The sequence below is a fragment of the Klebsiella sp. 141153 genome (assembly GCF_032601995.1).
Taxonomy (GTDB): Bacteria; Pseudomonadota; Gammaproteobacteria; order Enterobacterales; family Enterobacteriaceae; genus Klebsiella; species Klebsiella aerogenes.
In genome coordinates, this window is the sequence record NZ_JAQIRJ010000014.1 from 113,676 (window position 1) to 166,766 (window position 53,091).

The 53,091-nt window shown below is 58.6% G+C and carries 51 protein-coding genes and 5 tRNA genes (1 of these 56 cut by a window edge); 22 read left to right on the top strand and 34 right to left on the bottom strand.

Features of this window, described 5'->3' with window-relative positions; genetic code table 11:
* A protein-coding gene (gene leuA, locus PGS10_RS22630) for a 2-isopropylmalate synthase (protein ID WP_047078721.1) crosses the window boundary here: on the top strand, positions 1–527 show its 3' end. 1,132 nt of this gene lie to the left of the window's left edge; the window shows 527 of its 1,659 coding nt (coding positions 1,133–1,659); the start codon falls outside the window, past its left edge; it ends in the stop codon at positions 525–527.
* Here the strand turns inward: leuA and PGS10_RS22635 are convergent.
* From PGS10_RS22635 to mltB, 20 genes are all read right to left on the bottom strand, one after another.
* Entirely contained in the window at positions 524–1,291 is a 768-nt protein-coding gene (locus PGS10_RS22635; RefSeq protein WP_045395217.1) for an AraC family transcriptional regulator, read from the bottom strand. The genes leuA and PGS10_RS22635 overlap by 4 nt on opposite strands.
* 48 nt (positions 1,292–1,339) lie before the next feature.
* Entirely contained in the window at positions 1,340–1,855 is a 516-nt protein-coding gene (luxS, locus tag PGS10_RS22640; RefSeq protein WP_015370064.1) for an S-ribosylhomocysteine lyase, read from the bottom strand.
* 163 nt (positions 1,856–2,018) lie between these two features.
* Positions 2,019–3,575 (bottom strand): glutamate--cysteine ligase, encoded by a 1,557-nt coding sequence (gshA, locus tag PGS10_RS22645; protein ID WP_045395218.1) that lies wholly within the window; start codon positions 3,573–3,575, stop codon positions 2,019–2,021.
* Between the two features lie 66 nt (positions 3,576–3,641).
* Positions 3,642–4,070, bottom strand: coding sequence for a YqaA family protein (locus PGS10_RS22650; RefSeq protein WP_047044328.1), 429 nt, complete (start codon positions 4,068–4,070; stop codon positions 3,642–3,644).
* Entirely contained in the window at positions 4,067–4,633 is a 567-nt protein-coding gene (gene yqaB, locus PGS10_RS22655; RefSeq protein ID WP_045395223.1) for a fructose-1-phosphate/6-phosphogluconate phosphatase, read from the bottom strand. The genes PGS10_RS22650 and yqaB overlap by 4 nt, the downstream gene beginning before the upstream one ends.
* A gap of 125 nt (positions 4,634–4,758) precedes the next feature.
* Positions 4,759–5,073, bottom strand: a complete 315-nt coding sequence (locus PGS10_RS22660; RefSeq protein ID WP_015370060.1) for a BON domain-containing protein — start codon at positions 5,071–5,073, stop codon at positions 4,759–4,761.
* 162 nt (positions 5,074–5,235) lie between these two features.
* Positions 5,236–5,312 (bottom strand) — tRNA-Arg (locus tag PGS10_RS22665).
* Positions 5,313–5,369: 57 nt separating this feature from the next.
* Positions 5,370–5,446 (bottom strand) — tRNA-Arg (locus PGS10_RS22670).
* A gap of 189 nt (positions 5,447–5,635) precedes the next feature.
* Positions 5,636–5,712 (bottom strand) — tRNA-Arg (locus PGS10_RS22675).
* Positions 5,713–5,994: 282 nt separating this feature from the next.
* Positions 5,995–6,071: transfer RNA gene (locus tag PGS10_RS22680), tRNA-Arg, on the bottom strand.
* Positions 6,072–6,075: 4 nt separating this feature from the next.
* Positions 6,076–6,168: transfer RNA gene (locus tag PGS10_RS22685), tRNA-Ser, on the bottom strand.
* 337 nt (positions 6,169–6,505) lie between these two features.
* Complete coding sequence (gene csrA, locus PGS10_RS22690) at positions 6,506–6,691, bottom strand: carbon storage regulator CsrA (RefSeq protein ID WP_000906486.1); 186 nt, start codon at positions 6,689–6,691, stop codon at positions 6,506–6,508.
* A 363-nt stretch (positions 6,692–7,054) separates the two neighbouring features.
* Positions 7,055–9,682 carry an alanine--tRNA ligase gene (gene alaS, locus PGS10_RS22695; RefSeq protein WP_045395419.1) on the bottom strand — a complete coding sequence of 876 codons (2,628 nt, stop codon included), beginning with the start codon at positions 9,680–9,682 and terminating at the stop codon, positions 7,055–7,057.
* Between the two features lie 251 nt (positions 9,683–9,933).
* The gene (gene recX, locus PGS10_RS22700) at positions 9,934–10,434 is read right to left on the bottom strand and encodes a recombination regulator RecX (protein WP_042894995.1); all 501 of its coding nucleotides are present in this window, start codon (positions 10,432–10,434) and stop codon (positions 9,934–9,936) included.
* A gap of 70 nt (positions 10,435–10,504) precedes the next feature.
* Complete coding sequence (recA, locus tag PGS10_RS22705) at positions 10,505–11,563, bottom strand: recombinase RecA (RefSeq protein WP_015370055.1); 1,059 nt, start codon at positions 11,561–11,563, stop codon at positions 10,505–10,507.
* Positions 11,564–11,652: 89 nt separating this feature from the next.
* Entirely contained in the window at positions 11,653–12,150 is a 498-nt protein-coding gene (pncC, locus tag PGS10_RS22710; RefSeq protein WP_020078118.1) for a nicotinamide-nucleotide amidase, read from the bottom strand.
* Positions 12,151–12,288: 138 nt separating this feature from the next.
* Positions 12,289–13,167, bottom strand: a complete 879-nt coding sequence (locus PGS10_RS22715; RefSeq protein ID WP_015703242.1) for a metal ABC transporter substrate-binding protein — start codon at positions 13,165–13,167, stop codon at positions 12,289–12,291.
* Between the two features lie 7 nt (positions 13,168–13,174).
* Positions 13,175–14,038, bottom strand: a complete 864-nt coding sequence (locus PGS10_RS22720) for a metal ABC transporter permease (RefSeq protein WP_015370052.1) — start codon at positions 14,036–14,038, stop codon at positions 13,175–13,177.
* A complete protein-coding gene (locus PGS10_RS22725) occupies positions 14,035–14,745 on the bottom strand; it encodes a metal ABC transporter ATP-binding protein (protein WP_072033712.1) in 711 nt (236 codons plus the stop codon). Before PGS10_RS22725 ends, PGS10_RS22720 begins: the two co-directional genes overlap by 4 nt.
* Before the next feature lie 305 nt (positions 14,746–15,050).
* On the bottom strand, positions 15,051–16,130 hold the full coding sequence (gene mltB, locus PGS10_RS22730) for a lytic murein transglycosylase B (RefSeq protein WP_047079016.1): 1,080 nt from the start codon (positions 16,128–16,130) through the stop codon (positions 15,051–15,053).
* Between the two features lie 276 nt (positions 16,131–16,406).
* On the opposite strand from mltB, the gene srlA reads away from it, so the two are divergent.
* From srlA to gutQ, 7 genes are all read left to right on the top strand, one after another.
* Positions 16,407–16,970 carry a PTS glucitol/sorbitol transporter subunit IIC gene (gene srlA / locus PGS10_RS22735; RefSeq protein ID WP_015370048.1) on the top strand — a complete coding sequence of 188 codons (564 nt, stop codon included), beginning with the start codon at positions 16,407–16,409 and terminating at the stop codon, positions 16,968–16,970.
* Positions 16,967–17,938: a PTS glucitol/sorbitol transporter subunit IIB gene (srlE, locus tag PGS10_RS22740; RefSeq protein WP_047044135.1), complete on the top strand. Its 972-nt coding sequence runs from the start codon at positions 16,967–16,969 to the stop codon at positions 17,936–17,938. Before srlA ends, srlE begins: the two co-directional genes overlap by 4 nt.
* 13 nt (positions 17,939–17,951) lie before the next feature.
* Entirely contained in the window at positions 17,952–18,314 is a 363-nt protein-coding gene (gene srlB / locus PGS10_RS22745; RefSeq protein ID WP_015703247.1) for a PTS glucitol/sorbitol transporter subunit IIA, read from the top strand.
* Positions 18,315–18,326: 12 nt separating this feature from the next.
* Positions 18,327–19,106: a sorbitol-6-phosphate dehydrogenase gene (gene srlD, locus PGS10_RS22750; RefSeq protein ID WP_008806161.1), complete on the top strand. Its 780-nt coding sequence runs from the start codon at positions 18,327–18,329 to the stop codon at positions 19,104–19,106.
* Positions 19,107–19,724: 618 nt separating this feature from the next.
* Positions 19,725–20,084: a transcriptional regulator GutM gene (gutM, locus tag PGS10_RS22755; protein WP_047067140.1), complete on the top strand. Its 360-nt coding sequence runs from the start codon at positions 19,725–19,727 to the stop codon at positions 20,082–20,084.
* A gap of 67 nt (positions 20,085–20,151) precedes the next feature.
* Entirely contained in the window at positions 20,152–20,925 is a 774-nt protein-coding gene (srlR, locus tag PGS10_RS22760; RefSeq protein ID WP_315711295.1) for a glucitol operon DNA-binding transcriptional repressor SrlR, read from the top strand.
* Positions 20,918–21,883, top strand: a complete 966-nt coding sequence (gutQ, locus tag PGS10_RS22765) for an arabinose-5-phosphate isomerase GutQ (protein WP_316423538.1) — start codon at positions 20,918–20,920, stop codon at positions 21,881–21,883. Before srlR ends, gutQ begins: the two co-directional genes overlap by 8 nt.
* Here gutQ and norR read toward each other — a convergent pair.
* Positions 21,846–23,405: a nitric oxide reductase transcriptional regulator NorR gene (gene norR / locus PGS10_RS22770; RefSeq protein ID WP_316423539.1), complete on the bottom strand. Its 1,560-nt coding sequence runs from the start codon at positions 23,403–23,405 to the stop codon at positions 21,846–21,848. The two genes, gutQ and norR, sit on opposite strands and share 38 nt — an antisense overlap.
* Positions 23,406–23,592: 187 nt before the next feature.
* Between norR and norV the strand changes: the two genes are divergently transcribed.
* Both norV and norW read left to right on the top strand, forming a co-directional pair.
* The gene (gene norV / locus PGS10_RS22775) at positions 23,593–25,041 is read left to right on the top strand and encodes an anaerobic nitric oxide reductase flavorubredoxin (RefSeq protein ID WP_047067143.1); all 1,449 of its coding nucleotides are present in this window, start codon (positions 23,593–23,595) and stop codon (positions 25,039–25,041) included.
* On the top strand, positions 25,038–26,171 hold the full coding sequence (gene norW / locus PGS10_RS22780; RefSeq protein WP_289578197.1) for an NADH:flavorubredoxin reductase NorW: 1,134 nt from the start codon (positions 25,038–25,040) through the stop codon (positions 26,169–26,171). Before norV ends, norW begins: the two co-directional genes overlap by 4 nt.
* Positions 26,172–26,713: 542 nt before the next feature.
* On the opposite strand, the gene PGS10_RS22785 is transcribed toward norW, so the two are convergent.
* The 4 genes from PGS10_RS22785 to PGS10_RS22800 form a co-directional block, all read right to left on the bottom strand.
* Positions 26,714–27,727 carry a HoxN/HupN/NixA family nickel/cobalt transporter gene (locus PGS10_RS22785; protein ID WP_316423542.1) on the bottom strand — a complete coding sequence of 338 codons (1,014 nt, stop codon included), beginning with the start codon at positions 27,725–27,727 and terminating at the stop codon, positions 26,714–26,716.
* A 1-nt stretch (position 27,728) separates the two neighbouring features.
* A complete protein-coding gene (hypF, locus tag PGS10_RS22790) occupies positions 27,729–29,957 on the bottom strand; it encodes a carbamoyltransferase HypF (protein ID WP_316423543.1) in 2,229 nt (742 codons plus the stop codon).
* 8 nt (positions 29,958–29,965) lie between these two features.
* On the bottom strand, positions 29,966–30,493 hold the full coding sequence (hydN, locus tag PGS10_RS22795) for an electron transport protein HydN (protein WP_015370036.1): 528 nt from the start codon (positions 30,491–30,493) through the stop codon (positions 29,966–29,968).
* A gap of 134 nt (positions 30,494–30,627) precedes the next feature.
* A complete protein-coding gene (locus PGS10_RS22800) occupies positions 30,628–31,641 on the bottom strand; it encodes a LacI family DNA-binding transcriptional regulator (protein WP_058676370.1) in 1,014 nt (337 codons plus the stop codon).
* A gap of 267 nt (positions 31,642–31,908) precedes the next feature.
* On the opposite strand from PGS10_RS22800, the gene ascF reads away from it, so the two are divergent.
* Together ascF and PGS10_RS22810 are read left to right on the top strand one after the other, a co-directional pair.
* Positions 31,909–33,345, top strand: a complete 1,437-nt coding sequence (gene ascF, locus PGS10_RS22805) for a PTS cellobiose/arbutin/salicin transporter subunit IIBC (protein ID WP_047044120.1) — start codon at positions 31,909–31,911, stop codon at positions 33,343–33,345.
* Positions 33,346–33,371: 26 nt separating this feature from the next.
* Entirely contained in the window at positions 33,372–34,796 is a 1,425-nt protein-coding gene (locus PGS10_RS22810; protein WP_316423544.1) for a 6-phospho-beta-glucosidase, read from the top strand.
* Positions 34,797–34,909: 113 nt separating this feature from the next.
* Here the strand turns inward: PGS10_RS22810 and hycI are convergent, their stop codons facing one another.
* From hycI to hycA, 9 genes are all read right to left on the bottom strand, one after another.
* The gene (gene hycI, locus PGS10_RS22815; protein ID WP_045395388.1) at positions 34,910–35,419 is read right to left on the bottom strand and encodes a hydrogenase maturation peptidase HycI; all 510 of its coding nucleotides are present in this window, start codon (positions 35,417–35,419) and stop codon (positions 34,910–34,912) included.
* Complete coding sequence (locus tag PGS10_RS22820) at positions 35,412–35,822, bottom strand: formate hydrogenlyase maturation HycH family protein (RefSeq protein WP_045395386.1); 411 nt, start codon at positions 35,820–35,822, stop codon at positions 35,412–35,414. The genes hycI and PGS10_RS22820 overlap by 8 nt, the downstream gene beginning before the upstream one ends.
* Positions 35,819–36,586 carry an NADH-quinone oxidoreductase subunit B family protein gene (locus tag PGS10_RS22825; RefSeq protein WP_015370030.1) on the bottom strand — a complete coding sequence of 256 codons (768 nt, stop codon included), beginning with the start codon at positions 36,584–36,586 and terminating at the stop codon, positions 35,819–35,821. The genes PGS10_RS22820 and PGS10_RS22825 overlap by 4 nt, the downstream gene beginning before the upstream one ends.
* On the bottom strand, positions 36,586–37,128 hold the full coding sequence (locus PGS10_RS22830; protein ID WP_316423545.1) for a formate hydrogenlyase complex iron-sulfur subunit: 543 nt from the start codon (positions 37,126–37,128) through the stop codon (positions 36,586–36,588). Before PGS10_RS22830 ends, PGS10_RS22825 begins: the two co-directional genes overlap by 1 nt.
* 204 nt (positions 37,129–37,332) lie before the next feature.
* Positions 37,333–39,042: a formate hydrogenlyase subunit HycE gene (hycE, locus tag PGS10_RS22835; RefSeq protein ID WP_015370028.1), complete on the bottom strand. Its 1,710-nt coding sequence runs from the start codon at positions 39,040–39,042 to the stop codon at positions 37,333–37,335.
* A 16-nt stretch (positions 39,043–39,058) separates the two neighbouring features.
* Entirely contained in the window at positions 39,059–39,982 is a 924-nt protein-coding gene (locus tag PGS10_RS22840; RefSeq protein WP_045395381.1) for a respiratory chain complex I subunit 1 family protein, read from the bottom strand.
* A gap of 2 nt (positions 39,983–39,984) precedes the next feature.
* A complete protein-coding gene (hycC, locus tag PGS10_RS22845; protein WP_316423546.1) occupies positions 39,985–41,811 on the bottom strand; it encodes a formate hydrogenlyase subunit 3 in 1,827 nt (608 codons plus the stop codon).
* The gene (locus tag PGS10_RS22850; RefSeq protein WP_047044110.1) at positions 41,808–42,416 is read right to left on the bottom strand and encodes a 4Fe-4S dicluster domain-containing protein; all 609 of its coding nucleotides are present in this window, start codon (positions 42,414–42,416) and stop codon (positions 41,808–41,810) included. The genes hycC and PGS10_RS22850 overlap by 4 nt, the downstream gene beginning before the upstream one ends.
* An 82-nt stretch (positions 42,417–42,498) precedes the next feature.
* Positions 42,499–42,948 (bottom strand): formate hydrogenlyase regulator HycA, encoded by a 450-nt coding sequence (hycA, locus tag PGS10_RS22855; protein WP_015370024.1) that lies wholly within the window; start codon positions 42,946–42,948, stop codon positions 42,499–42,501.
* A gap of 212 nt (positions 42,949–43,160) precedes the next feature.
* Between hycA and hypA the strand changes: the two genes are divergently transcribed.
* From hypA to PGS10_RS22905, 10 genes are all read left to right on the top strand, one after another.
* Entirely contained in the window at positions 43,161–43,505 is a 345-nt protein-coding gene (gene hypA, locus PGS10_RS22860) for a hydrogenase maturation nickel metallochaperone HypA (RefSeq protein ID WP_015370023.1), read from the top strand.
* 6 nt (positions 43,506–43,511) lie between these two features.
* Positions 43,512–44,384 carry a hydrogenase nickel incorporation protein HypB gene (gene hypB, locus PGS10_RS22865; protein ID WP_015370022.1) on the top strand — a complete coding sequence of 291 codons (873 nt, stop codon included), beginning with the start codon at positions 43,512–43,514 and terminating at the stop codon, positions 44,382–44,384.
* On the top strand, positions 44,375–44,647 hold the full coding sequence (locus PGS10_RS22870) for a HypC/HybG/HupF family hydrogenase formation chaperone (protein ID WP_015370021.1): 273 nt from the start codon (positions 44,375–44,377) through the stop codon (positions 44,645–44,647). Before hypB ends, PGS10_RS22870 begins: the two co-directional genes overlap by 10 nt.
* Positions 44,647–45,768 (top strand): hydrogenase formation protein HypD, encoded by a 1,122-nt coding sequence (gene hypD / locus PGS10_RS22875; RefSeq protein ID WP_047044106.1) that lies wholly within the window; start codon positions 44,647–44,649, stop codon positions 45,766–45,768. Before PGS10_RS22870 ends, hypD begins: the two co-directional genes overlap by 1 nt.
* Entirely contained in the window at positions 45,765–46,775 is a 1,011-nt protein-coding gene (gene hypE, locus PGS10_RS22880; protein ID WP_316423549.1) for a hydrogenase expression/formation protein HypE, read from the top strand. The genes hypD and hypE overlap by 4 nt, the downstream gene beginning before the upstream one ends.
* A 135-nt stretch (positions 46,776–46,910) precedes the next feature.
* Entirely contained in the window at positions 46,911–48,983 is a 2,073-nt protein-coding gene (flhA, locus tag PGS10_RS22885; protein ID WP_045377386.1) for a formate hydrogenlyase transcriptional activator FlhA, read from the top strand.
* 410 nt (positions 48,984–49,393) lie between these two features.
* Positions 49,394–50,311 carry a metal ABC transporter substrate-binding protein gene (locus PGS10_RS22890; protein ID WP_063416277.1) on the top strand — a complete coding sequence of 306 codons (918 nt, stop codon included), beginning with the start codon at positions 49,394–49,396 and terminating at the stop codon, positions 50,309–50,311.
* Positions 50,308–51,129 (top strand): manganese/iron ABC transporter ATP-binding protein, encoded by an 822-nt coding sequence (locus PGS10_RS22895; RefSeq protein ID WP_047044102.1) that lies wholly within the window; start codon positions 50,308–50,310, stop codon positions 51,127–51,129. The genes PGS10_RS22890 and PGS10_RS22895 overlap by 4 nt, the downstream gene beginning before the upstream one ends.
* Positions 51,126–51,974, top strand: a complete 849-nt coding sequence (sitC, locus tag PGS10_RS22900; RefSeq protein WP_015370015.1) for an iron/manganese ABC transporter permease subunit SitC — start codon at positions 51,126–51,128, stop codon at positions 51,972–51,974. The genes PGS10_RS22895 and sitC overlap by 4 nt, the downstream gene beginning before the upstream one ends.
* The gene (locus tag PGS10_RS22905) at positions 51,968–52,822 is read left to right on the top strand and encodes a metal ABC transporter permease (protein WP_045395370.1); all 855 of its coding nucleotides are present in this window, start codon (positions 51,968–51,970) and stop codon (positions 52,820–52,822) included. Before sitC ends, PGS10_RS22905 begins: the two co-directional genes overlap by 7 nt.
* The last annotated feature ends 269 nt before the right edge of the window (positions 52,823–53,091 follow it).

Below are 53,091 nucleotides of genomic sequence, written 5' to 3' on the forward strand. Positions count from 1 at the left end.
ACAGCCAGTCAGGTAAAAGCGGCAGCGCATGGCTGATTGAGCAGAACCACGGTCTTAAGCTGCCGCGGGCGTTGCAGCAGGACTTCAGCCAGTACGTTCAGCAAGAAACGGATAGCCATGGTAAAGAAATGACCCATAACGCGTTATGGCAGCTGTTTCGCAGCCGTTACGGCCTGCTGGCGCAGCCGACGCTGGCGTTACTCGACTATCAGAGCGACGGCCAGCAGGATGGCGAACTGACGTTACAGGCTGCGCTGCGGATGGATGGCGAAACCCGCCGCCTGAACGGACGCGGGAACGGTTTGTTATCCGCCGCCGCCAACGGCCTGAGCGCGCTGTTAAAACGTCATTTCGTTATCAAGGATTACCACGAGCATACCCTTGGGGCGCGCAGCGACAGCCGCTCCGTTGCCTATATTCGCTGCGTCTTTGCCAATGGCGAAAGTCGATGGGGCGTAGGCATTGATAATGACGTTGCCCGCGCCTCGTTACAGGCGTTGTGTAATGCCGTTCACGCCAGGGATTAATCCAACGGGCGAAAATAGTCGCTGGGCGCGGTCCCCATGACCCGGCGGAACATGGCGCTAAAAGCGCTGTGGCTGCCGTAACCCAGATCCAGCGCCACCCTTAGCACCGACTGCCCCTGCGCCAGGCGAACCAGCGCCTCCATCAGCTTCGCCCGGCGCACCCATTCGCTCCAGGTCAGGCTGGTCTGCTGTTGAAAATGGCGGTTCAGCGTACGCTCGCTCATTCCGCCAGCTTGCGCCGCCTCACGGCTGCTCCACGGCTCACCGGGCGCTTCGCGCACCCGCTGGCACAACCGACGCAGGCTATCGCTATGCGGTTCCGGCAAACCGAACGGTAATACCGACATTCCACGAATTTCATCCAGCATCAGCTCATAGATACGTTCGTCGCGAGTCCCGGGGAAATAGCGCTCTTCCAGCGACAGCGACGCGACGATAAGCTCACGCAGCAGCGGTGAGATCTGTACGATCTGGCAGGTAGAGGGCAGATCGGCACGGGCCAGCGGATCGATAAATAGCGTCCGCGCGGCCACATTGCCGGTTATGCGCAACGCGTGCGGCGTATGTGCCGGTAGCCAGACGCCGCGCCCCGGCGGTACGACCCAGAACCCGACCGGCGTTTCCACCCGAACCACGCCGCTGAGAATATGCAATAACTGAGCGCAGTCGTGGCAATGCATCGGTTCGCTATCGCCGTGGGCGTAATCATGGGCAAATGGCACCAGCGCGCGGTGCTGGAAGGAAAAGGAGAGCGTTGTCGACATGATAGGCGAAGAGCGGCCCGACGCGATAGCCGGGCCGACGCAGGCGCACTAGATGTGCAGTTCTTGCAGTTTTTCTTTCGGCAGCGCCAGCTCATCGTTGCTGTTGATGCGAACATCACGCTCAATGATGTGGCGGGCGATATCCTGCGCTTCTTCCAGCGAGTGCATGGTGTAGGTTCCGCACTGGTAGACGTTCAGCTCAGGGATCTGATTCTGATCTTTGACTTTCAGCACGTCAGCCATCGCCGCTTTCCAGGCATCTGCCACGCGTTGCTCTTCCGGCGTGCCAATCAGGCTCATGTAGAAACCGGTACGGCAGCCCATCGGAGAGATGTCGATAATTTCCACGCCATTACCGTTCAGGTGATCGCGCATGAAACCAGCAAACAGGTGCTCCAGAGTATGAATGCCGCGCTCCGGCATCACTTCCTGGTTCGGTACGCAGAATCGCAGATCGAAAACGGTGATTTGATCGCCGTGCGGCGTGTTCATTTTCTTCGCGACGCGCACCGCAGGCGCTTCCATTCGGGTATGGTCGACTGTGAAACTATCTAACAACGGCATTCTTCACCTCCGATAGTGATTTTTTTTAAAATAAAATGAACTCTTCGTTCAACAGCGAGTCTGAGTATATGAAAGACGCGCATTTATTATCATCATCATCCCTGAATCAGAGATGAAAGTTTGGCCACAGTGATGTGGCCTTTTTCTTTTGTAGCGCTTTTTACTACGCGTGTCGTGCTAAAAGCGCCTCGAACGGCTCGCTATCTTCCGCTTCTACTTTCTTCTGCCGCGCGACCGACGCATCACGTTCGGCGATAAAATCATCTTCGCTTAAAATTTCCAGCGGTTCATCGCGCAGCATCGTACGATACTCATCAGCCAGCTTACGCCCGGTACCGCCAATCCCTTCTTCAATCATAGAACGCAGAATGCGCGCTGAGAAAGTTAATTCCGGATCGTCGAAGCAGGCTAATAGCTCATCGCACACCTGTTGATACGCCTCGCCGCCGTGGATGCTGTCCAGCGTTTGCGCCACGCGGCGTAAATCACGGAACAGATCTTTACCCACCTGCGCCAGCGGGAACTGCGCGCTTTCGCAGCCAATTCCCAGCGTCAGGCCCGGTTTGCGGCCTTCAAGAATCACCCGGTTCCAGTTAGTACGGGTACACAGCAGTTCGCTGCTGCTCATCTCCGGCGCATCGGCCAGCACGCACCAGACCATAAACAGATCGAGGAAGCGCACCTGCTGCTCATCCACGCCAATCGGCGAGAATGGGTTGATATCCAGCGAACGCACTTCGATATACTCAATGCCGCCGCGCAGCAGCGCATCGGACGGCGTTTCACCGCTACGGGTCACCCGTTTCGGGCGAATCGGCGCGTACAGCTCGTTTTCAATCTGCAGAATATTGCTGTTGATCTGCAGATGCTTACCGTCTTTCTCAAGCCCGATTTTAGCGTACTCTTCCGATGGCGTTTTAATCGCCCGCTTCAATCCTGCCACATACTCATGCAGATCGTTAAACGTAATTCCGAGATTGCTTTGCGACTTATTGGTATAACCGAGGTCGCTAAGACGCAGAGAAGTGGCGTATGGCAGGTAGTACATGCCGTTTCCGGCCTTCTCAAACGGCAGAGTCGTCGGTTTGCCTTGCAGGAACGAGGAGCAAATCGCCGGCGACGCGCCGAACAGGTACGGAATTACCCAACCGAAACGGTAGTAGTTACGAATCGAGCGGAAATAACCGGCCGAGATCGCCTCTTTGCCGCTTTCCGCGTCTTCCACGCCGCACTTGGCCTGCCAGAACGCCATCGGCAGCGAGAAGTTATAGTGCACGCCAGAAATGGTTTGCATCAGCGCGCCGTAGCGGTTTTTCAGCCCTTCGCGATACAACGTCTTCAGACGGCCAACGTTAGAGGTACCGTACTGCGCCAGTTCAATTTCCTGACCCGGCGCGATATAGCACGGCATGCTCAGCGGCCACATCCGCTCGTCGCCGAGCTGGCGGGCGGTGAAGCGATGCACATCGCGCAGGAAAGTCAGCATATGATCGACATCGCCATCCACTGGGGTAATAAACTCCAGCAGGGCTTCGGCAAAATCAGTGGTAATCCATTTATGGGTCAGCGCCGAACCTAAAGCTAAAGGATGGCCGGTAGTGGCCAGCGTGCCGTCGGCGTTAACGCGCAGCGTTTCGCGCTCAAGCCCACGTTTAATGCCTTGCAGCGCCTGCGGATTTTTTTCCAGCCAGGCCAGCGCCTGTGATACATCCGGGATCAATTTGACCTCCCGCCTGTCGAAATCGTTTGAATTAGCATAATTGTAATGGTTGAACAATCAGTCCAATTAGTGCCACCACGTCATGCCCTGAAGGGTTGCCGCCGCAATGACGATATAACGCAACGCCTTACCAAGGCATAAAAAAAAGAGCACTGGTCCCCAGGAAATGCGCATCCATCCCGCCAGTAAACACAGCAAATCGCCTATAACAGGCGCCCAGCTCAATAATAATGTCACCGCGCCATAGCGTTTAAGCCAGCCGGTTGCCCTCTCCTGCCAGCGCGACTGCTTGCGCAGCGGAAACAGGCGCCCCAGAATAACGTTAGTTACCCCTCCAAGGCTATTGCCGATTGTTGCTATTAATACCAGCAGCCACGGTTGACTTGCCCCCGTAAGAAGCATAGCAACCAGCACCACTTCCGAGTTGCCGGGCAGTAAAGTGGCGCTTAAAAAGCTGCTGGCAAAAAGCGACAGGAGCGACAGCGCGTCGCTCACAACAGACGCACATCCACAGCATCCATACCCGCGCGCTTCGCCGCTTCCAGACCGAAGTCGGCATCTTCAAAGACCACGCAGGTTTCCGGCGCTACGCCCATGCGCTCCGCGCATAGCAGGAAGGTATCTGGCGCAGGTTTATGTTGCGTCACGTGATCGGCAGCCACCACCGCGGAGAAGTAGTGGCGCAGGCCGAGATGCGCCAGTAGCGCTTCGGCGACGGCGCTTTCGCTACCGGTGCCGACCGACATCGGGCGACGGCCATGCCACTCCTTTACCACGTCAATGAGCGGTAACGGGCGCACGCTATCCAGCAGCATCGCTTTAACGGCCACAGTTTTTTCCTGCGCCAGACGATGCGGATCTAAATCAGCCTGATTCAGCTCAATGATCGCCTGGGCAATACGCCAGGTTGGAGAACCGTTGAGCGCGACCACGGCCTGTTCATCGAAACGCATACCGTAACGGCCCAATACTTCACGCCATGCCTTACGATGCGTCGGCTCGGTATCGAGGATGGTGCCATCCATATCGAAAATCAGTCCTGCGTAACGTTGGTACATCGTGTTCTCACAAACAGGATAAGGAAACGTTACTGTATCGCAAAAGGCGGGTTTTGTCGCGGGGGGCCAGAGACCGCAAAGGCGCCCGCAGGCGCCTTAAGTAATTAGGGAGTGCAAAAATCGCTTTATTTGATTCGCAGGTCGTTCTCAACCACGCGCACGCCCTGTACGCGACGGGTGACCTCTACCGCACGTTTAGCGCTCTCAGCCGACGATACAAAACCGCTCAGCTGTACGCGGCCTTTAAAGGTCTGCACGCTAATTTCTGAGGATTTGATATCTTTTTCGTTAAACAGCGCGCTTTTAACCTTGGTGGTTACCACGGTATCGTCAATATAACCGCCGGTGCTTTCTTTGGTGGACGATCCGGCACAGCCTGCCAGAGATACGGCGACCAGAAGCGTTGCGCAAAAGGCAGGTATTGCTTTGAACCATTTCATTGATTTCTCTCCTTGCATTCATCACACCCGGTTCAGGTAGATCTACAGGGATAAATTATAGTGGAAAGAGCGACTTGCCAATAAGAAATGTGTTGATTATCGAGGAGATAAAATGCGTCGTACTGAGGGGATGAAAATTGAAGAGTTTTGTTGAAGAGAATATGGTGCATCCGGGAGGATTCGAACCTCCGACCGCTCGGTTCGTAGCCGAGTACTCTATCCAGCTGAGCTACGGATGCATCGGAATAACTAGTTTACTACAGAGTTCATCTGAATAATTCAGAATCAGGCAAGAATGGTGCATCCGGGAGGATTCGAACCTCCGACCGCTCGGTTCGTAGCCGAGTACTCTATCCAGCTGAGCTACGGATGCATCGGAATAACTAGTTTACTACAGAATTCATCTGAATAATTCAGAATCAGGCAAGAATGGTGCATCCGGGAGGATGACTCGTCTACGCCTCGCCCTACGGGCCGTTGCTTACGCAACGTTATCCTCCCTGGTGCTGACGAAAATTTCGCAGACCATGTAACAACGATATTGCTGTTACTAAGGAGAATATGGTGCATCCGGGAGGATTCGAACCTCCGACCGCTCGGTTCGTAGCCGAGTACTCTATCCAGCTGAGCTACGGATGCATCGGGAAACTTGCTTTACTACGCGTCAGTGTCACAACTAACACATGCCACACTGAGTATGATGGAGTAATCGGTAGAGTGACTCGATTACGCCTCGCACTGCGGGCCGCTGCTTTCACAGCGTTCTTCTTTCTGTTTACAGAGAGAAGATGGTGCATCCGGGAGGATTACTCGGCTGCGCCTCGCCCTACGGGCCGTTGTTTACTCAACGTTATCCTCCCTGGTGTTGGCGATAATTTCGCAAACTTTGCAACAACGATATCGCTGTTACCCAAGAGAAGATGGTGCATCCGGGAGGATTCGAACCTCCGACCGCTCGGTTCGTAGCCGAGTACTCTATCCAGCTGAGCTACGGATGCAAAATGGCGGTGAGGCGGGGATTCGAACCCCGGATGCAGCTTTTGACCGCATACTCCCTTAGCAGGGGAGCGCCTTCAGCCTCTCGGCCACCTCACCACACAACACGCCTCTTGCGAGTGCTTCGAAGAACTTGTTTCTGCTCTTCGTCGCTGCGATGGCGCACATATTACTTTCTGAGACTTATAAGTCAAACAATTTTTCGAGAGCTTTCTCCGTTTGCACACTTCACGCGCAATTAGCCTGCAAAAACGGCAAAAAGAGTATTTTATCAACAGGAAATAGCCCTTTACGGCCACTCAAAAGCGACAACGAAAAATGACGCACGGCGAATAAAAACAAAAGAGAGGATGTCGCGAGAGAAGAAAAAGGAGAAGAAAAGAGAAAAACGACCGCCGGAGGGATGCGCCTCACAATAAAGCGAGGCGCGGAAAGCTTAGTAACTGGACTGCTGGGATTTTTCAGCCTGGATACGCTGGTAGATTTCTTCACGATGTACAGAGACTTCTTTAGGGGCGTTGACACCAATACGTACCTGGTTACCCTTAACCCCTAAAACTGTCACAGTGACCTCATCTCCAATCATGAGGGTCTCACCAACTCGACGAGTCAGAATCAGCATTCTTTGCTCCTTGAAAGATTAAAAGAGTCGGGTCTCTCGCATCCCGGCATTATCCATCATATAACGCCAAAAAGTAAGCGATGACAAACACCTCGCGGTGTAAGCAGTCACGGCATCACATTCTGTTAAACCTAAGTTTAGCCGATCTACACAACTTCAACCCGACTTTATCGTTATCAGTACTTATGACGCAAGATGCCGCTCCCATCAGGTTACGGCACCTATACCCGTCATACTTCAAGTTGCATGTATGTTGGCTTTCCTCACTCACCCCAGTCACTTACTTGAGTAAGCTCCTGGGGATTCGCTGCGTCGCCGCCTTCCTGCAACTCGAATTATTTAGGGTAAATGCGTTTATAGTTATTACAGTTTTGCGCTGACCCAGCCTTTCACACTGGCTAACGCAGCAGGGAGAGCAGACGCATCGGTACCGCCGGCTTGCGCCATATCCGGACGACCGCCCCCTTTACCGCCCACCTGCTGGGCGACCATACCAACCAGCTCCCCTGCTTTCACGCGGTCTGTCACATCCTTAGACACACCTGCAATCAGAGAAACCTTACCATCCGCTACCGTAGCTAATACAACGACCGTCGAACCGAGCTGGTTTTTCAGATCATCAACCATGGTACGCAGCATTTTCGGCTCAACGCCGGCCAGCTCGCTAACCAGCAGCTTAACACCGTTAATTTCTTCCGCTTTACTGGAGAGATTAGCGCTCTCCTGCGCCGCAGCCTGCTCTTTCAGCTGCTGCAGCTCTTTTTCCAACTGACGGGTACGCTCAAGCGCCGCGCGAACTTTATCGCCGATGCTGTGGCTATCGCCCTTCAGCAGCTGGGCGATATCGCTGAGCTGATCGCTCTGCGCATGCAGGCTGGCAATCGCCCCTTCGCCGGTCACCGCTTCAATACGGCGCACGCCTGCGGCGGTACCGGATTCAGAGGTAATACGGAACAGGCCGATATCACCGGTACGCGCCGCGTGAGTACCGCCGCACAGCTCGGTGGAGAAATCGCCCATCCGCAGTACGCGAACGCGATCGTCGTATTTCTCGCCGAACAGCGCCATGGCGCCGGATTCACGCGCGGCATCGATATCCATGATATTGGTTTCGATAGCCAGGTTACGGCGGATCTGGGCGTTCACCAGATCTTCCACCGCTCTAATTTCTTCCGGCTTCATCGCTTCAAAATGCGAGAAGTCAAAACGCAGCGCTTTATCGTTAACCAGCGAGCCTTTCTGCGCCACGTGGGTACCGAGAACCTGGCGCAGCGCCGCGTGCATCAGGTGCGTCGCGGAATGGTTGAGACGAATACGCTGACGGCGAGCCTGATCGACATCGGCCTGCACCGCGTCACCCACTTTCAGGGAACCGCTGGCGACTTTACCGATATGACCAATAGCCTGGCCGTACTTCTGCGTATCGCTGACCGTGAAGGAGAAGCCAGCGCCTTTCAGTTCGCCTTTATCGCCTACCTGACCGCCGGATTCCGCATAGAATGGCGTCTGGTCGAGGACTACAACCGCATCCTGACCCGCGCTGACGCTATCAACCGCTTTGCCGTCGATGAACAGCGCAGTCACTTTGCCGTTCAGTTCCAGATGATCGTAGCCTTTAAATTCCGATGCGCCGTCAACGCGAATCATCGCGTTATAGTCAGCGCCGAAACCGCTGGACTCGCGCGCGCGGCGGCGCTGCTCTTCCATCGCGGCTTCAAAGCCTGCTTCGTCAACCTTGATGTTGCGCTCGCGGCAGACGTCCGCCGTCAGATCAACCGGGAAGCCATAGGTGTCATACAGACGGAAGGCGGTTTCGCCGTCCAGCGTGTCGCCTTTAAGCTTCGACAGTTCCTCGTCCAGCAGCGCCAGTCCGCGCTCAAGTGTGCGCGCAAACTGCTCTTCTTCGGTTTTCAGCACCTGCTCTACCAGAGCCTGCTGCTGTTTCAGCTCTTCACCGGCGGCGCCCATCACGTCGATAAGCGGAGCAACCAGTTTCCAGAAGAAGGTGTCCTTCGCGCCCAGCATGTTGCCGTGACGAATCGCGCGGCGAATGATACGACGCAGCACGTAGCCGCGGTTTTCATTCGACGGGATCACGCCATCAGCAATCAGGAATGCGCAGGAACGAATGTGGTCGGCGATAACGCGCAGCGACTTGTTAGTCAGATCGGTCGCGCCGGTGACTTTCGCCACGCTCGCAATCAGATTGCGGAACAGGTCGATGTCATAGTTGGAGTTAACGTGCTGCAGAACAGCGGCAATACGCTCCAGCCCCATACCGGTATCAACGGACGGCTTCGGCAGCGGCTCCATGGTACCGTCAGCCTGACGGTTGAACTGCATGAAGACGATGTTCCAGATCTCAATGTAACGGTCGCCATCTTCTTCCGGGCTTCCCGGAGGGCCGCCCCAGATGTGATCGCCATGGTCAAAGAAGATTTCGGTGCACGGGCCGCACGGACCGGTATCGCCCATCTGCCAGAAGTTATCAGAAGCAAACGGCGCGCCTTTGTTGTCGCCGATGCGGATAATACGCTCGCGCGGAACGCCCACTTCATTGGCCCAGATGTCGAAAGCTTCGTCATCGGTCTCGTAAACGGTAACCCACAGTTTTTCTTTCGGCAGGGCGAACCAGTTCTCACCGGTCAGCAGTTCCCATGCATATTTGATGGCATCCTGCTTGAAGTAATCGCCGAAGCTGAAGTTGCCCAGCATTTCGAAGAAGGTGTGGTGACGCGCGGTGTAACCGACGTTTTCCAGATCGTTGTGTTTACCGCCCGCACGCACGCAACGCTGCGCGGTGGTCGCGCGCGAATAATTACGTTTGTCGAGACCAAGGAAGACATCCTTGAACTGGTTCATCCCGGCGTTGGTAAACAGCAGGGTCGGATCGTTGTGCGGCACCAGGGAGCTGCTGGCAACTACCTGATGTCCCTTACTATGGAAAAAGTCGAGAAACGCCTGACGGATCTCAGCGGTGCTCTTGCTCATAATTATCCTGAAATCAAGCTACACTTCATCCTTCAAGTCGCCTCTGACCTGGCGGAACGTCCTCTCCCGGTAGTGAACTCACGTACGCCCCAGAAGCTGTTCTCTCTTGCCGCCGTGATGCAGCTTGAATGATTTTGTGTATAAGGAATAATCGCCCTGGACGCTGATTATGCAATCACAAGCAGCGGCCCGACGGAATAAAGTGGGAATAAGATAAGTTTTCTTTAGAGGGAAGTAAAATCCCCGATGGGTCAATCTGCAAAATTTCGCCAGATTTCCTGGATATCTTCCATCAGATAGCCGCGGTACAGCAAAAATCGCTGGATTTTAACTTTTTCAGTAAAGGCGGTAGGTAACGGTTCGCCGTATTTACGCTGCGCCTGCTCTTTCGCCAGCGCCGCCCAGTCGATTTCACACTCGCGCATCGCGCTTTCGATGTCGCTGCGGCCAATGCCCTTTTGATTCAACTCCTGGCGGATACGTGCCGGCCCATAGCCCTTGCGGCTCCGGCTGGCAATAAACTGGCGAACAAAACGCTGGTCATCAAGATAGCGGTTTTCCAGGCACCAGCCGACAACCTGTTCGAGCTCTTCCGGCGTAATGTCCAGCTTTTCAGGGCCGTTTTTACTCATTACCGGCGCCGCCAGCTTACGCCGCAGCTCCTGTTCGCTATGATCGCGCATCGCCAGAATACGAATTGCGCGATCCAACAGACGCGCATAGCCGGAGCGGCGTGGTGAAGTCTCAGTCACAGGCACCTCGATAATCTAAGAAAAGCAAAAGGGCCGCATCAGCAGCCCTTTGTTACTCTTTTAGACGATATCAGAAATCTTGTTCGGTTTCTTCTGCGTCGTTGCCGTCAACCGCGAAGTCCGGCGTGGAGTCCTGGTTGTTGAGCAGCAGTTCGCGAACCTTCTTCTCAATTTCTTTCGCCGCCGCCGGGTTATCTTTCAGCCAGGAGATTGCGTTCGCTTTACCCTGACCGATTTTGTCGCCGTTGTAGCTATACCAGGCACCTGCTTTTTCAATCAGCTTCTCTTTCACGCCGAGGTCAACCAGCTCGCCGAAGAAGTTGATGCCTTCACCGTAGAGGATCTGGAATTCAGCCTGTTTGAACGGCGCGGCGATTTTGTTTTTCACCACTTTCACGCGGGTTTCGCTGCCGACGACGTTGTCGCCCTCTTTCACCGCGCCGATGCGGCGAATGTCCAGACGCACGGAAGCGTAGAACTTCAGCGCGTTACCACCGGTGGTGGTTTCCGGGTTACCGAACATCACGCCGATTTTCATACGGATCTGGTTGATGAAGATCAGCAGCGTGTTGGACTGCTTCAGGTTACCAGCCAGTTTACGCATCGCCTGGCTCATCATACGCGCCGCGAGGCCCATGTGAGAGTCGCCGATTTCGCCTTCGATTTCCGCCTTCGGCGTCAGCGCCGCCACGGAGTCGACGACGATAACGTCTACCGCGCCGGAACGCGCCAGCGCGTCACAGATTTCCAGCGCCTGCTCGCCGGTATCCGGCTGGGAGCACAGCAGGTTGTCGATATCAACGCCCAGCTTGCGGGCATATACCGGATCCAGCGCGTGTTCGGCATCGATGAACGCACAGGTTTTGCCTTCACGCTGCGCTGCGGCGATAACCTGCAGCGTCAGGGTAGTTTTACCCGATGATTCCGGCCCGTAGATCTCAACGATACGGCCCATTGGCAGACCGCCTGCGCCGAGCGCGATATCCAGAGAAAGCGAACCGGTGGAGATGGTTTCCACGTCCATGGAACGGTCTTCACCCAGGCGCATGATGGAGCCTTTACCGAATTGCTTTTCGATCTGGCCCAGTGCTGCCGCCAACGCTTTCTGTTTGTTTTCGTCGATCGCCATTGTTACTCCTGTCATGCGAGGTGAAGCGCGTTCGCTTCGCCGTTAATATTTGTTCAGTTGAGGCAATTATACTGTATGGTCATACAGTATCAAGTATTTTGTAGAAATTGTTGCCAGAGCAGATTTAACGCATAGGCCGTCGCCTGACGACGCACCGCTTCGCGGTCTCCGGCAAAGCATTCGCGGCGGGTCACGCCCTGCCCGTTCGCACAGGCGACGCCGAACCACACGGTGCCGACGGGCTTCTCCGCGCTGCCGCCGTCCGGGCCGGCGATACCGCTGACCGATACCGCATAGGTGGCGCGCGCCGCGCGTAGCGCGCCAATTGCCATCTCGACAACCACCGGTTCGCTCACCGCGCCGTTATCCAGTAACGTCACTTCGCTCACGCCAATCATCTGCGATTTGGCTTCGTTGCTATAGGTCACGAAACCGCGCTCAAACCACGCTGAGCTACCGGCAATATCGGTCAGCGCTTTGGCTATCCAGCCGCCGGTGCAGGACTCCGCGGTGGTCACCGTCGCGCCCTGCGCTTTCAGCGCCAGCCCAACCTGTTCGCTTAGCTGCATTAATTCTGAATCGGTCATTTTCGCCCCGCTTAAGCCAGATAAAGAGGCCATCAAAGATAGCACTTTCGGCAGAGATATGGGGACGAGCTGGTGATTTTACGAGGGGGGATCCAAAAATGGGCCGTCCCGCTGCAACCAGGACGACCAGACAACTCGCTACTTCATACTATTGACGATGAGCTCGACGTTATGGCGCAGCATTTTAACGTAGCTATCGGCCACGCCGCCCGGCTTAGACAGCGCTTCCGGATAGAGTTCGCCGCCCGGTTGCGCCCCCGTCGCGCCAGCGATTTGCTGCACCAGACGCGGGTCCAGCTGGTTCTCCATAAACCAGGTATGCACGCCATCGGCTTTGATTTGCTTAATCAACGCCGCCACCTGCGCCGCGCTAGCTTCGCTCTCGGATGAGAGTCCCTGCGGCGCAAGGAACGTCACGTGGTAAGCGCGGCCAAAATAGCCGAAAGCATCATGGCTGGTCAGCACTTTACGCTTCACCTGCGGGATGGCGCTAAACTGCGCCTTCGCCCAGCCGTCAATTGCCGTCAGCTGCTCGATATAACGCTTACCGCGGCTCTGGAGCGCCGCTTTATCCTGCGGGTCGGCTTTCACCAGGCCATCAAGGATATTCTGCGCGTACAACGCGCCATTAGCGGCGCTATTCCAGGCGTGGGGATCGGTCACCGTTTTACCGTCTTCATCAAGGGTATGCGTCTTAACCCCTTTTGACGCCACCACTAATTCGCCCTTAAAACCGGACGCTTTCACCAGCCGATCCAGCCACCCTTCCAGACCAAGCCCGTTGACCACCACCACGTCGGCTTTGCTGAGCAGCGCGCTATCCTTCGGTGAAGGTTCAAAGGTGTGCGGATCGCCATCCGGCCCTACCAGCGTATCGACATGAACATGCTCGCCGCCGACCTGCTGCACCATATCGCCCAGCACCGAAAAGCTGCTTACCACGTTCAGCGTTTTTGCTATCGCCCCCTGCGCCATCAGCCCCACGGCTAACGCCATCACCACTGCACTTCGTTTCATCATTTCCTTACCCCATTAATTTGCGCCAGCCAACGACCAGCCGGCTGCGCGTGCCAAAAAACACTGAAATAAAAAACAGTACGCTGGCGGTCAGCACGATGGCGGGCCCGGCGGGTAAATTCACTGCCCACGAAAGGCTCAATCCCATCCAGGCGCAAAACGCGCCGATCGCCGCCGCCAGCAACAAAATGCCCGGCAGCGTTCGCGCCCAGCAGCGCGCCGCTACCGCGGGCAACATCATCAGCCCTACCGCCATTAACGTGCCGAGCACCTGAAACCCCGCCACCAGGTTCAGTACCAATAGCGCGAGAAACAGGCCGTGCAGCAGCGCCGGTAGCCGCCGCGCGTTGACCTGTAGCCAGGCGCTATCGAACGCCTCGCTGACCAGCCCGCGATAAAACAGCGCAATGCACAGCAGCGTCAGGCTCGCCACGCCGGTGACAAAGAACGCCGCGTCGCTATCCACCGCCAGAATCGAACCGAACAGCAGGTGCAGCAGATCGACGCTGGAGCCGCGCAGCGAGACCAGCGTGACGCCAAGGGCCAGCGAGCCGAGGTAAAACCCGGCAAAACTGGCGTCCTCTTTGAGCGGCGTTCGCCGGCTGACCCACCCCGCCACCAGCGCCACCGCGATCCCGGCGATAAATCCGCCAACGCTCATCGCCAGCAGCGACATGCCGTTAAGGAGATAACCCGCCGCCACTCCCGGCAGAATGGCGTGCGACAGCGCATCGCCCATCAGGCTCATCCGTCGCAGCAGCAATAGCACGCCTAACATGGTGGTGCTCAGCGACAGCGCGAAGCACACCACCAGCGCCCGGCGCATAAAGCCAAATTCAATAAAAGGTTGAAAAAAGGTATGCCAGATCATGCCTGCCTCGCGGTGTTGAAGGCGGGAAGCACACTTGACGTCTCGCCCCAGCGCGCGTGCTGGGGTTCAAGCAGCAGCGTCTCGGGAAAGAAATCGGCCACGCACTGGTTATCGTGCAGCACCGCCAGTATCGTTTGCCCCTGGCGGTGCATATCGACGATAAGCGCCATCAGCTCGCGGCTGGTGGCCTCATCGACGCCGGTAAACGGCTCGTCCAACATCACCAGCGGCGCCTGTTGCACCATCACCCTGGCAAAGAGCATGCGCTGGAACTGGCCGCCCGAGAGCTCTTCAATTGGCGTATTAGTCAGCGCGCTGATCCCCACCCGCTCGAGCGCCGCGGCGATGCGCCGACGCTCGTCGCCGCCCAGACCGCGCAGCAGCGAGACCCGCGGCCAGGCCCCCTGACTGACGACATCGCGCACCAGCAGCGGAAACTGTGATTCCAGGGCATGGCGCTGCGCCAGCCAGCCGACCACGGGCCGCCCTTTGCGCCAGTTAAGCCGTCCGCTAACCGGTGGAATAAATCCAGCCAGCGTTTTCAGCAGCGTCGATTTACCGCAGCCATTAAGCCCGACAATCGCCGTCAGGCTTCCCGCCGCAATCACGCCGCTCATCGCCGGAGTGATTGCCATGCCTTCATACCCGGCAACCAGATGATCCAACTCAATCATGGCAGCGCCACCGCCCACCATGTGGCCAGCCATAGCGCCGCCAGCAGTCCGCAGGCGATTGCCACGCGCGCCGCGCCGGATGCCATAAAAACCGATGTGAACATATTCCCGCCCCAATAAAATGTTATAACATAACAATATGGGATTCAGAAAAGAATGTAAATCTGCGTCAGCGAGAGGAAATGTAACAAAGGTCAACAAAAGGCATGCAGAAGGGAAAAAACGGATGGATAAGCGCGGCGTCCCGGGGCTACCAACCGGATACCAGACCGTAGCCCGGATAAGGCGCTACGCGCCGCCATCCGGGGAACTCGAAATCTGTCGGCTGGATGAAAGGATCAATACCCGCCGCGGGCCTGCGAAACCGCCAGCCCCAGCTGCCAGACAGCCATCGCGTAGTGGGTGCTGTGGTTATATCGGGTGATAGTGTAGAAGTTCGGCAGACCATACCAGTACTGGTACCCGGTGCCGATATCCAGCCGCAGCAGACTGGCCTGCTGATGGTTGCCCAGCGGCTGCGTTGGGGTTAACCCCGCCGCCGACAGCTGTGAAATGCTGTATTTGGTTTTAAAGCCGTTATCCAGACCCGGCGCCTGGCCCAGCGCCTGCACCGCAACGTTATCGCCGCTCACCCAGCCGTGCTGTTTAAAGTAGTTCGCCACGCTGCCGATGGCATCAACCGGATCCCACAGGTTGATATGTCCATCGCCGTTGAAGTCCACCGCGTATTGCTTATAGGACGACGGCATAAACTGGCCGTAGCCCATCGCGCCGGCAAAGGAGCCTTTCAGATCCAGCGGGTCATCGCTTTCGCTGCGCGCCATCAGCAGGAAGGTTTCCAGCTCAGAGGAGAAGTATTCCGCGCGGCGCGGATAGTTGAATGACAGCGTCGCCAGCGCATCGAGGATGCGCGTTTTGCCCATCACCCGGCCCCAACGGGTTTCCACGCCGATAATGCCGACGATGATTTCCGGCGGTACGCCGTAGACCTGATACGCGCGGTTCAGCGCGTCCTGATACTGGTTCCAGAACACCACGCCGTTCTGCACGTTATCCGGCGTAATAAACTGTTTCTTATAGCGTAACCAGGCGCCGTTTGGCCCGGTCGGCGGCAGCCCGCTCGGCGCCTGGCGATCCATCAGTCGCAACACGTAGTCCAGGCGCTTGGCCTGCGACAGGATCTCCTGGAGCTGCTGTCTATCGAAGCCGTGCTTCGCCACCATCTTATCGATGAACTGCGCCGCCGCTGGGTTATTGGCGAAATCGCCGCCCATCTGCATCACGTTATGCTGCGGTTCCAGCAAAAAGCCGCCGGTTCCGCTCGCCATCTCCGCTTCCGCGGGGGTCTTAGGTTTGCTGCTGCAGGCAGCGAGAAGTGCACATAAAGGGAGTAAAGCCAGATAGCGACGCTTCAACATGGGAATTCCATTTAACAAAATCGGCAAAGGGTAATTATGGTAAAGCATGCGCCCGCCAACAAGGAAGCGGCAATACATTTGCAGACAAAATAGTTCTTTTTTTGCACGTTCTCCGCATTCGATCCGCACGTTAATTTTTTCACTCATCGCGCACAAACTTTCAAAATAAAATATTTATCTTTCATTTTGCGATCAATTTAACACTTTTAAACCTTTCAAAGTGATTAAAATCAGCCTCCAGTTAGCAAGAAAAATAATACGCTGAAGGAGAGAACAATGATTGAAATCGTTACCCACGGCGCTGAGTGGTTCATCGGCCTGTTTCAGAAAGGCGGCGAGGTGTTTACCGGTATGGTGACCGGTATCCTGCCGCTGCTGATAAGCCTGCTGGTGATCATGAACGCGCTGATCAACTTTATCGGCCAGCAGCGGATCGAAAAGCTGGCGCAGCGCTGCGCCGGCAACCCGCTTACCCGTTACCTGCTGCTGCCCTGCATCGGCACCTTTGTCTTCTGCAATCCCATGACCTTAAGCCTTGGCCGCTTTATGCCGGAGAAATACAAACCGAGCTACTACGCGGCGGCCTCCTATAGCTGTCATTCGATGAACGGACTGTTTCCGCACATCAACCCCGGCGAGCTGTTTGTTTATCTCGGCATCGCCAACGGCCTCACCACGCTAGGCCTGCCGCTTGGCCCGCTGGCGGTGAGCTACCTGCTGGTTGGCCTGGTAACCAACTTCTTCCGCGGCTGGGTCACCGACCTGACCACCTCTATTTTCGAGAGAAAAATGGCGATTCAACTTGACCAGAAAGTGCGTCTGTCAGGAGCGACATCATGACCCGTATTCGTATTGAAAAAGGGACCGGCGGTTGGGGCGGCCCGCTTGAGCTCGACGTCGTTGAGGGCAAAAAGATTGTCTATATCACCGCAGGCACCCGCCCGGCGATCGTCGATACGCTCGCCAGCCTGACCGGCTGGCAGGCGGTTGATGGATTTAAAGAGGGTGAACCGGCGGAAAGCGAAATCGGCATCGCCATTATTGACTGCGGCGGTACCCTACGCTGCGGCCTCTATCCGAAGCGCCGTATTCCGACCATCAACATCCACGCCACCGGTAAATCCGGGCCGCTGGCGCAGTACATCGTCGAAGATATTTACGTCTCCGGAGTAAAAGAAGAGAACATCAAACTGCTGGAAGATAGCGGCGAGACGGCAGTGCAACCACTCCCCGCCGCGGGCCGCGATTACGATACCAGCAAGAAGATTACCGAACAGAGCGACGGCCTGCTGGCTAAGGTCGGGATGGGGATGGGTTCAGTGGTCGCGGTGCTGTTCCAGGCCGGGCGCGACACCATTGATACGGTGCTGAAAACCATTCTGCCGTTTATGGCCTTCGTCTCGGCGCTGATCGGCATCATCATGGCCTCCGGCATCGGCGATTGGATTGCCCACGGCCTGGCGCCGCTCGCCAGCCATCCGCTGGGGCTGGTGACGCTGGCGCTGATCTGCTCCTTCCCGTTGTTATCGCCGTTTCTCGGCCCCGGCGCGGTGATAGCCCAGGTGATCGGCGTGCTGATCGGCGTCCAGATCGGCCTTGGCAACATTCCACCGCACCTCGCCCTGCCCGCGCTGTTTGCCATTAATGCCCAGGCCGCCTGCGATTTTATCCCGGTAGGCCTGTCGCTGGCCGAAGCCCGTCAGGATACCGTACGCGTCGGCGTGCCGTCGGTGCTGGTCAGCCGCTTCCTCACCGGCGCGCCAACCGTGCTGATCGCGTGGTTCGTTTCCGGATTTATTTACCAATAAGAGGTTCCTGAAGATGACCGTCATTTACCACACCACTATTACCCGTATCGGCGCCAGCGCGGCGACGGCGCTGGAAGAACAGATGCTCATTACCTTCCGCGAGGGCGCCCCGGCGGATATCGAAGAGTATTGCTTTATTCACAACCACGGCGAGCTGTGCGGCGAGCTGCGCCCGGGCGCAGAGCTACAGCTCGGCGATCGGCATTATCCGGTGACCGCCGTCGGCGAGGTCGCCGAGCAAAACCTGCGCGAGCTGGGCCACATCACCCTGCGCTTTGACGGCCATCGTCAGGCGGAGTTTCCCGGAACCGTTCACGTCGCGGGCCCGGTACCGGACGCCATCGCGACCGGCTGTGTACTGAAATTTGTTGCTTAGAAGGAGAGAAAGATGAATCAGGTTGCTGTTGTCATAGGTGGCGGACAAACCTTAGGAGAGTTTCTGTGCCGCGGTCTGGCCGCCGAGGGCTACCGCGTGGCGGTGGTCGATATCCAAAGTGAAAAAGCCAGCCGCGTCGCCCAGGAGATCAACGCTGAATATGGCGAAGGTACGGCATACGGCTTCGGCGCCGACGCCACCAGCGAAGCCAGCGTCACGGCGCTGGCCCACGGCGTAGATGAGATTTTCACGCGCGTCGATCTCCTGGTCTACAGCGCCGGTATCGCTAAGGCCGCCTTTATTAGCGACTTCGCGCTGGGCGATTTTGACCGCTCGCTGCAGGTCAACCTGGTGGGCTATTTCCTCTGCGCCCGCGAGTTCTCACGGCTGATGATCCGCGATGGCATCAAAGGTCGCATCATTCAGATCAACTCGAAATCCGGCAAAGTCGGCAGTAAGCATAACTCAGGCTATAGCGCGGCGAAGTTCGGCGGCGTCGGGCTGACCCAGTCGCTGGCGCTGGATCTGGCGGAATACGGCATTACCGTGCATTCGCTGATGCTCGGCAATCTGTTGAAATCACCGATGTTCCAGTCGCTGCTGCCGCAGTACGCCACCAAGCTCGGCATTGATGAGAGCGAAGTCGAGCAGTACTACATCGATAAGGTGCCGTTGAAACGCGGCTGCGATTACCAGGATGTGCTGAATGTATTGATGTTTTACGCCAGCCCGCAGGCGTCGTACTGCACCGGGCAGTCGATTAACGTCACCGGCGGCCAGGTGATGTTTTAAAAGGTTCCCGGATGGCGCTGCGCTTATCCGGGCAAAAAAACCATAGATACTGTTATCGGTTTGCAACGGTTTTGATTGGGGAAAAACAGTTGTTTTTTATTATTTCAGAGCAGATTGCGCTCCCGATATTTCTTCTGCGTTATGGCTCTCATGGCGCAGGGAGCGCACAGAGGGCGGCCAGTCGCCGCCGCCCTCTGTACTCCCGGGCTCTGGCCGCCAAAATCGCCACTTCGTGGTGCCTTCGACTTATCCCGGCAGGCTCCGGGTCGGGCCGAGGCAGCGTCCCTGCAAATCACGGCCCTCAGCCCGCATCCATGCGGGCTGCCCCGGCCTTCCGGGAACGTCTCTGCGATTTTGAGGCCACCAACACCGCAGTTTCAGTAGCCATGGTTACAAGATAGAGATCTTAAGCTCACAATGGCACGGACCGTAGGCCGGATAAGGCGCAGCCGCCATCCGGCGCGAAAGTAGCTCTTTACCCGCGGTTATTGCCCAGCGGAGCTACGCTTGCGCGGGCCTACAGACCATATGCCGGCGTAGGTCGGGTCAGGCGTTAGCCGCCACCCGACAAAAAACGGTACCCGGGTTGTACCCGGCATCACACCTTCAGGAGACATTATGGTTACCGCACTCATTACCGTCGCCGCTATTGCCTGGCTTTGCCAACTGGCTTTCGGCGGCTGGCAGATCCGCCGCTTCAATCGCGCCTTTGATAGCCTTTGCCAGCAGGGCCGCGTTGGCGTCGGCCGTTCCTCCGGGCGCTTTAAACCGCGCGCGATTGTCGCTATCGCCGTCGATGAAAACGATCGTATTTGCGATACGCTGTTGATGAAGGGACTCACCGTCTTCGCCAGCCCGCGAAAAATTCCCACGCTTACCGGTAAACATCTCGAGGAATTGCAGCCTGATGTGATCTTTCCCAATGATCCGCTCTGTCAGAATGCACTATCATTAGCGCTTAATCCGAAACATGCATAATTTCGTTGTGAAAGTTAATATCTTGCGAAATTATCACTTCGAAACTTAAACGCAGGATACAACGCCTATGAAACCACGTCAGCGCCAGGCAGCCATTCTCGAGCACCTGCAATCGCAGGGCAAATGCTCGGTCGAAGAGCTGGCGCAACACTTCGACACCACCGGCACCACTATCCGCAAGGATCTGGTGATTCTGGAGAATGCCGGGACCGTCATCCGCACCTACGGCGGCGTAGTGTTAAATAAAGACGAGGCCGACCCGCCTATCGACCACAAGACGCTGATCAACACCCACAAGAAAGCGCAGATTGCCGAGGCCGCCGTACGATACATCCACGATGGCGATTCACTTATCCTCGACGCCGGCAGCACCGTGCTGCAGATGGTGCCGTTGCTGAGCCGCTTCAATAACATCACGGTGATGACCAACAGCCTGCATATCGTCAACGCGCTTTCCGAGCTGGATAACGAGCAGACCATCCTGATGCCGGGCGGCACCTTCCGTAAAAAATCGGCCTCCTTTCACGGCCAACTGGCGGAAAACGCCTTCGAACAATTCAGCTTCGACAAGCTGTTTATGGGCACCGATGGCATTGATCTGGTTGCGGGTGTCACCACCTTTAATGAGGTGTATACCGTAAGTAAGGCGATGTGTAACGCCGCCCGCGAAGTGATCCTGATGGCCGACTCATCCAAGTTTGGCCGTAAAAGTCCCAACATTGTCTGCGGCCTTGAACGCGTGGATAAATTGATTACCGATGCCGATATTGACCCTGAATTCCAGCGGGCGCTGGAAGCACAAGGTATTGAAGTCATTATTACTGGAGAACATCATGAGTAACTTTTTGTTAGAGGCCGGACGCCAGACCCTGATGCTTGAGCTGCAGGAGGCGAGCCGCCTGCCGGAACGCCTGGGCGACGACTTCATCCGCGCGGCGGAAACCATCATCCACTGCGAGGGCAAACTGATTGTCTCCGGTATCGGTAAATCCGGCCACATCGGTAAAAAGCTGGCGGCAACCTTCGCCAGCACCGGCACCCCGGCCTTTTTCGTCCATCCGGCGGAAGCACTGCACGGCGATCTCGGCATGCTCGATAGCCGCGACGTGATGCTGTTTATCTCCTACTCCGGTAGCGCGAAAGAGCTGGATCTCATCGTGCCGCGGCTGGAAGAGAAATCCATTCCGCTGCTGGCGATGACCGGCAAATCCACCTCGCCGCTGGCGCTGGCTGCGAAAGCGGCGCTGGATATCGCCGTGGAGCGCGAAGCCTGCCCGATGCATCTGGCGCCGACCTCCAGCACCGTCAACACGCTGATGCTGGGCGACGCGCTGGCGATGGCGGTGATGCAGGCGCGCGGTTTCAATGAAGAAGATTTCGCCCGTTCCCACCCGGCGGGCGCCCTCGGCGCGCGTCTGCTGAACAAAGTGCATCACCTGATGCGCCGCGACGAAGAAGTGCCGCGGGTCAATACCGAGGCTAACGTCATGGACGCCATGCTTGAACTAAGCCGAACCGGACTCGGCCTGGTGGCTGTCTGCGATGAAGCCAACCGCGTGCAGGGCGTTTTCACCGACGGCGACCTGCGCCGCTGGCTGGTTGCTGGCGGTACGCTCAACGATGGCGTCACTCAGGCGATGACCCGCAACGGCGTGACGCTGCAGGCGGAAAGCCGCGCGGTGGAAGCCAAAGAGCGGTTGATGAAACACAAAATCAGCGCCGCGCCGGTAGTGGATGAAAACGGCCAACTGGTCGGCGCCATCAACCTGCAGAACTTTTACCAGGCAGGGATCCTTTAAGCCCCAGACGTTTCGCCAGCCGATGCAGGTTGGCGACGTCCAGTTCCAGCGCACGGGCGGTCGCCGCCCAGTTGCGCTGGTTCGCCTCCAGCGCGCGGCTAATCGCTTCTCGCTGAAAAGCTTCGGTCGCCTCGCGCAGATTGACGTTTCCCGTCGCTGGCGCCGCTGCCGCCGCTGCCGCCGTCTCAGTCGGCAACATCGGCGCCGCCACCGCAAACTGGAAATGCTGCGGCTCCAGCACCACTTCATCGCCGGCCTGGGTGGCCCGCGCCAGCACCACCGCCCGGTGAATAGCATGCTCCAGTTCGCGCACGTTGCCCGGCCAGGACCACTGCTGCAGCCTGTTTCGCGCCGCCTCAGCCAAAATGACCCGCGCCAGCCCCATCCGCAGGCGACACTGCTCACAGAAATAGCCCGCCAGCAGCACCACATCGTTTTCTCGCTCGCGTAGCGCCGGAACCGATAGCGGGAAGACGCTCAGCCGATGGTACAGATCGGCGCGAAAGCGCCCTTCCACCACCTCCTGGCGCAGATCGCGGTTAGTCGCCGCCAGCACCCGCACATCGACCCGCAGGCTGCGGTCATCGCCGACGCGCTGAATATCGCCATACTGCAGCACGCGCAGCAGTTTCGCCTGCAGCGCCAGCGACAGTTCGCCGATTTCGTCAAGGAACAAGGTGCCGTTATCAGCCATCTCAAATTTACCGCTGCGGTTGCTGATAGCCCCGGTAAACGCCCCTTTCACATGGCCGAACAGCTCGCTCTCCGCCACGCTTTCCGGCAGCGCCGCGCAGTTGAGATAGACCAGCGGATTAGCTGCTCGCGGCGACCCCTGATGCACCGCCTTCGCCACCAGCTCTTTACCGGTGCCGGTTTCGCCGCTAATCAGTACGTTTAAATCCGAGGCGGCGACGATATCGATCTCTTTTTTCAGCTGCAGCATAGGCGCCGACAGGCCGATAATCTCCTGACGCTCAGGCTGCGCGTAATCCACCGGCTGCGCCGGCAACACGTTTTGCGCCTCAAGGCGGGCGATGAGCAGCGCGTTATTCAAGGCGCCAGCCACCAGCGCGGCAATCAACCGCAGCTCTTCATCGCTGAAGCTATCGAAACGGTCGGCATCCATGCCGTCAAGGGTCAGCGCGCCAATCAGCGTCTGCCCGGCGAACAGCGGCAGGCCAACGCAGGCGTGAACCTTCAGGCTCTCATGACCGGGGATCAGCCCGTCGTAGGGGTCGGGCAAGTCGCTATCCGCCGGGAAGCGCACCACATCCCCGGCACGCGCAATCGCCTCAAGCCGCGGGTGTCCTTCCAGGGCAAAGCGACGACCAAGCACATCCTGCGCCAGGCCATCAATCGCCAGCGGCACAAACTGATGCGCCTCGTAGCGCAGCAGCGCCGAGGCATCGCAGCCGAGAATCTGCCGCAGGGTAGTAATCAGGCGCGAAAAACGGTCGGCATGACCGATATCGCTTTGTAAATCAATGGCGATTCTCGCCAACTCGTCGACGGAAAAACTCATTGCCGCTCCATTGTCATTTTGACAATACACATTGTCATAACGACTATTTTAATCATTGTCATTTTGACAGCAACTAAAATCAGAAAAAATTAAAAATAGCTAATTATCAATGAATTAAAAAGTTGGCACGCAACTTGATATAAGCCAATCAACTGAGTTTAAACACACTGTATTGATTGAGGTTGCTATGTCTATTGCGGTTAAAAATAACATTCTTTGGGTTGGCCAACGCGATTGGGAAGTGCGTGATTTCCACGGTACCGAATATAAAACGCTGCGCGGCAGCAGCTATAACAGCTATCTCATCCGCGAAGAGAAAAACGTGCTGATCGATACCGTCGATCATAAATTCAGCCGCGAGTTCGTGCAGAACCTGCGCAGCGAAATCGATCTGGCTGACCTCGACTACATCGTCATTAACCACGCCGAAGAGGACCATGCCGGCGCGTTGACCGAACTGATGATGCAGATCCCGGATACGCCGATTTACTGCACCGCCAACGCCATCGACTCGATCAACGGCCATCATCATCATCCGGAGTGGAACTTCCACGTGGTGAAAACCGGCGATACTCTCGATATCGGTAATGGTAAACAGCTGATCTTCGTGGAAACGCCGATGCTGCACTGGCCTGACAGCATGATGACCTACCTGACCGGCGACGCGGTGCTGTTCAGCAACGACGCCTTCGGCCAGCACTACTGCGACGAACACCTGTTCAACGATGAAGTAGACCAGATTGAACTGTACGAACAGTGCCAGCGCTACTACGCCAACATCCTGACGCCGTTCAGCCGCCTGGTGACGCCGAAAATTACTGAAATCCTCGGTTTCAACCTGCCGGTGGATATGATTGCCACCTCCCATGGCGTGGTCTGGCGCGATAACCCGACGCAAATCGTCGAGAAATACCTCGAGTGGGCGGCGGATTACCAGGAAGATCGCATCACCCTCTTCTACGACACCATGTCCAATAACACCCGTATGATGGCGGACGCCATCGCGCAGGGGATCACTGAAGTCGACCCGCGGGTGGCGGTGAAAATCTTCAACGTCGCCCGCAGCGACAAAAACGACATTCTCACCAACGTTTTCCGCTCGAAAGGCGTACTGGTGGGCACCTCCACCATGAACAACGTAATGATGCCGAAAATCGCCGGGCTGGTGGAAGAGATGACCGGGCTGCGTTTTCGCAATAAACGCGCCAGCGCCTTTGGCTCGCACGGCTGGAGCGGCGGCGCGGTAGACCGCCTGTCCACCCGCCTGCAGGATGCCGGTTTTGAGATGTCGCTGAGCCTGAAAGCCAAATGGCGTCCGGATATCGACGCGCTGGAACTGTGCCGCCAACACGGTCGCGACATCGCCCGCCAGTGGGCCCTCTCGCCGCTGCCGGTTGCTGAAGCAGCGACAACGCCGGAACCACAGGACTGCGCCTGTGCCGCCGCCGCGGCCGCCGATCTCGGTCCCATGATGCAGTGCAGCGTGTGCCAGTGGGTCTATGACCCGGCGAAAGGCGAACCTAACCAGGATGTACAGCCGGGCACGCCGTGGAGTGAAGTGCCGGACAATTTCCTCTGCCCTGAGTGTTCTCTTGGCAAAGATGTCTTTGACGTACTGGCGACGGAGGCAAAATGAGTGATGGCATCGTCATCATCGGCTCGGGCTTCGCGGCCCGCCAGCTGGTGAAAAATATTCGTAAGCAGGATACGCAAATTCCGCTGACGTTAATCGCCGCCGATAGCATGGATGAATACAACAAACCGGACCTCAGCCATGTCATCAGCCGCAGGCAGAAGGCCGACGATCTGACCCTGCAAAGCGCCGGCGAGTTCGCCGAGCAGTACAATCTGCGTCTGTTTCCCCATACCTGGGTAAGCGATATCGACGCCGAAAACCGGTTAGTGAAAAGCCAGGATAACCAGTGGCGCTACGACAAACTGGTGCTGGCCACCGGCGCGACGCCGTTCATCCCGCCGGTGCCGGGGCGCGAGCTGATGCTGACGCTGAACAGCCAGCGCGAATATGGCGCGGCGCAGAGCCAGCTCCGCGATGCCAAACGGGTGCTGATCGTCGGCGGCGGCCTGATTGGCTGCGAACTGGCGATGGATTTCTGCCGCGCCGGTAAAGCGGTAACGGTAGTCGATAACTCAGCCAGCGTGCTGGCGGCGCTGATGCCGCCGGAGGCCAGCAGCCGCCTGCAGCATCGGCTTACCGAGATGGGCGTACATCTGATGCTCAAAACGCAGCTTGAGGGGCTGGAGCAAACCGCCGACGGCATTCGCGTCAGCCTCGACCGCCAGCGCGCGATAACCGTCGATGCGGTGGTGGCCGCCGCCGGCCTACGCCCGGAAACGTCGCTGGCGCGCCATGCCGGATTGCAGATTAACCGCGGCGTGGTAGTCAATAGCCAACTGCAAACCAGCGATCCGGCGATCTATGCGCTCGGCGACTGTGCGGAAATCAACGGTACGGTACTGCCGTTCCTGCAGCCGATTTTACTCAGCGCCATGTGCCTGAGTAAAAATTTGCTGGCGCAAGCGGGCGAGCTCACCTTGCCGCCAATGCTGGTGAAAGTGAAAACGCCGGATCTGCCGCTGCATCTGGCCGGCGACACCCGCCGCGACGATCTGACGTGGAATATCGTGGCCGCCAAAGAGGGGCTGGTGGCGAAAGGTCTGGATGCCGAAAACCAGCTGCGGGCCTTTGTGGTGAGCGAAGATAAAATGAAGGAAGCCTTTGCGCTGCTCAAGCAACTGGTGAGGTGATTACCGTCCAGGCGCCCCTGTTTTGCCGGGTGGCGCTACGCTTACCCGGCCTACGGTCCGTGCAGCCTGCCTTTAATTTATTCCCCATGCTGGCTGCAACTGCCGGTGTTGGCGACCTCAAAATCGCTGAGACGTTCCCGGAAGGCCGGGGCAGCCCGCATGGATGCGGGCTGAGGGCCGTGTTTTGCACGGACGCTGCCTCGGCCCGACCCGAAGCCTGCCGGGATAAGTCGAAGGCACCACGAAGTGGCGATTTTGGCGGCCAGAGCCCGGGGGTACAGGGGGCGGCGACTGGCCGCCCCCTGTGCGCTCCCTGCGACACGGAAAACATATTGCAGAAAAATTAACCGGGAGCGCAATATCCTCTGAAACGACACGCGATAAACGTTTTTCTCAAGCGAAAAAGTTGCAAACCGATAACAGTATCTACAGTTCTGGTGAGGTGATGGTTTTCCCGGCTCGCGGCGTAAACGCCTTAGCCGGGCTACAGTGTTGTCCTGGTAGCCCGGCTAAGCGCAGCGCAAGCCGGGAAAATATCCCGGCTAGCGCGCCAGATTATCGTAGCCGCGCCAGCGATAATTTAGCACCGACAGCGCCCAACAAACGACGAACAGCCCCACCACCACAAACCCGGCATCGCCGAGGTTATCGTTTAACGCCCCTATCCAGCGCCACACCCCGCCGCTTAGGGCGAACTTATCCATTAACAGCCCCAGCGCTTCCAGGCCGCCGATAAACAGCGCCACCACCACCGAGGTACCGGTGATGGTCATATTATAATAGAGCTTGCGCTGCGGCTTACTGAACGCCCAGCCGTAGGCGCCGACCATCAGCACATTATCAAGCGTATCCACCAGCGCCATACCGCTGGCGAACAGCGCCGGGAAGACCATTATCGACCAAATCGAAATGCCGCTCGACGCGCCGGCGGCGGAAATACCCAGCACGCCGATTTCGGTGGCGGTATCAAAGCCGAGACCAAACAAAAAGCCCACCAGATACATCTGCCAGCTGCGGCTTATCAGCCGGAAGGTTTTGCCAAACAACCAGCTCATCATGCCGCCGCCGCTAACTATCTCATCGCTGACCTTTTCACCGCGCTTCCACGCCTGGAAGCTGCGCCACACGCTGCGCAAAATCACCAGATTGACCAGCGCCATCGCCAGCAGGAACAGCGCCGATACCGCGGTGCCAATCACGCTGCCGGTATCGTGTAGCCAGCTCATCTGCTGGCTGAAGGCGGTGGCCGTCGCGGCAATCGCCGCCGACGCCAGCACCACGATCGACGAATGCCCCAGCGAAAACCACGCCCCGACGCCAAACGGCCGCCGCCCCTGCTGCATCATCTTGCGGGTGACGCTATCAATCGCCGCAATATGGTCGGCGTCGACCGCATGGCGCAGACCGTAACCCCAGGCCAGCAGACTGGCGGCCATCAATGCCCCGCTATCGCCAAACGCCTGAAACGCCCATAGCCAGGCCAGGGCGTTCGCGGCGATAAGTCCCAGAACCAGCGCCGCCGCACGCGGCTGTTGGCGTAAAATCATCGTTATCATCTTAAATCCTTTGAGACTTCCAGCGGGCGGCGGCCACCACCGCCTGACCGTAGGCGATCGCGCCATCGCCAGCGGGAAGCTGCTGCGGCAAAAGCAAAGTAAAATCAGAAAGGTAATCGCTGAGGCGGGCGGCGAGCAGCTGATTATGCAGTACGCCGCCGCTACAAACGATTGTCGCGATCCCGCGGGAAGCGGCGCAGTCACGCGCCATCGCCGCCAGCCCGCAGGCCAGCGCATCATGAAAGGCCCAGGCTTTCTGCGCGGGCGTCGCCTGCCAGCGCAACCACTGTCGCCAGAAGGTGGATAAGTCCAGCTCGCCGCCGCGCCAGGGCAGCGTGACCGGATGGCTGACGCCCGGACAGCTGGCGGCCAGCGTCTCCAGCCGACAGGCCGCCTCGCCTTCGTAGCTCAGGCTCTCCGGCGCGCAATCCAGCGCGCAGGCAACGGCATCAAACAGCCGTCCGCAGGAAGAGGCGCGCGGCGAATTAATGCCGCGTTCGATGGCCTGCGCCAACAGCGGCCAGTTTCGCTGCCCCAGCGCGGCGGTTGGCGGGTATGACTGCCAGTCGGGAATAAATGCCAGGCACTGGGCCAACAAATTTCGCCACGGCTGGCGTGCCGCCAGATCGCCGCCCGGCAGCGCAACGGCCGGGAGGCCGCCAAGATGTTCGCATTCGCGGTAGTTCATCCGCAGGCATTCGCCGCCCCACAGCGCGCCGTTTTCCCCCATCCCGATGCCATCAAGGGTCAGGGCGATCACATCGCCGCCGTCGAGCGGCCAGCGGTGTTCCGCCAGGCAAGCCGCCGCGTGGGCATGGTGATGCAGTACCGGCTCGACCGGTAACGACATTGACGCCGCCCACTGCGTCGAGCGATAGCCGGGATGGGCGTCAACCACCACCCGCTGCGGCGCAAACGCATAAATGCTCTGCATTAACCGCAGCGCACTGCGCCACTGTTGCTCGACGCCCTCCTCGCCGAGATCGCCAAAATGCTGGCTCAGCACCGCTGCGCCGCCGCGCGCCAGGCAGAAGGTATTTTTCATATCCGCCCCCAGCGCCAGCAGCGACGGAATATTATCCAGGCCCGGCGGCAGCGGCAGCGCATCCGGCACGTAGCCACGGGCGCGGCGCAGCATCTCACCGCTTGAGCGCACCAGCGAATCGTCCATACGCTGCACGATATCGCGATTATGTAGCAAAAAACCGTCGGCGATATCGGCTAAGTCGGTGAGCGCTTCTTGATTACTCAACGCCGGAGGGCGGCCGCTGAGGTTGCCGGAGGTCAGCACTATCGGGCGCGCCAGCGCCTGCAGAAGTAAATGCTGCAGCGGATTAGACGGCAGCATCACCCCGACTTCCGCAAGCCCTGGCGCAATCTCGTCACACAGGCCGGGAACCTGCGCTTTAGCCAGCAATACAATCGGCGCGGCGGGCGAGCGCAGCAGCGCCGCCGCCGCCGCGGGTAACTCCGCTGCCGTCGGCAGCATTACCGCCAGCGGTTTTGCCGGGCGCCGTTTTCGCGCGCGCAGCGCTGCCACCGCCACGCTATTGCCGGCATCGCAGGCCAGATGAAAACCGCCAATCCCTTTTATCGCCACAATATCCCCCGCCGCCAGCCGCGCGATGGCCGCCTGCAGCGCCGCTTCAGCGAATAGCGTTAGCGTTCCCGCCCGCCACTCCAGCTGCGGGCCGCAATCGGCACAGGCCACCGGCTGGGCGTGAAAACGGCGATCGGCAGGCTCCCGATACTCGGCAGCGCAGCGCGGACACAGCGGGAACGGCGCCATCGCGGTAAAGGGGCGATCGTATGGCATGGCGCGAATAATGGTGAAGCGCGGCCCGCAGTGGGTACAGTTGATAAAGGGGTAGCGGTAGCGGCGTTCTTGCGGATCGTTCATCTCCGCCAGGCACGCCGGGCAGGTTGCGGCATCGGGAACAATCTGCGTGCGCATACTGCCGCCGCCGCTGTGGCGAATGGTGAAATCCTGAGGAAGCTTATGCCAGTGAAACGGGGTGCAGTCGGTGCTGTCAATACGCGCCAGCGGCGGACAGTGACGGGCCAACGCGGCGGTAAAACCACCGTCGTCGCCGATCAGCCTGACCAGCACGCCGTCGCCATCGTTACAGACATCGCCGCCGCGCGCCATTTGTCGCGCCAGTTGCCAGACGAAGGGGCGGAAACCCACCCCCTGCACTTTACCGCGAATGCGGATTTGCACCCCGTTCATGCGGAGTATTACCAGGCCAGCGCCGTACGGCGACGTTTTTCGAGGTTCATCTGCTCAAGCTTGTTGCGGTCAACGCAAACCAGCGCGTGCGTCGGACAGGCTTCGATGCAGGCCGGACCGCTATCGCGCTGGTGGCACAGGTCGCACTTGTTGGCTTCGGCTTTTTCCGCCATGACGTTCAACCCGGCGCCGCTGTGGCGAACGACCGGGCGCACCACCACTTCCATCGCCCCATACGGGCAGGCGACAACGCAGGTTTTACAGCCGATGCAGCGCTCCTGCATCACGTGGACAAAGCCTTTATCGCGGCTGATGGCGCCGTTCGGGCAGACGTTGGCGCATGGCGCGTCTTCACATTGACGACAGGCCGTCGCCGTCGACACATTGACGCCTTTGATCACGTGAATACGCGGCAGGAACGACTGCGGCGTCAGCGCGGCGCAATCCTGATTTTCCTGATGAGAGACCACGCAGGCCACTTCACAGGTGCGGCAGCCGATGCATTTGCTCGCATCGGCGATAATGAAACGGTTCATCCATTTCTCCAGCGGAAAGAAGTTAACGCGCCGGATTATGCATAATACGTTCCAACTTTTATTTCATTGAAATTTAAGGGAATTAAATTAACAGCCGCTGTCATCGTCACAACTGACGATGACAGATGACGACATCAGGCATGCGGGCCGCGCGCCAACGACTCGCGTTCAATCAGCTCGCCGGGGAAAGTTTGCTGATATTTAAATTCGCCGCCGTCGAGCATAAAGATCAGCCTGTTGATGCTCTCTTTCATCATTTCGGTGACCGGAATTTTAACGCTGGAGAGCGAGGGGATCACATACGGCGCCAGCGCGATGTCATCGAAACCGATCACCGATACCTGCTGCGGCACCGCGATCCCCTGCTGGTGCAGTTGCTTAATCGCGCCGATCGCCATGTCGTCATTACTGGCGACCAGCGCGCTGAAACTGACGCCGCGTTGGCTGAGCGCTTCGACAGCGGCGGCGCCGGTGTGCGGCGTCCAGCGCCCTTCAACGATCAGTTCTTGCCGCACGGGAAGCCCCTGGCCTGCCAGCGCGTCTTTATAACCAGAGAGACGCTCAACCCCGGTAGGCGAATCCAGCGAACCGGTGATAAACGCAATGTCGCGATGACCGCTGGTAATTAACTTTTCAACCGCCATCCGCGCCGAGGCTTTGTGATCGGACCATACGCAGTGGCTGGCGTGGCGGCGCAGGCGACGGTTCAGCACCACGATCGGCTGCGGATGATTGTCGATAATCTCATCCATTTCATCGACGCTTAGAAAGCGCGGATAGATGATGATCGCGTCACAGCGCAGGTCGAGCAGATACTGAATCGCCTCGCGCTCTTCTTGCGCGCTGTGTTTGCCGTCGGCCAGGATCAGCTGCCGCCCCTGATCTTCCGTCAGCCGCGCCACGTGAAACAGCAGTTCGCTGAAATAAACGCCGTGATAAAGGGTGTTGGTTACCACCAGCCCGATGGTCTGGCTTTTTTTGGTCGCCAGATTGCGCGCCAGCAGATTCGGCCGATAGCCGCTTTCGGCAATTGCCTGAAACACCCGGTCTTTGGTTTCCTGGCTGACATAGCCGTTGCCCGACAGCACCCGCGAAACGGTCGCCTTTGATACTCCCGCGCGCTTCGCAACCTCCAGCATCGTTGCCATGGGGTTCTTCCTGTAACTTAAGTTGCCTGCAGTGTACTGCACGTCTCGCCGTTTTTCAGCAGTCGGCATCGCCCTGATGTTGCTCTGCCCCTGCTTATAAAGCGATCAAAATCACAAATTTGCAAAGTGAGTTTTTTAGTTCTTGTATGACTCAATGAAACTCATCATGATTTTGTGGAACCGGTTTCCTATGCATATACCGCGCATAGCCGCCGTCAGGCGCTGGCGTGTAATCAGTACCCTATTGATAAAACAGGATAAAATCCGATGTCTAAAAATTATGCAGCCCTGGCGAACCAGATCCTGACGGCGATCGGCGGCGCAGATAACGTCGTTGCCGTGACCCACTGCATGACCCGCCTGCGCTTCGTGGTGAAAGATAATCAACGCGTGGACGCCCCGGCGCTGAAAGCGCTGCAAGGGGTACTTGGCGTCGTGCGTAGCGATAACCAGTGCCAGGTGATCATCGGCAATACCGTCTCGCAGGCGTATCGCGAGGTGCTGAATTTGCTGCCCGGCGAGTTGCGCCCGGCGGAGCCGCAAGGGAAACCGCCGCTGACCTTAAAACGCATCGGCGCCGGGATCCTTGATGCGCTGATCGGCACCATGTCTCCGCTGATCCCGGCGATTATCGGCGGATCGATGGTCAAACTGCTGGCGATGATCCTGGAGATGAGCGGCGCGTTGCCAAAGGGCTCGCCGACGCTGACCATTCTGACGCTTATCGGCGACGGCGCGTTCTTCTTCCTGCCGCTGATGGTTGCCGCTTCCGCGGCGGTAAAATTCAAAACCAATATGTCGCTGGCTATCGCCATCGCCGGGGTGCTGGTGCATCCGGGGTTCATCGAATTAATGGCTAAAGCCGCGCAGGGCGAGCACGTTGAGTTCGCCTTCATTCCGGTTACCGCGGTGAAATACACCTACACGGTGATCCCGGCGCTGGTGATGACCTGGTGTCTCTCTTATATCGAGCGCTGGGTCGATCGCATCACCCCGGCGGTGACGAAAAACTTCCTTAAACCGATGCTGATCGTGCTGATTGCCGCGCCGCTGGCGATCCTGCTGATTGGCCCGCTCGGCATCTGGATCGGCAGCGCGATCTCCGCGCTGGTGTACACGATCCATAGCTATCTCGGCTGGCTGTCGGTGGCGATCATGGGTGGACTCTGGCCGCTGCTGGTGATGACCGGGATGCACCGCGTCTTTACGCCAACCATCATTCAGACCATCGCCGAAACCGGCAAAGAAGGCATGGTGATGCCATCGGAAATCGGCGCCAACCTGTCGCTGGGCGGATCGTCGCTGGCGGTGGCGTGGAAAACCAAAAACCCGGAGCTGCGCCAGACCGCATTAGCGGCAGCGGCATCGGCGATTCTGGCCGGGATTTCCGAACCGGCGCTGTACGGCGTGGCGGTACGTCTGAAACGCCCGCTGGTCGCCAGCTTAATCAGCGGCTTTATTTGCGGCGCGGTGGCGGGGATTGCCGGGCTGGCCAGCCATTCGATGGCGGCGCCGGGGCTGTTCACCAGCGTCCAGTTTTTCGATCCGGCCAATCCGATGACTATCGTTTGGGTCTTTGGCGTGATGGCGCTGTCGGTGGTGCTCTCCTTTGTGCTGACGCTGCTGCTCGGTTTTGAAGATATCCCGGTAGAAAATGCCGCCGCTGACGCCAGACAACGCCAGGGCGCGGCCACTCACGCCTGAACACTTTTTTGAACGCGAGGTAACGCATGTCGAGTTTTCCACACGGATTTTTATGGGGCGGCGCTCTGGCCGCTAACCAGTCTGAAGGCGCTTATCTTGAGGGCGGCAAAGGGCTGACGACCGTTGATACTATTCCGCACGGCGCCCATCGCCTGGCGGTGAAGCTGGGTCAGGAGAAGCGCTTTACGCTTCGCGAAGACGAATTTTATCCAAGCCACGTGGCGATCGATTTTTACCATCGCTATAAAGAGGATATCGCCCTGATGGCGGAGATGGGGTTTAGCGTCTTTCGTACCTCTATCGCCTGGAGCCGCCTGTTCCCGCGCGGTGATGAACAACAGCCAAACCCGGAAGGTATCGCTTTCTACCGTGCGATGTTCGAGGAGTGCAGAAAGTACGGGATCGAACCGCTGGTCACCCTGTGCCACTTTGATGTACCGATGCATCTGGTGACGGAATATGGCTCCTGGCGTAATCGGAAGATGGTCGATTTCTTCAGCCACTATGCGCGCACCTGTTTTGAAGCGTTTGACGGACTGGTGAAATACTGGCTCACCTTCAATGAAATCAACATTATGCTGCATAGTCCCTACTCCGGCGCCGGTCTGGTGTTTGAGGAGAGAGAAAATCAGGAGCAGGTGAAATACCAGGCTGCGCATCACGAGCTGGTGGCTAGCGCGCTGGCGACAAAAATCGCCCATCAGGTCAACCCGCAAAACCAGGTCGGCTGCATGCTGGCGGGCGGTAACTTCTACCCGTATTCCTGTAAGCCGGAAGATGTCTGGATGGCGCTGGAAAAAGATCGTGAAAACCTGTTCTTTATCGATGTGCAGGCACGCGGCGCGTATCCGGTGTGGGCCGCGCGGGTATTCCGCGAGAAAGGCGTCACTATTGCCAAACAGCCGGGCGACGACGAAATTCTTAAAAACACCGTCGATTTCGTCTCCTTTAGCTATTACGCCTCGCGCTGCGCGTCAGCGGAGATGAACGCCAGCAACACCAACGCCGCCAATATCGTCAAGTCGCTGAAGAATCCGTATATTGCGGCCAGCGAATGGGGCTGGGGCATCGATCCGCTCGGCCTGCGCATCACCATGAACATGATGTATGACCGCTATCAGAAACCGCTATTCCTCGTGGAAAACGGGCTCGGCGCGCGCGATGAGATCGACGCCAACGGCGAAATCAACGACGACTACCGCATTAGCTATCTGCGTGAACACATCAAGGCGATGCGCGACGCCATCGATGATGGCATTCCGGTCATCGGCTATACCAGCTGGGGCTGTATCGATTTGGTCTCCGCCTCCACCGGCGAGATGAGCAAGCGCTACGGTTTCGTGTATGTCGATCGCGACGATGCCGGAAACGGCACGCTTGCGCGCAAGCGCAAGAAATCGTTCTGGTGGTATAAGAAGGTCATCGCCAGCAACGGGGCGGATCTGGAGTAGCCGGTATTGCCGGGTGGCGGCTTACGCCTTACCCGGCCTACGGCCCGTACGGCCCGTACGGCCTGCCGTTATTTTATTCACCACGCTGGCTGAAACTACCGGTGTTGGTGGCCTCAAAATCGCTGAGACGTTCCCGGAAGGCCGGGGAACGCCTCTTCCTCGGCCGCTTCCAGCGCGGCAAAACCGCCCTGCTCCTGCCAGCCGTCAAGCCGCGCGTATACCGTCGCGACGGCATCCTTAACAGGCTGAGTCATCGGGTAATAGAAACCGACAATATCAGGTTGAATGCCCACAAAAATCACCTCGCCAATATCCTCTTTTAACTGATCGATAAGATAGTTAAGCGGCATATTGTGGGTGGTCATCATAAACATGTCGGCGATATCGTCCGGGTCGACAATACGGATTTCGCCGGGATTAAGCCCCATATCGGTCGCGTCGACGATCAGTAGCCGGGTCGGGCGCAGCTCGCGGATGGCGACGATATCGTTTTCCGGCGCGCTGCCGCCGTCAATCACCACCCAGCCGCCGACCGGATTGGCCGCGCACATTTCCGCCAGCAGCGGGCCTGCGCCGTCATCGCCCATCATGCTGTTGCCGACACACAGTAAAACGTCAGTCACGTAGTCTCCTCACCATCAGATAGATGGCGCTTTCCTGGTGAATATCGTGCAGCATGCTGAGCAGGGTTTTACTCCACGCCTGCTGCTCCGGGGTCTGTGCGGATTGCGCTTTATCAAAGGCGTTAGCCAGCATCGCCACGTGATTGCTGTCGATAACGATCTCGCCATACTTCGGTACGCCTTCCATTTTGCGCCGCGCGGCGCTGCCCGCCTCCAGCGTACCGATCCACGCCAGATAGTCCTCCCACGGGCAGCTTAACGCCGCTTCCAGGCAGTCGATGACGCCGAGGTGGTGGCCAATCGCCAGGCTGTAATAGACCACCTGCTGCGCCTGATCCGGCGTCGCGTCGTTCTCATCAATAAATTTACGGCTCAGCTGACTGAACACCACCGTCTCGCTCATCGGATACGCGCCCCCTCGACCACCTGATTCAGGTGCGTAACGATCTCGGTCAGACGCGGATCTTTCTCCGCCTCCAGCCAGCGCAGTACCTGATTATCTCCCTGCCCCAGCAGACGCATATAGTCGTCGGCGATCTGGCGGCCATAGCGATAGCCGGCCAGACGGCGCGCTTCGCGATCGATACGTACCCGCAGCGGCTGAACCATGTTGGGATGCAGCAATTCGGTTGGCTGGTCGTCAAGCTCGCCCGGCTGACGGGCGTGGATTTTTTGCTCCAGCAAACCGAGCGCCATCGCAAAACCGTACAGCGTGGCGGCAGGCGTCGGCGGACAGCCCGGAATATAGACATCGACCGGCACAATTTTGTCGGTGCCGCCCCATACGCAGTACAAATCGTGGAAGATACCGCCGCTGTTGCCGCAGGCGCCGTAAGAGATGCAGATTTTCGGATCCGGCGCCGATTGCCAGGCGCGCAGCGCCGGCGAACGCATCGCGCGGGTCACCGCGCCGGTAAAGAGCAGAATATCGGCATGGCGCGGCGACGGAACTACTTTAATCCCGAAGCGTTCGGCGTCGAATAGCGGCGAAAGGGTGGCGAAAATCTCGATTTCACAGCCGTTACAGCCGCCGCAGTCGACGCGGTAAACATAGGCGGAACGTTTGATTTTTTTCAGCAGCGAGGCCTTCATACTGGCGATGGATTCATCCACCGTCATCGGCAGCGGAATGCCGTTTTCATCGCGCGGGCCTAATAAATTGCTCATCAGCTGGCCTCCCTCATGTGGCGAGTCAGTTCAATACGATCGGACGGCACCAGGCATTTCTGGCGTTTGCATTCCGGGCAGGTCTCAAAACTTTCGCGGTGCAATTCGGCGCGGGTATCGCCGTTGTGCTTAAGCAGCGCAATGGCGTAGTCGATCTCTTTTTGTACCGCGAAAGGTCGCACGCAGACCCGACAGTGGCAAATGGCAAAGCGCGATTGCTGGAGGAAATCCTCTTTTTTCCACACCGCCAGTTCATACTCCTGCGACAGCTTAATCGCCGCCGTCGGGCAGACCTCTTCACAGCGGCCGCAGAAAATACAGCGCCCGAGGTTGAACTGCCACGCCAGCTGGTTAGTCGCCAGATCGGTCTCTACCGTCAGGGCGTTAGACGGACAGGCATTCACGCAGGCCGCGCAGCCGATGCACTGCTGCGGATTGTGCTCCGGTTTGCCGCGGAAGTTTTTATCCACCGGCATCGGCTCCAGCGGATAGGAGTGGGTCGCGGTGCCGGTCTTGATGACTTTTTTAATAAAGGTAAACATTGTTGCTCCCAGGTTGTGTGCGGCCTTTTTCCCTCACCCTAGCCCTCTCCCTGAAAGGGAGAGGGGACAGTTATGCACGGTCAGTGAATTCGCACTCGTTCTGCCCTTCCTTCTCTCCCTTGTGGTGAGAGGGGACAGCTCTGCCCTTCCCCCTCTCCCCTGTGGGGAGAGGGTCGGGGTGAGGGGCCCCACGCAATGGCTCAATTATTTCAGCGGCGAGTTTTTACGCTCGATGCTGTAGCGCTCCAGCTCTTTGTACGGCACCACTTTGCTTTTCTTCTTACGCACATCGACCACCGTCATGCGGTCGGTACAGGAGTAGCAGGGATCGAGGCTACCGATAATCAGCGGCGCGTCGGAGACGGTGTTGCCGCGCAGCATATAGCGCAGGGTCGGCCAGTTGGCGTAGGTGGCCGCACGGCAGCGCCAGCGGTACAGTTTTTGGTTGTCGCCGGTCATGCTCCAGTGGATATCGTCGCCGCGCGGCGCCTCCGAGAAGCCCAGCGCGAAGCGGTGTGGAATATAGGTGAAGCCATCCACCATCAGCGGGCCGCCGGGCAGATTGTCGAGACCGAAATCAATCATATTCAGCGCGGTATAAACTTCGTTGATACGCACCTTGAGGCGAGAAATCACGTCGCAGCCCTGCTCGCTGTGAACTTCCATCGGCAGCAGACCGTAACCGACGAACGGGTGATCGGCGCGGGTATCGCGGGCGTGGCCGCTGGCGCGGACCATCGGGCCGACGTTACTGAAGTCGCGGGCGATTTCTGGATCCAGACGGCCAATACCGACGGTGCGCTGTTCCATGTTCGGCGTGCTGAGCAGCATATCCACCAGTTCCTGCACATCGCGGCGCATCTGCTGCGCCAGCTGGCGGGTCTGGATCATGTCCTCTTTCAGCAGATCGCGGCGAATCCCGCCGATCAGGTTCATGCCGTAGGTTTTACGCGCGCCGGTGAGGATCTCCGCCATCTTCATTGAGGTTTCGCGCACGCGGAAGAACTGCATAAAACCGGAGTCAAAGCCGGTGAAATGGCAGGCCAGGCCAAGGTTCAGCAGGTGCGAGTGCAGGCGTTCCACTTCCAGCAGAATGGCGCGGATCATCTGCGCGCGCTCCGGCACCACGATGCCCATCGCGTTCTCCACCGAGGTGGTATAGGCGGTGCTGTGGGCAAAGCCGCAGATGCCGCATACCCGGTCCGACAGGAACGTTACTTCGTTGTAACCCATGCGGGTTTCCGCCAGCTTTTCCATGCCGCGATGGACATAGAACAGGCGGTAATCGGCGTCGATAATGTTCTCGCCGTCGACAAACAGACGGAAGTGTCCAGGCTCATCGGAGGTGACGTGCAGCGGGCCAATCGGCACCACGTTGTTTTTCTTACTGCCGAGCTCGTTAATGAACTCGTAGGTCTCCGCGTCGGTGGTCGGCGCCGGGCGCTGGCGGTAGTCCATGCTGTCTTTACGCAGCGGATAGAGTTCATCCGGCCAGTCGTCCGGCAGCACCAGGCGGCGCTCGTCCGGCAGGCCCACCGGCACCAGACCGTACATATCGCGTACTTCGCGCTCGCCCCATACCGCCGCCGGCACGCGCGGGGTCACCGACGGATATTCCGGTTTGTTGGCATCGACTTCCACGCGCACGGTGATCCAGCATTTAGTGCCCTGCTCCATCGACAGCACGTAGTAAACCGCATAGTGGCCGTTCAACTTACGTTCGTCGTTGCCGAACAGTACCGACAGCCAGCCCCCCTGCTTGTAGTACAGGAACTCGACCACTTCCGGCAGGTAGTTAACCTTCACGGTGACGGTTAGCTGATCTTTGGTCTGCCAGGCTTCGTCCAGCACCACGCCAGGAAAGGCCTGGTGCAGCGCCGCAAGATAGTGTTGACCGATTTTTTCTTCAGACATGCTCAAATTCTCTTAATCACGCCACCAGCAAGGAGACGAAAGCTAAAAAGGCGAAACCAAACCCGGCCCAGGTGACGCGGGAGGTGGCACAAAAACGTAGACGCGCCATGCTGTTTTCGAATAGCGCGATAATCAGCACTCCCGCCACCAGCTTGACGATGGCGACCACCAGCGCCAGCAGCAGGCCTGGCGCGCTAAAGCTGGTCATCTGTCCCCACGGGATAAATACGCCGACGAACATCTGCAGCACCACCAGCTGTTTCAGGCTGATGCCCCACTTCAGCACCGCAAAACCGCTGCCGCTGTACTCGGAAAGCGGCCCTTCCTGCAGCTCCTGTTCGGCCTCGGCTAAATCGAACGGCAGTTTGCCCATTTCGATAAAGGTGGCGAAAGCGCAGGCGCACAGCGCCAGGATCAGCGGGATGCTGCGCGCGGCGGGCCAGTGGTAAATGGTGTCGGTAATCGCGCTAATATGGGTGGAGCCGGCTACCTGCGCCGCGACCCACAGCCCAAGCAGCAAGATCGGTTCGACCAGCACGCCGAGCATCGCTTCACGGCTGCTGCCGATAGCGGTGAACGGACTACCGGTATCCAGGCCGGAAATGGCGAAGAAGAAACGGGCGATGGCGAACAGGTAGATAAGCGTAATCAGGTCGCCCAGCCCCGGCAGCGGTGAATCTACGGTCACTACCGGCAGCGCGGCGGCGATGGTCAGCATCACGCCGACCATCACAAACGGCGTCAGGCGGAATACCCAGCCGGAAGCGTCCGGGCCCACGCTCTGGCGACCCAGCAGTTTCAGGATATCCCGATACTCCTGCAGTACGCCCGGCCCGCGGCGGTTATGCAGGCGCGCGCGGGCAACGCGGGTCAGGCCGGACAGCAGCGGCGCGACGGCAAACAGTACCAGCGCCTGTATTAATGCAACGAATAGGTTCACTCTCAGGCTCCTCGCGAAATCACAATCACCACCAGTACCGCCAGCTCGATCAGCGCCACGCCGCGCAGCAACGCGGACGCGGCGGCGTTCTGCCAGCCGGGCACCAGCCGTACCGGATTCAACCAGTGACGCAGCTTCAGCAGCGGCGCAAAGGCTTCTTTCACCGGCATGGCGAAGCCGTGGGCGGTGACCACCATCGCTTGTTCATGATCGTAGCCGCAGACCCACGCCGCGCCGCGCGAGCGCGCCGGCAGGCGGTCGCCTTTGAAGAAGATCATCAGCAGGAACGGCAGCAGCGGACAGGCAATCAGCAGAATGGCGATCAGCGGCTGCGATACGACGCTTGTGGTCTGCGCCGGAACCGGAATGACGTGGCCGACCAGCGGCAACAGCCACGGCGCCGCCACGCCGCCGATGACGCAGCACGCGGCGGCCAGCACCACGCTTAAGGTCATCAGCCAGGGCGCGCAGGTGGCGTTTTCCGCCTCTTGACTGCGCGGCGCGCCAAGGAAGGTGACACCGTAGACTTTGGCCATACACATCACCGCCAGCGCCCCGGTAATCGCCAGGCCAACCGCCAGCAGCGGCCCCAGCAGACGTCCGATAAACGCCTCGCCGGTGCTCAGCTTGAAGAAGGATTGATAGATAACCCATTCGCCGGCAAAGCCGTTCAGCGGTGGCAGCGCGGCCATCGCCATCAGCCCCACCAGCATGGCGAGTGAAATCAGCGGCATTTTTTTACCGATGCCGCCCAGCTTCTCGATATCGCGATGCCCGGTACGGAACCACACCGCCCCCGCGCCAAGGAACAGCGTGGTTTTGAACAGGCTGTGGTTGATCAGGTGGTACATGCCGCCGATAAAGCCCAGCACCATCAGCGCATTGTTGCCGGTGGCAATACCGGTGACGAAGGCGCCGAGGCCAAGCAGAATAATGCCTATGTTTTCCAGAGTGTGGTAAGCCAGCAGGCGCTGGATGTTATGTTCCATCAGCGCGTACAGCCCGCCGATAAAGGCGGTAATCATCCCCAGCACCAGCAGCAGCACGCCCCACCACAGCGGCGGTACGCTACCGGCCAGCGACACGGTCAGGATCCCGTACAGACCGACCTTCATCACCACCGTTGAAAACAGCGCGGCGGCCGGGGCGCTGGCGCCCGCATGCGCCTGCGGCGCCCAGCCGTGCAGCGGGATCACCCCGGCGAGCAGGGCAAAACCGAGCAGACCCGGCAGCCACAGCGCCATGTTCTGCGGCGCGCCGGCGGCCAGCTGGCTAATCGCCGCCAGATCGAGAGTGCCGTAGAACGACCACACCAGCCAGCAGGTCCACGCCAGCAGCAGGGTACCGAGACGCCCCAGCGCAAACCACAGTTTGCCGGACTGCGCGCAACCGGTGAGAAACGCGGCGCACAGCGCCATGATTTCCGCCATCACCACCAGGCTGCCGAAGTTAGTCACCACCACCGCGCAGGTGGCGGCAGCCAGCAGCAGGTTAACCAGCAGGCCATTCGATTTGACCTGCGGATGACGATGCCAGGAAATGTTAAACAGCGAAATCGGCAGCGCCGACAGACCGATGGCCAGCAGCCACAGAGCGTTAATCCCGCCTACCCGCATCGCCAGATGCAGATACTGCAGCATGCCGCCGTTGATCCGCTCCGGCGCGATCAGCGCCGAGAAGCCGGCGACGATTAACATCGCGCTGGCGACCGCGCCGCCGATCCCGGCAATCGCGCCGCTCAGCGGTTTACGCAGACTAAACAAAAACGCCAGCACCGCGCTGGCGGCATACCAGGCAACCGCCTGATTCACTAATGCAACCACGCTCATTTCACGCCCCCTTGTTGCGCCTGAAACAGCGACAAATCGCCGAGGTCGGTATTAAAGGTCAGTTCGCGCTTACGCTTGCTGGACTTAGCAATATCGCGAATATCCACCAGCAGTAAGGCTTTGGTCGGGCAGGTCCGCACGCAGGCCGGGCCCTGCTCATCAAAGTGGCAGAGGTCGCATTTCACGGCGATAGCGCGAACGCCAGGCACCCAGTCGAGCAGCGAGCTGACGCGGGCCGGAGCCGGCGGCGCGGCGGGTGCCATCGGCGTGTTAGCGTTGGCGGGAATATCCAACGGGCGGCTGCCGGAGAATTCAATCGCGCCGAACGGGCAGGCGATGCCGCACAGTTTGCAGCTCACGCACAGGCTTTCATTGAGCTGTACCGCGCCGTCAACGCGAGTAATGGCGTTGACCGGACACACCGCGGCGCAAGGCGCGTCTTCACAGTGGTGGCACATCTGCGGCGCAGACTCTTTTTCATTACGCATGACCTGCAGGCGCGGCATACTTTGCAGGCCATACTGGCGGTGCGTCTCGGAACAGGCGGCTTCGCAGGTGCGGCAGCCAATACAGACGCTGGAATCAGCAATTACAAAACGGTTCACCGGGTCATCCTCGGGTGAAAGTCACTTTTGACGAAATCAGGCCGCGCAGGTGTCGGTTTCGACACTTGTCGACACTTCACAATTAATGGACCTGCGCCAGATGGCTTAAATCCACCGGCTGGTCGCGCTCCATGGCCTCATACAGACGGTCATAGACGGTGGCGATGATCGCCAGGTAGTGTTCCAGCACCGCTTCGCGGGAACGGTTACTGATGCGACCGTCAATTACGCCTTCCGCATCCAGCGTCGCCTGGGCGATCAGCCGTTTGTCATCGCCATTTTTGCTTTCTACGTAGTATTCGATGGTGTGGCTGTTAAAGCCTTCCGCCAGCGCGACATATACCTGAAAGTGGCCGAACAGCACGAAGCACAGCTCTTTGTCCGGCGCGCAGCTCATCGCGTGATGCAGACGCGCTTTCGACAGGGTGATGCCCTGAACCAGCGAGTTGCAGTAGGTGTGCCACTGCTCCTGATGCTGGCGGTGACGATCGGCGATGTAGTCCGCCTTTTCACTTAATTCCCAAATTGTCATCCCGGATCCTCCCGTTACATGAGATGCACCGGTTAAGCATTTTCCATGCCAATATTTATTTATTTGAATTTAAATGAATTATTAAAAACTCGCGCGCCATCACGACATGTCGATGACAGCCGCACGTCGTCGTCATCGACAGTTCCCCCACCGTTTATGGTCTCCTGGCATCGTTATTGCATATAGCCGCCATAGTATTAACGGAGGCCAACATGCACGAAATCACGCTAAGCCAGCGGGCGCTGGAAATTATTGAGCAACAGGCGCGGCAAAACGGCGCGCGCCGGGTCACCGGCGTGTGGCTGAAGGTCGGCGCGTTTTCCTGCGTGGAGGCCAGCGCCCTCACCTTCTGTTTTGAACTGGTGTGCCGCGGCACGCTGGCGGAAGGCTGCGCGCTGCACATTGCCGAACAACAGGCCGAATGCTGGTGTGAACGCTGTCAGCAGTATGTGCATCTTGTCTCTCAGCACGTCCGCCGCTGCCCGCACTGCGATAACGACCAGTTGCAGATCGTGGCGGATGATGGCTTACAGATTCAGCGTTTAGAATTGGAGTAAAAGATTATGTGTACGACATGCGGCTGCGGAGAAGGCAACCTTTATATCGAAGGCGATGAACATAACCCGCACTCGGCGTTTCGCAGCGCCCCCTTCGCCCCCGCCCCGCGCCAGACCATGACCATCACCGGCGTGAAAACCGATAACTTCTCCCCGACCCGCAGCGCGCAAGGCGATCTGCATTACGGCCACGGCGAAGCGGGTACCCACGCGCCGGGGCAAAGCCAGCGGCGGATGCTGGAAGTTGAAATCGACGTGCTGGATAAAAACAATCGCCTGGCGGCGCGCAACCGCGCGCGCTTCGCGGCGAACAATCAACTGGTGCTGAATCTGGTCTCCAGCCCCGGCTCCGGTAAAACCACCCTGCTCACCGAAACCCTGACGCGCCTGAAAGGCATCGTCGACTGCGCGGTCATTGAAGGCGATCAGCAGACGGTCAACGATGCCGCGCGTATCCGCGCCACCGGCACGCCGGCGATTCAGGTCAATACCGGCAAGGGCTGCCATCTCGATGCGCAAATGATTGCCGACGCCTCTGCGCGTCTGCCGGCTGGCGATAACGGCATTCTGTTTATCGAAAACGTCGGCAACCTGGTCTGCCCGGCCAGCTTCGACCTTGGCGAACGTCATAAAGTGGCGGTGCTGTCGGTCACCGAAGGGGAAGATAAACCGCTGAAGTATCCGCATATGTTTGCCGCCGCCAGCCTGATGCTGCTCAACAAAGTCGACCTGCTGCCGTACCTCAACTTTGACGTCGAGAAGTGCCTCGCCTGCGCGCGGGAAGTGAATCCGCATATCGAGATTATTTTGCTCTCCGCCACCAGCGGCGAAGGCATGGACCAGTGGCTCAACTGGCTGGAGACGCAGCGATGTGCATAGGCATTCCGGGGCAAATTCGCACGATTGACGGCGTGATGGCGAAGGTTGAAGTGTGTGGCATTCAGCGCGAAGTCGATCTGACGTTGGTCGGCGCCGTCGACGAACAGGGCCAGCCGCGCATCGGCCAGTGGGTGCTGGTACACGTCGGGTTCGCCATGAGCGTGATTAACGAAGCCGAAGCGCGCGATACCCTCGACGCGCTGCAAAACATGTTCGAGGTTGAACCGGACGTCGGCGCGTTGCTATACGGCGAGGAGCGATAATGCGTTTTGTTGATGAATACCGCGCGCCGGAGCAGGTGCTGCAGCTGGTCGAACATCTGCAGCAACGCGCCCGGCTGCTGGACTACAGTGAAGCCCGCCCGCTGCGGATGATGGAGGTCTGCGGCGGTCATACCCACGCCATCTTTAAATTCGGCCTCGACCAGCTATTACCGAAGAATATTGAATTTATTCACGGCCCCGGCTGCCCGGTGTGCGTCCTGCCGATGGGCCGCATTGACGCGTGTATCGAGATAGCCAGCCGCCCGGAGGTGATTTTCTGCACCTTTGGCGATGCGATGCGCGTGCCGGGAAAAAACGGGTCGCTGCTGCAGGCGAAGAGTCGCGGCGCCGATGTGCGAATCGTTTACTCGCCGATGGACGCCCTGCGGCTGGCGCAGCAGAATCCGCAGCGCGAGGTGGTTTTTTTTGGTCTCGGTTTCGAAACCACTATGCCCGCCACCGCGCTGACGCTGCGTCAGGCCCGCGAGCGCAACGTCGACAACTTCTACTTTTTCTGTCAGCACATCACCTTACTGCCGACGCTGCGCAGCCTGCTGGACCAGCCGGACAACGGTATCGATGCGTTTCTCGCCCCCGGCCACGTCAGTATGGTGATTGGCACCGACGCCTACGGTTTCATCGCCAGCGACTATCATCGGCCATTAGTCGTTGCTGGATTTGAACCACTTGATCTACTGCAAGGCGTGATCATGCTGGTTGAGCAGAAAATAGCGCAGCGCAGTCAGGTAGAGAATCAGTACCGTCGCGTGGTGCCGGATGCCGGTAACGCGCTGGCGCAGGCGGCAATCGCCGAGGTCTTTTGCCTGAGCGGCGATAGCGAATGGCGCGGCCTGGGGACGATCAACGATTCCGGCGTTTGCCTGACGCCAGATTATCAACGCTTTGACGCCGAGGCCCATTTCCGCCCGGCGCCGCAGCGCGTTTGCGACGACCCGCGCGCCCGCTGCGGTGAAGTGCTGACCGGGCGTTGTAAACCACACCAGTGCCCGCTGTTTGGTCGCGTCTGCAACCCGCAGAGCGCCTTTGGCGCGCTGATGGTCTCCTCAGAGGGCGCCTGCGCCGCCTGGTATCAATATCGCAGTCAGGAAAATAAAGCATGAAAAGCATTCAGTTAGCTCACGGTAGCGGCGGTCAGGCGATGCAGCAACTCATTGGCGAGCTGTTTATGCAGGCCTTCGCCAACCCCTGGCTGGCCGAACAGGAAGATCAGGCGCGTTTAGATCTCGCCGGGCTTGCCGCCCAGGGCGATCGGCTGGCCTTCTCAACGGACAGCTACGTCATTGATCCGTTATTTTTCCCCGGCGGCGATATCGGCAAACTGGCAATTTGCGGCACCGCCAACGACGTCGCGGTCAGCGGCGCCGTGCCACGCTATCTCTCCTGCGGGTTTATTCTCGAAGAGGGGCTGGAGATGGCGACGCTGGAAGCGGTGGTGCGCAGCATGGCAACTACCGCTCAGCAAGCTGGAATTGCCATTGTGACCGGCGATACCAAAGTGGTGCCGCGCGGCGCGGCAGATAAAATATTCATCAATACCGCCGGTATTGGCGCCATCCCCAGCGATATTCACTGGGGAGCGCAGCAGATTAGCGCCGGCGATGTGCTGCTGGTCAGCGGCACGCTCGGCGATCACGGCGCCACCATTCTTAACCTGCGCGAACAGCTGGGGCTGGACGGCGCATTATCCAGCGACTGCGCGGTGCTGACGCCGCTTATCCAGACCCTGCGCGAGATTCCGGGTATCAAAGCGCTGCGCGACGCCACCCGCGGCGGCGTCAACGCGGTGGCGCACGAGTTTGCCGCCGCCAGCGGCTGCGGTATCGAACTGCATGAAGCGAAGCTGCCGGTCAACGATACGGTACGCGGCGTTTGCGAACTGCTGGGGCTCGACGCCCTGAATTTCGCCAACGAAGGTAAACTGGTGATTGCCGTCGCCAGAGAAGCCGCGCCGCGCGTACTTGAGCATTTACGGTCTCACCCGCTCGGGCAGAATGCCGCGATAATTGGCGACGTTGTCGAGCGCGTCGGCGTGCGCTCCGTAGGGTTATATGGCGTTAAACGCACGCTCGATCTTCCCCACGCCGAGCCGCTGCCGAGAATTTGCTAACCACTGACCGGCCGGAGGGCGGCAGCCGCCTTATCCTGGCGACGTCAAAGCGGCAACAATTGTTTTATTAACAGACTATTATTTGATTCATCTCTTTATTCTGCGCCGCGCTGCGGCGCTTTTTGGACTTAAGCAATGTCGTATACACCAATGGGCGATCTCGGGCAGCAGGGTCTGTTTGATATCACCCGTATTTTATTACAGCAGCCCGATCTGGCCGCGCTGAGCGAAACGCTAACCCGTCTGGTGCAGCAATCCGCGCTTGCCGACCGGGCGGCGATTATCTTGTGGAACCACGGCAACCATCGCGCCGCCAGGTACGCCTGCGACGACGCCGGGCAGCCGGCAAGCTACGAAGATGAAACCGTACTGGCGCACGGCCCGGTACGCCGCCTGCTGTCGCGCCCCGACGCGCTACATTGCGACAACGCGACCTTCGCCGAAACCTGGCCGCAGCTGGCCGCCAGCGGCATTTACCCGGAATTTGGCTACTACTGCCTGCTGCCGCTGGCGGCAGAAGGCCGCATCTTCGGCGGTTGTGAGTTCATCCGCGACGACAACCGGCCATGGAGCGAAAAAGAGTACCAGCGCCTGCATACTTTCGCGCAGATTGTCGCCGTCGTCACCGAGCAGATCCAAAACCGGGTCAGCAACAACGTCGATTACGACCTGCTGTGCCACGAGCGCGATAACTTCCGCATCCTGGTGGCCATCACCAACGCCGTCCTGTCGCGCCTCGATATTGACGAGCTGGTCAGCGAGGTGGCGAAAGAGATCCACCGCTATTTCCGCATCGACGCGATCAGCGTGGTGCTGCGCAGCAACCGCAAAGGCAAGCTCAATATCTACTCCACCCACTATCTCGACGCCAGCCATCCGGTCCACGACCAAAGCGAAGTCGATGAAGCCGGCACGCTAACCGAGCGGGTGTTTAAGAGCAAAGAGATGCTGTTGCTCAATCTGCATGAGCACGACTCGCTGGCGCCGTATGAGAAAATGCTCTTCGAGATGTGGGATAACCAGATCCAGACCCTATGCCTGTTGCCGCTCATGTCCGGTAATACGCTGCTCGGGGTGCTGAAGCTGGCGCAGTGCGATGAGCAGGTGTTTACCACTACTAACCTTAAACTGCTGCGGCAAATCGCCGAGCGCGTATCGATAGCTATCGATAATGCCCTCGCCTATCGCGAAATCCAGCGGCTGAAAGAACGGCTGGTGGATGAAAACCTGGCGCTCACCGAACAGCTCAACAACGTCGAAAGCGAGTTTGGCGAAATCATCGGTCGCAGCGAAGCGATGCACAGCGTGCTCAAGCAGGTGGAGATGGTGGCGCAGAGCGACAGTACAGTGCTGATCCTCGGTGAAACCGGCACCGGTAAGGAACTGATTGCCCGCGCTATTCATAACCTGAGCGGGCGCAACGGCCGACGGATGGTGAAAATGAACTGCGCGGCGATGCCCGCGGGCCTGCTGGAAAGCGATCTGTTCGGCCACGAGCGCGGCGCTTTTACCGGCGCCAGCGCCCAGCGCATCGGCCGTTTCGAACTGGCGGACAAAAGCTCGCTGTTCCTCGATGAGGTCGGCGATATGCCGCTGGAGCTGCAGCCGAAGCTGCTGCGCGTTCTTCAGGAGCAGGAATTCGAACGCCTGGGCAGTAATAAACTGATTCAGACCGATGTACGGCTGATCGCCGCCACCAACCGCGATCTCAAACAGATGGTTATCGATCGTGAATTCCGCAGCGATCTTTACTATCGGCTCAATGTGTTCCCGATCCACCTGCCGCCGCTGCGCGAACGGCCGGACGATATTCCGCTGCTGGTGAAAGCGTTCACCTTCAAAATCGCCCGCCGTCTGGGGCGCAACATCGACAGTATTCCGGCGGAGACCCTGCGTACGCTTTCGCGCATGGAGTGGCCGGGCAACGTGCGCGAGCTGGAAAACGTCGTCGAGCGCGCGGTGTTGTTAACCCGCGGCAACGTACTGCAACTGTCGCTGCCGGAAATGCATATTGAACAGGAGACGCTGGCGCCGGAAGTGCTGCCGGAGGAAGGCGAAGATGAATATCAGCTGATCGTCCGGGTATTGAAAGAGAGTAACGGCGTGGTGGCCGGGCCAAAAGGCGCCGCCCAGCGCCTGGGGCTCAAGCGCACGACGCTGCTGTCACGCATGAAGCGTTTAGGCATTAATAAGGATCGGTTAGTCTAGCCCGGCGATATGTCTCTCATGGCGGAGGGATTTTCCCGGAGGCGGCGCATTGCGCCTTCTCCGGGCTACCAAATCGCACAGGACCGTAGGTCGGATAAGCGTAGCGCCATCCGACAAAATAACGGCACAACCGCTTGCGCTCTCCCCGGTGGCGCTTACGCTTACCGGGGCTACCAAATCGCGCATGGACCGTAGGTCGGATAAGCGTAGCGCCATCCGACAAAATAACGCAGCGACCCATCGAATACCGGACCGAACCCGGATTACCCCTCCCTGCCAAATCCTTCTCAACCTAATCATTACCCCAACATCTAAATAAGAATTATTTTCATTTATAAATAGCTTGTGCTATATAACATAGCAAAGGCTATAAACGATGATTAATTAATCGCAATACCGTGAGGGATCCTATGCCGCATCTGCCGCCGTTCAAGCACCTGTTGTTCTCCGCCGCATTAGCGCTGCTTGCTATCGCCCCCGCTCAGGCGCAAGAAAAATTCAAAGTCATTACCACCTTCACCGTGATCGCCGATATGGCGCAGAACGTCGCCGGCGACGCCGCTGACGTCAGCTCAATCACCAAACCGGGCGCGGAAATTCACGAATATCAGCCGACGCCGGGCGATATCAAACGCGCGCAGGGGGCGAAGCTTATTCTCGCCAACGGTCTCAACCTCGAACTGTGGTTCGCCCGTTTTTATCAGCACCTGAACGGCGTACCGGAAGTCGTGGTCAGCAACGGTATTCAGCCGATGGGCATCAGCGATGGCCCCTACAACGGCAAGCCCAACCCACACGCCTGGATGTCGGCGGATAATGCGCTGATCTACGTCGATAATATTCGCGATGCGCTGGTGAAATACGATCCCGTCAATGCCGACACCTATCGCCGTAACGCCGAGGCCTACAAAGATAAAATCCGCCAGACCATGGCGCCGCTGAAGGCCGAACTGGCGAAACTGCCGGCGGACAAACGCTGGCTGGTCACCAGCGAAGGCGCATTCTCGTATCTGGCGCGCGATAACGGCCTGCAGGAGCGTTATCTGTGGCCGATTAACGCCGACCAGCAGGGCACGCCGCAGCAGGTGCGTAAAACTATCGACACCATGAAGAAGGAGCATATCCCGACCATCTTCAGTGAAAGCACCATCTCCGACAAACCGGCGCGACAGGTCGCCCGTGAAGCCGGCGCCCACTATGGCGGCGTACTGTATGTTGACTCACTGAGTACCGCCGACGGCCCGGTGCCGACCTATCTTGACCTGCTGCGCGTCACCACCGAAACCATCGTCAAAGGGATCAACGATGGCCTGAGGAAACAGTCATGATTGCGCCGCAAGCGGGACTTATCGTCGACCAGGTCACGGTGACCTATCGCAACGGCCACACCGCCCTGCGCGATGCAACGTTCAGCGTACCGCGCGGATCGATTGCCGCGCTGGTGGGGGTCAACGGCTCCGGTAAATCGACGTTGTTCAAAGCGCTGATGGGCTTCGTGCGCGTCGGCCACGGCGATATCGCCATTCTCGGCCAGCCGGTCAACCGCGCGCTACGGCAAAACCTTGTCGCCTACGTACCACAATCGGAAGAGGTGGACTGGTCCTTTCCGGTGCTGGTGGAAGATGTAGTAATGATGGGCCGCTATGGTCATATGGGCTGGCTGCGGCGGGCGAAGCCCCGCGACCGGCAGATTGTCGATGCCGCGCTGGCCCGCGTAGGGATGAGCGAATACCGCAAAAGACAAATTGGTGAGCTCTCCGGCGGGCAGAAAAAGCGCGTGTTTCTCGCCCGCGCCATTGCTCAGGAAGGCAAAGTGATCCTGCTCGATGAGCCGTTTACCGGCGTCGATGTGCAGACCGAGGCGCGGATCATCACCCTGCTGCGAGAACTGCGCGACGAAGGCTGTACCATGCTGGTCTCTACCCATAACCTCGGTTCAGTCAGCGAATTTTGCGATTACACGGTGATGGTGAAAGGCACCGTACTGGCCAGCGGTCCGACGGAGACCACCTTCACCGCCGAGAACCTGGAGCTGGCCTTCAGCGGCGTGTTGCGTCACGTCACACTCACCGGTGCGGAAGAACGCATTATTACCGACGATGAGCGGCCGTTTATCAGCCATCGCGCGGCGGGGGGCCAACGATGAGCTGGCTGCTGGAGCCGTTTGGCTATCAATACATGCTCAACGCGATGTGGGTCTCGGCATTAGTCGGCGGCGTCTGCGCCTTTCTCTCCTGCTACCTGATGCTCAAAGGCTGGTCGCTGATTGGCGACGCCCTCTCCCACTCGATCGTTCCCGGCGTCGCCGGCGCTTATATGCTCGGCCTGCCCTTTGCGCTCGGCGCGTTTCTCTCCGGCGGCCTGGCGGCAGGCAGCATGCTGTTTCTTAACCAGCGTTCGCGGCTTAAAGAGGACGCCATCATCGGGCTGATTTTCTCATCGTTTTTCGGCATCGGCCTGTTTATGGTGTCGCTGAATCCGACCTCGGTGAACATTCAAACCATTATTCTCGGCAACATTCTCGCCATCGCTCCGGAGGATATTATCCAGCTGGCGGCGATTGGCTTTATTTCGATGGCGATCCTGTTGCTGAAGTGGAAAGACCTGATGGTCACCTTCTTCGATGAGAACCATGCCCGCTCAATTGGCCTTAATACCAGCGGCCTGAAGCTGCTGTTCTTCACTCTGTTGGCTGCCTGCACCGTGGCGGCGCTGCAAACCGTCGGCGCGTTTCTGGTCATCTGTCTGGTCGTGACGCCCGGCGCCACCGCCTGGCTGTTAACCGACCGCTTCCCGCGTCTGCTGGCCATTGCCGTCGCTATCGGCAGCCTGACCAGCTTCTTCGGCGCGTGGCTGAGCTACTATCTTGATGGTGCCACCGGCGGCATCATCGTGGTGGCGCAGACGCTGCTGTTCTTAGCCACCTTTGTCTTCGCGCCGAAGCACGGCCTGCTGGCCAACCGCCGCCGCGCCAGGGAGGCCTCATGCTAACGATGCTCCTTGAACCATTACAGTTTCCGTTTATGGTCAACGCGATGCTGGTGGCGACGATCGTCGCCGTCCCCTGCGCACTGCTGTCGGTATTTCTGGTGTTAAAAGGCTGGGCGCTGATGGGTGATGCCATGAGCCACGCGGTGTTCCCCGGCGTGGTGGTGGCCTACATTATCGGCATCCCCTTCGCCATCGGCGCGTTTATTGCCGGCTTATTTTGCGCCGTCGCCACCGGTTTTCTCGACGATAACAGCCGTATCAAGCGCGATACCATTATGGGGATCGTCTTCTCGGGGATGTTCGGCGCCGGGCTGGTGCTGTACGTGGCGATTCAATCCGAGGTCCATCTCGACCATATTCTGTTTGGCGATATGCTGGGAATATCCGCCAGCGATATCGGGCAAACGGCGGTGATTGCGCTGGCGATTGCGCTGATTATCGGGCTAAAGTGGCGCGATTTTTTACTGCACGCTTTTGATCCGAATCAGGCCAAAGCCAGCGGCCTGCGCTGCGGGCTGCTGCATTATGGCCTGCTGTGCATGATCGCCCTGACTATCGTCGCGACGTTAAAGTCGGTGGGGATTATTCTGTCGATTTCGCTGCTGATAGCGCCCGGCGCTATCGCTCTGCTGCTGACGCGGCGCTTTGTCAGCGCATTATTGCTGGCAACGGTAATCGCCGTGGGCTGTTCGCTGGCGGGCGTCTGGCTGTCGTTTTATCTCGATAGCGCGCCGGCGCCAACCATCGTGGTGCTGTTTACCGCGCTGTTCGTGCTGGCCTTTGTCGCCAGCACGATCCGTGACGGTCAGAAACAGAAGGCGTCAGCAACGCTCTCCGGTAGCGGCTAACGCCAGCATGAATGCCAGGAGCTGTAGCCCTGCTAAACGCAGCGCGAGCAGGGAGAATTGTCGGATGGCGCTACGCTTATCCGGCCTACAGTCCGTGCGGCCTGCCTTTAATTTATTCACCATGCTGGCTGAAACTGCCGGTGCTGGCGATCTCAAAACCCCCGGTGGCGCTGCCGCTTACCGGGGCTACAGCGCTGTGCGATTTGGTAGCCCGGAGAAGGCGCAACGCGCCGCGTCCGGGAAAACCCCTTAAAAAAGTTGCCAACCGA

Coding starts and splice junctions, on each gene's coding strand:
- PGS10_RS22635 (WP_045395217.1), bottom strand. CDS start 1,291: ATGTCGACAACGCTCTCCTTTTCCTTCCAGCACCGCGCGCTGGTGCCA.
- luxS (WP_015370064.1), bottom strand. CDS start 1,855: ATGCCGTTGTTAGATAGTTTCACAGTCGACCATACCCGAATGGAAGCG.
- yqaB (WP_045395223.1), bottom strand. CDS start 4,633: ATGTACCAACGTTACGCAGGACTGATTTTCGATATGGATGGCACCATC.
- PGS10_RS22660 (WP_015370060.1), bottom strand. CDS start 5,073: ATGAAATGGTTCAAAGCAATACCTGCCTTTTGCGCAACGCTTCTGGTC.
- csrA (WP_000906486.1), bottom strand. CDS start 6,691: ATGCTGATTCTGACTCGTCGAGTTGGTGAGACCCTCATGATTGGAGAT.
- alaS (WP_045395419.1), bottom strand. CDS start 9,682: ATGAGCAAGAGCACCGCTGAGATCCGTCAGGCGTTTCTCGACTTTTTC.
- recA (WP_015370055.1), bottom strand. CDS start 11,563: ATGGCGATCGACGAAAACAAACAGAAAGCGTTGGCGGCAGCACTGGGC.
- pncC (WP_020078118.1), bottom strand. CDS start 12,150: ATGACCGATTCAGAATTAATGCAGCTAAGCGAACAGGTTGGGCTGGCG.
- PGS10_RS22715 (WP_015703242.1), bottom strand. CDS start 13,167: ATGAAACGAAGTGCAGTGGTGATGGCGTTAGCCGTGGGGCTGATGGCG.
- PGS10_RS22720 (WP_015370052.1), bottom strand. CDS start 14,038: ATGATCTGGCATACCTTTTTTCAACCTTTTATTGAATTTGGCTTTATG.
- PGS10_RS22725 (WP_072033712.1), bottom strand. CDS start 14,745: ATGGCTGGCCACATGGTGGGCGGTGGCGCTGCCATGATTGAGTTGGAT.
- mltB (WP_047079016.1), bottom strand. CDS start 16,130: ATGTTGAAGCGTCGCTATCTGGCTTTACTCCCTTTATGTGCACTTCTC.
- srlA (WP_015370048.1), top strand. CDS start 16,407: ATGATTGAAATCGTTACCCACGGCGCTGAGTGGTTCATCGGCCTGTTT.
- srlE (WP_047044135.1), top strand. CDS start 16,967: ATGACCCGTATTCGTATTGAAAAAGGGACCGGCGGTTGGGGCGGCCCG.
- srlB (WP_015703247.1), top strand. CDS start 17,952: ATGACCGTCATTTACCACACCACTATTACCCGTATCGGCGCCAGCGCG.
- srlD (WP_008806161.1), top strand. CDS start 18,327: ATGAATCAGGTTGCTGTTGTCATAGGTGGCGGACAAACCTTAGGAGAG.
- gutM (WP_047067140.1), top strand. CDS start 19,725: ATGGTTACCGCACTCATTACCGTCGCCGCTATTGCCTGGCTTTGCCAA.
- srlR (WP_315711295.1), top strand. CDS start 20,152: ATGAAACCACGTCAGCGCCAGGCAGCCATTCTCGAGCACCTGCAATCG.
- gutQ (WP_316423538.1), top strand. CDS start 20,918: ATGAGTAACTTTTTGTTAGAGGCCGGACGCCAGACCCTGATGCTTGAG.
- norR (WP_316423539.1), bottom strand. CDS start 23,405: ATGAGTTTTTCCGTCGACGAGTTGGCGAGAATCGCCATTGATTTACAA.
- norV (WP_047067143.1), top strand. CDS start 23,593: ATGTCTATTGCGGTTAAAAATAACATTCTTTGGGTTGGCCAACGCGAT.
- norW (WP_289578197.1), top strand. CDS start 25,038: ATGAGTGATGGCATCGTCATCATCGGCTCGGGCTTCGCGGCCCGCCAG.
- PGS10_RS22785 (WP_316423542.1), bottom strand. CDS start 27,727: ATGATAACGATGATTTTACGCCAACAGCCGCGTGCGGCGGCGCTGGTT.
- hypF (WP_316423543.1), bottom strand. CDS start 29,957: ATGAACGGGGTGCAAATCCGCATTCGCGGTAAAGTGCAGGGGGTGGGT.
- hydN (WP_015370036.1), bottom strand. CDS start 30,493: ATGAACCGTTTCATTATCGCCGATGCGAGCAAATGCATCGGCTGCCGC.
- PGS10_RS22800 (WP_058676370.1), bottom strand. CDS start 31,641: ATGGCAACGATGCTGGAGGTTGCGAAGCGCGCGGGAGTATCAAAGGCG.
- ascF (WP_047044120.1), top strand. CDS start 31,909: ATGTCTAAAAATTATGCAGCCCTGGCGAACCAGATCCTGACGGCGATC.
- PGS10_RS22810 (WP_316423544.1), top strand. CDS start 33,372: ATGTCGAGTTTTCCACACGGATTTTTATGGGGCGGCGCTCTGGCCGCT.
- PGS10_RS22820 (WP_045395386.1), bottom strand. CDS start 35,822: ATGAGCGAGACGGTGGTGTTCAGTCAGCTGAGCCGTAAATTTATTGAT.
- PGS10_RS22825 (WP_015370030.1), bottom strand. CDS start 36,586: ATGAGCAATTTATTAGGCCCGCGCGATGAAAACGGCATTCCGCTGCCG.
- PGS10_RS22830 (WP_316423545.1), bottom strand. CDS start 37,128: ATGTTTACCTTTATTAAAAAAGTCATCAAGACCGGCACCGCGACCCAC.
- hycE (WP_015370028.1), bottom strand. CDS start 39,042: ATGTCTGAAGAAAAAATCGGTCAACACTATCTTGCGGCGCTGCACCAG.
- hycC (WP_316423546.1), bottom strand. CDS start 41,811: ATGAGCGTGGTTGCATTAGTGAATCAGGCGGTTGCCTGGTATGCCGCC.
- hycA (WP_015370024.1), bottom strand. CDS start 42,948: ATGACAATTTGGGAATTAAGTGAAAAGGCGGACTACATCGCCGATCGT.
- hypA (WP_015370023.1), top strand. CDS start 43,161: ATGCACGAAATCACGCTAAGCCAGCGGGCGCTGGAAATTATTGAGCAA.
- hypB (WP_015370022.1), top strand. CDS start 43,512: ATGTGTACGACATGCGGCTGCGGAGAAGGCAACCTTTATATCGAAGGC.
- PGS10_RS22870 (WP_015370021.1), top strand. CDS start 44,375: ATGTGCATAGGCATTCCGGGGCAAATTCGCACGATTGACGGCGTGATG.
- hypD (WP_047044106.1), top strand. CDS start 44,647: ATGCGTTTTGTTGATGAATACCGCGCGCCGGAGCAGGTGCTGCAGCTG.
- hypE (WP_316423549.1), top strand. CDS start 45,765: ATGAAAAGCATTCAGTTAGCTCACGGTAGCGGCGGTCAGGCGATGCAG.
- flhA (WP_045377386.1), top strand. CDS start 46,911: ATGTCGTATACACCAATGGGCGATCTCGGGCAGCAGGGTCTGTTTGAT.
- PGS10_RS22890 (WP_063416277.1), top strand. CDS start 49,394: ATGCCGCATCTGCCGCCGTTCAAGCACCTGTTGTTCTCCGCCGCATTA.
- PGS10_RS22895 (WP_047044102.1), top strand. CDS start 50,308: ATGATTGCGCCGCAAGCGGGACTTATCGTCGACCAGGTCACGGTGACC.
- sitC (WP_015370015.1), top strand. CDS start 51,126: ATGAGCTGGCTGCTGGAGCCGTTTGGCTATCAATACATGCTCAACGCG.
- PGS10_RS22905 (WP_045395370.1), top strand. CDS start 51,968: ATGCTAACGATGCTCCTTGAACCATTACAGTTTCCGTTTATGGTCAAC.